Origin of the sequence: Pseudoalteromonas sp. A601 (assembly GCF_002165575.1) — a bacterium.
GTDB lineage: Bacteria > Pseudomonadota > Gammaproteobacteria > Enterobacterales > Alteromonadaceae > Pseudoalteromonas.
Map to the genome: position 1 here is coordinate 1 of NZ_MXQF01000039.1, position 42,357 is coordinate 42,357.

The following is a 42,357-nucleotide window of genomic DNA, read 5'->3' on the forward strand; positions in this document are numbered from 1 at the left end:
CTTTAAACTGCGACGACGAGATTATTTAGAAGGGCTAGCCTATTTCGTACAGGTGGTAGTGAAACTCAATTGGAAAAATATGGATGTGAGCGATGTAATTGAAATTTAATAATTATTTTTGGGGATCCCTTAGGTGCGTTAGGCTATTTAAGCCCCGAGAAATTTGAACAAATAAATGTCGCTTAACGAAGTGTCCACTAATGATGGTTCAGATCACTATCACATTGTGCCGCTTATGAATATATTCGCTCATGCAAATACCCTACAAGATTACGCCGCAAGCGGTGAGGAATTAAACCCGAAGAAGATTAAACAAACTTGAACATTAGTAATTAGCGCTATAGCATTTAAAGCGAAACTACAAAAAGTTGTTTTTAAGTAGTTTCGTATAAAAAGATAGCAATTAAAAGAAGCAAGGGCCTGATGTATAAATAACAGGATTACTTGGCTTTCAAATTTTAAAATGAGTCTAGAGGCTTCATATGCTTTGTTAGGATAGGATCAAAAAACTGAAGTTGCATATCCCTCATAAAGCGTTCAATTTCTTCAGGGTCTACAATAAAGCCACAATTAGAATCCTGCGAACGACAACCCATACCAACAAGATTAGACCCTGTTGGTTTACCTGGTGCCGGCATATACCGAAGTGCACTTAATAAGTTATCTAGGTAATCATCAAGGCTGTCAGACTCAACTTCAATCCTTTCAATTTCACCTTTTTCACTGGTTTGAGGCAAGTTAATACCCATAGCAATCAATCGCTTGTTTGATGGCTCATAATAATATGCAGACACTTTATAATATTCAATAGCTATCTCAGAGTTAGGTTTACCAAACACATCTGATTCATAAAGTTTACCCAAAATATACTGCGCTTTTCTATAATCTTTAGTGGCTGCATATTTTAAGAATTGTTTCCCCAACTCAATATCCTTATCTACATACTTCCCTTCTATGTAATATAAACCTAAAAAATAATGCGCAGCTAAAATATTATTTCTAGCAGCCCACTCCATCCAATTAATTCCTTGGCTGATTTCTTTATCGCCGCCTTTGCCCTCTAACAACATAAGTGAAAGCTTAAACTGAGCACTTGGATTACCATATTTAGCACTTTTTAAATAGTACTTACGAGCTCTTTTAAAGCTCTGCTCAACCCCATATCCTTTATAATAAAACGTTGCTAGTGTCTCTGTAGCTTGTGGTATATCTTTCCTAGCATACTTTTTAATATCCTTAAAGTTTTCTACACATTCCTCTGAACTGCATTTATTTATATTATAAGCATTAGTTGCAAGTGGTAGTAACAAAAGAAACACGACTGATATAAAAATTTTCATCACTATAAACCTCCTTTTTTATTATTTATAAAATAACTGTTAAATTTAAAATATAACATTTATAACAGTCATTCAATCACTTATTTTATTGCTTTAACATAACTAGCAATCAACTCTCCATTTTCATATACCTCTCTGACCTCTATATCTTTGTTTAGTAGCTTTAGTTGATTAATTAATGTTATTGATTTTTTAGAAGCATCAACTAATTCATCCAACCTTAAGACTAGTAATTGTAATTCATTTTCAAACTGCCTAGCCGCTTCCACAAAGTCAATGTTTTTATTTCTATTACTATATAAAAAATCTAAAAATAGAGGCAAGTTAGTGCCTATAATAGCATCTATATGCGTTCTTTTTCTATTTTCTATATAATCTTTAATCATTGAGTATTTTAAAGAGATAGATTTTTCATCATTAATTATCATTGCTGACGAAAGTTCATAAATATAGCTCTGCATATTTTTAAGAATTAATTTGGCCTCATTTAATATTTGCTCATTTGGTTTTACGATAATTGATTCAGGGTTGTGACAAACAAATATAAATAACCCATTTTTTTTCAACACCCTAAAAACCTCACTCAAACTGAAGTCTAAATCAGTATACTCCAGAGCAAATTGAGCTATTACAACATCAAACTGATCATCTTCAAAAGGCATACTCTCGGCACTAACTTTTGAATGAAAAACACCATTGATAGAGTCACTTATTTCATTGTTTATTTCAGCTCTATCAATTCCAACAAGGTCTAAAGTGTGATTGCTTTGTAATAAGTCAAGTAAAGCACCATTACCAGTCCCTATATCTAGAACATGACTTCCTGGACTTATTTTTTTTGAATGATCTAACCATAACCTTTTTAACTTTCCCTGATAGTTACCTTTGATCCCCCCTCCAAAAGATGTTAAGAAACCTTGCTTCCAATAATTCGTCCAATGTTCACTCATATACAACCCAAAAAAAAGGCTGAAATAAATTCAGCCTTTCACATTTATAAAAATTTTTTAGAATTTAATTGTATAATTCACACGGTAATCTCTACCATAGTTATTATACAAATCAGCATTATCATATGCACCATCTGAAGTAAGTACAGGATCTTCGTCTGTTAAGTTGTTAACCGATAAACGGATTGAGCCATAATCACCAGCATCATACGAATAAGTAATATTATGGATTAACCAACTATCAAGCTTACCGTCTTGCTCAATGATACCTGTATCAGCATTAGGCGCTTCATTTTCAGAAGTAGATGCTGTGTAGCTAAGATTCCAAGCAAAACTGTGTTCATCTAGTGACCAAGTTAGAGTTGTATTAGATTTGTAATCAGGTTGACCACTCCAGCCAGCAGTATCATAAACTCTTCCACCTACCTCAGTATCATACGAAAGTGTGAACGTGTTGATTGAATTATAGCGGAAAGTACCAACACTTGTATCCAAGCTTCCGTATAAAGTTAAATCCATACCCTCAATTTCGAAACCATTACCGTTAAAGAAACCAGTACCTGCCTCTAATAAACGACCAGTTTCTGCACGAACTAGATAAAACGTCTCATTCGAAGTATCTTCACCAGGTGCTAATGCTGTAATTAAACCGGCTGACTCGTCAGATAATAAACGTTGAACTGTTTTAGTTTGAATTACATCCTCAATTTCTAGGTTGAAGTAATCAAGTTTAAAACCAATGTTGTCTGTAGCGTCCCAAGCAACACCTAAGTTCGTGTACTCTGAAGTCTCAGGACCTAGTTCGGTATTTGATTTATAGTATGTATCAAATTGTTTTGAGTTAGTATCACCTTGAGCATAATCAATTGCACTTTCAGCACTGAAAGTTGTTGCTGCATTCAACTCATCTAAACCAGGAGCACGGAATGCCTCTGAATAAGAAGCTCGAAATACAACAGAGTCAGTTGCCTGCCAGCGAACAGACGCTTTTGGTGCTACATTATCACCAAAATCTGAATAGTCATCGTAACGAACAGCTAAGTTCACTTCTACAGAATCGATTACCGGCAATGCTGCCTCGTAGAAGAATGCTGTAATATCACGGCTGCCTCGAGCTGAGTTACCAGCAGAACCACCGATACGGCCAGCTTCTGATTGCCCGTCATAGATATCTGCATATTCCTGTTCTAAAAACTCTGCGCCAAAGTAGTGAGCTACTTCGCCACCTGGTAATTCAAACATATCAAAACCAATGCCAGCATTAACTTGATTAAATGTAGATGAAGAGTTTTGTAGTGTTGTAGCTTTCATGTTGGCTACACCCTCTTCGCTGTCAAGAGGAATATCGTTTTGCTGATTATATGCTAAACCACCGTAGCTTAAATAGTATGTACCAACCGATTTGTTATCAGCAACATTTGTGTGGTAATAAACATCCCAAAATGCATTATTCCAATCTAAGTCACCACGTAAACCAAAAATATAATCTTGACTGTAATCATCAACATTACCATCACGTACACCAATATCAACCCAACGCCAGTAACCTGTAGTGGCTTCATCGTAAGGGTTCGCTGGGTTATCAGCTGCTAAATTACTCCATGGAGCTGCTGGAGGAGCATAGCGTCCAAATGAGCTATTTTGCACAACCATAGCTCGGCCATACCATTCAACTGCATCGCTAAGTTCATAACTTGCATCTAGATAGACTGTATTACGATCTATTGATGCTTTATTATATGACACATTTGCGTGTGCATACATACAGTATGTAGAGCCTTCGCTACCCCAATCATTATCAGCCGCGAATTCACGGAAAGTGTCTTCACCATAGGTTGCGGTTAAATCATCGCAAATAGGAGAGGCTTTTGCTTCTGAGAAATCTGGTGATGCAACAGTAGCGCCATAAATAGACCAACCAATTGTTTCTTCATAGGCTTGGATAATACCGTCACCATCACGGTCAACAACTCTAGATTTTGTATAGTCCCTGTCACCATCTGCGATACCTTCACGCTTTTGGTGATCAAAAGAAAAAGTCACATTACCTTTGTCTGTAGAGTAACCTGCTACAACTGAAAACCCTGAGTTAGTTGTGCCTTCATCAGCCTCGCGCTGACCAACTTCACCTTGAAACTGTAGACCTTCAAAATTCTTTTTCATGATGATGTTAACAACACCAGCCATTGCATCAGAACCATATGTAGATGAAGCACCATCCGTTAGGATCTCAATTCTTTCAACTGCTGCCATTGGAATTGAATTCAAGTTCGCAGATTGGCCGCCTAGCGTTGGTGAGCCAGGCATACGTTTACCATCCAAAAGAACCAGAGTACGGTTTGAACCCGCACCGCGAAGGTTGATTGTTGCTTGAGACTGTGCAGAACTACCTGAACGCTCAGAGAATGAACCAAAAGAGTTGAAGCTACTACCACGAAGAGCATCAGCAACTGTAAAATTACCTTCAACCTGCATATCTTCAGCTGTAATAATATTAACAGGTGAAGCGCCTTCTAAGTCAGTACGTTTAATGCGTGAGCCTGTAACTTCGATACGCTCTACTTTTTCAACACCCTCTTCAGCAGCATTTGAACTTGCTGAAAATGCAGCTGTTGATGCTGCACCAAAAGCAATCGCTAAGCGAACCGCTTTTGAAACTTTATTATTTAACATTTGATTCTCCCTGGACCACTATTTTGTGGTTATTTTTATTTAACTTCATTTAACGAGTAACAAATATCTTGTTATCGATACAGGATATTAAACAAAAAAAACCAATGTTGCCAACCTTTGTTTACTTAAATTTAAATAAAAAAACAAAAAAAGCGTAAAATTGACGGTACAAGCCCTGAAATTTGATGGTTTGATACATAACTGATACATAATCAATCAGAAATAGTTAACATAAAGAGAGATTTTAATTTCTTTATTCTAAAAAAGAGGTTGCTGTTTTGAATTAAAATCACTCACTGCTTGATTAAGACTAGCTAATATCATCTGTGCGATAGGCTTTATTTGTTTTTCAACATAAACGGTATAATCTAGTTTATCGCCAGATTGGTGCAACCGCGCACCATTATGGGTATATACATACTCAATGGTTTGACCTTTATGAACTTCAAAATCGGGGTTTTGAGATTGGTATAGTTTTACAGCTTGCACATGTGGAGGAATATTTTTTTGATAATCAGCTAAATGTTGCCCTAGTCGTTTACGGTAAACCAATTTGTTATCAAACTCTCCCGAATGTAAACGTTCTATATAGCTTTCAATGATGGGTCTTAACATGTCTGTTTTAAAATTTTCGTTAAAAAGAGTTTCAAATAACTCTACTTGAAATTGTTGTGCAAGTTCAGTCCAATCACTGCGTACGGTTTCCATGCCTTTGAATACCAGCTTTGTATCGCCATCATTATAAACTTGACCCACATAGCGCTTTTTAGAACCTGTGGCTTTGCCGCGTATGGTTGGCATAAAAAAAGGACTGTAATGAGTTTCAAACTCAATTTCCAAGTAACTTTGTAAGTTAAAACGTTCTTTTATGTTTTGATTCCATTTGGCATTAATTGTTAATGCTAGTTGATGACCTATTGCTTTACATGCTTGTGCTGACATTTTTCCATCAAGACTCACAAATGTAGAGTCAGTGTCACCATACATAACAGTATAACCGAGCTTTTCAATCCATTTGCGTGTCGTTTGCATTATTTCGTGGCCACGTAACGTAATAGAGCTTGATAAACGAGGGTCGTAAAAACGGCACCCTTTAGAGCCTAAAACACCATAAAGACTGTTCATAATAATTTTTATGGCTTGAGATAGCATTGGCTGATTAGTCTCTTTAGCTACTTGCCTTGATGAAGATAACTCTTTAATTAGTTGTGGTAGGTGGTGTTGACTGCGAGAAAATAATGCCTCATGAAAGCCTGGTATTGCATCGTTTGTATTATCTAACCCTTTGATTAAACCCAATGGGTCAATACAAAAAGTTCGCATTATAGATGGATAGAGACTCTTAAAATCCAGTACGATTACATTTTTATAAAGCCCTGGAGTGGACTCCATAACATACCCGCCGGGGCTTTCAAAGGTTAAGCCATGCTCTCCTAAATTAGGTGCCACATAACCACTTCGATGCAATAAAGGTAAGTACAAATTGGTAAATGCTGCAACTGAGCCCCCCATTCGCTCCAACTCAAGCCCAGTTAACTCCGTTCGTACAACTGCGAACTCTAATAAATTTAACTTTTCAAAAATACGATTAACCAGCACACAATCCTGCCGGTTGTAGGCCGCTAACGCTAGTTTGTCTTCATTATATAGGCGGATAATTTCAGCTAAACGATTATCGCTTTGAATTAATTTTTCTTCGCCTAGTACTTTATGACTGACGTTGGCCAAGGAGAAGCTATCAAAATGGTAGGTGGCATTTTTTAAAGTGTCTATCCCATCGACTACACAACGCCCAGGTATGGTTAATCGAGTAAAGTTACCTTGTTTAACATATAGCGGACTATTCCCACGGCCGATATGAAGTTTAATATTTAATTCTTCAGCCCTTCTAAACAGCACAGTAAAATCAAATTCAATAACATTCCAGCCTATGATGATATCAGGGTCAACATGTTTGATTAGTGTTTGAAATTGTTTTAATAAATCGAGCTCATCATGACACCAGCGAATATTTTGCTCACAATCTGTAGGCTCTCCGATCATGAGTACACAATCAATCTCATCACCTACTAGGCCAATTGAGAACAATACCCCTTCACCACTGCATTCAATATCTAAAGAGAGCGTTTTAAATGAAGGAGTATAATTATTTGCAGCTTTAAGTTGCGCATTATCAATTTGTAAGTAGCCATCTTGCTGAGTCACGTCCCCTGTTACATAGACACTGCCTCGAATAAAACGCTCCATTAAAAAGCGATCAGTATGGCGTATATCAGCTTCATAGATATCTACCAATTGCTCTAGCACTGAACGAGCTTGATATAATGCTTGTGTCGATAGAAAATAACAGCCAGTGCATTGAGCTGAGTCGAAGTGACGCAATGCCACCTTGTTAAAATACGCTAAAATTTGTTGTTCTTGTAATAATGTTTGCGCTTTTTGTACATCAGCAGAGCGAATAAAAAACACGGCTTGCTGATCAGGGATCATTACTTTAATAGGCCCAACATCACTACTAAGCCAATAACACAGGGTGATCCCTTGTTCAGCATTATATTTATTAGGCCCATATTGTTGCCTAGAAAGTATAAAGCCTTGATAGATAGCTTGTGTCAATGTTCGATCCCAATTAATATACAGCACTGTAATTATATACATACTTTAGGTTATTCACCCATGCTTTCTGATCCTTTAAAAGCCACAATTCGAAAAATTCATAAGCATGTGGCTGATAACCTCAATGATTATCGCCCTCGCAGCAGCCAAAACTACTTGGTCGCTGAAATTGCGAAAACCCTTGCAGGTGAATACCATAAAAAACAACGTATTTGTGTGATTGAAGCAGGTACTGGTACAGGTAAGTCCCTCGCCTATTGCTTAGGCGCATTGCCTTTAGCGCTTGCCCAAAAAAAGAAACTTGTTATTTCAACAGCAACCGTTGCATTGCAAGAACAACTGATCAGTAAAGAGCTGCCTTTTTTTAAAACGCATTCAGGCCTCGATTTTAAGTTTGATTTAGTAAAAGGGCGCCAACGCTATATATGTGCGCATAAGCTTCATAATGCTGTAAACGGCGATAGTCAAACACAAATGGAGTTTATGCCCACTCTTACATCGCCATTGAGTACCATGGAAGCAAAGTGTTTGAAACAACTCTATGATGCCTATACAAATAAAAAGTGGCTAGGAGACAGAGATAGTTGGGCTGATACAATTCCCGACCGAGTCTGGGGGTTAATTGCTTGCGATAAACACGCTTGTCAGCGACAAATGAAAGCACACCAAACCTGCCCTTTTCAACTTGCTCGCCAACGTTTAATGCAAATGGATGTATTAGTTATTAATCACTCATTACTGCTAGCAGATTTAGATTTAGGCGGTGGTAAAATCTTACCCGAGCCTGACAATACAATATATGTCATAGATGAAGCACATCACCTTGCCCATATAACCCGTGATTTTTCATCGGCTGCAGCCACAATAAAGGGCACGATTGACTGGCTTGATAAATTAGTAAAATTTAGCGGTAAAATGGCTAAAGTCATAGTAGGCCAAAAAGCGATTGGGCAAAATTTTAAACTGTGTGACAGTGTTAATGACGCCAATAAAGACTTAAAGGTCGTGCGAGATATCTTAGACAACGCCGATTTCAGCTACTCTAAAGATGATACCTACCGTTTTGAACATGGTGAAATACCGGAATCACTACACAATAAAGCAAAAGATATCAGCGAAGCCACTTTAGATGCTCTGCGCTGCTTAAATAAAATGCACGACACAATAGTACAAGATGTCAGTGATGGGGATATCAAACCCTATATTGCAGATCCAATTTTGGCTGAAAGTGGGCACTATATAAATCGCTTAGAGCAATTAAATAAGTTGTGGTTTAGTTATGCAACTAAAGGGGAAGGCATTCCTCATGCTCGTTGGATAAAACGGTTAGAGTACAAAAATCATCATGACCACTTACTAAGTGACTGCCCAATTGAAGTAGGTTATTACTTAAAAGACAAACTTTGGCGACAATGTGCTGGCGCCGTTTTATGCTCTGCTACATTGACTGCACTAGGTTCATTTGATCACTTTGCCTATGAAAGTGGTCTTGCTAAAGAAGAAGGGGTTAAGTATTTAAAAGTCCCTTCTCCTTTTGACTACCCAAATCAAGCAACATTGCATATTCCACAATCAGCAATTGAACCAACCCATAAAGATTTTAGCGATCATTTAGCTAAAATCCTTCCTGAGCAGTTGAATAAAGAGAAAGCTAACTTAGTGCTATTCGCCTCTTATTGGCAAATGGATCATGTTGTAAAAGCATTACGCACTAAAAGCATCGATATTTTAGTACAGGGTGAAATGTCACGTGAAGCACTGTTAAAACAGCACACAAAAAACATAGATGCGGGTAAAGGTAGTATTTTATTTGGCACTCAAAGTTTATCTGAAGGGCTTGATTTACCCGGAAAATACCTTGAAAATTTAGTGATCACGAAAATCCCTTTTGCTGTACCTACCTCTCCAATTGAAGAAGCTCAAGCTGAGTTTGTGCAAAGTAAAGGCGGTAATCCTTTTTTATCTATTACCGTCCCTGATGCGGCGAAGAAATTAGTACAAAGCTGTGGTAGACTGCTGCGCAAAGAGAATGATCAAGGCCGTATTACAGTGCTTGATCGTCGTTTAGTAACCAAGCGATACGGTAAAGCTATGCTTGATACACTGCCACCCTTTAAAAGACAAATAGATTATTAATGTTTGAACTTGCACTTGATCCAACAACATGGGCGCTCTTATGTGCTGTGGCACTTGCTGCGGGCTTTATTGACGCGATAGCCGGAGGCGGCGGAATGCTGACTGTACCGGCGCTGTTAACTGCAGGCTTACCGCCTCATTTAACATTGGGTACCAATAAACTTGCTGCTAGTTTTGGCTCACTCACCGCCAGTGTTACTTATTTTCGTAAGCAATTATTTAATCCACGATTTTGGGCAGCCTCTATAATTGCAACAGCATTAGGCGCACTTATAGGCACCTTAATAGTTGATTATTTAAGCATAGCGTTTTTAAATAAACTTTTACCCATAGTGATTATTCTCGTCGCTTGCTATAGCCTTTTTGGCAATCTGAGTACTGTAGAAGATGATGCGTTGCCACCAATGAACCGTGCTACAAAAATTAAGCAATGGCTACAGGGTTTTAGTTTAGGTTTTTTTGATGGTTTAGCAGGTCCAGGGACGGGGACATTTTGGACAGCATCAAATAGCTTACTTTATAAAATGAGTTTGCTGCTTAATTGCGGTTTAGCCCGTTCAATGAACTTTGTTTCTAACTTTGTTTCTCTTATCACGTTTGTAGCCCTTGGCCATGTCAATTTTTTACTTGGTATTACTATGGGGTTATTTTTAATGCTTGGTGCTTGGCTGGGCGCTCATTCAGCCATTCGCTTTGGCAGTAAATTTATTCGGCCTGTGTTTAATACTGTCGTTATAATTTTAGCACTTAAGCTAATTTATGAGGCGTATTTGTAATATGCAATCAGCAGCGTTTGATAAACTTTGCCAGCAAGTGGCGGCCTTAAAACAACAAGCAATACAGTTCGATAACGCCAAGTTACTCACCAAGAACCGTTATATGCAAGCACAACCAAGCTTGTTTGAAAGACGGGTATTTTCTACTAAAAGTATGAGTTTAGCAGACTATGTCACTGAGATTGAAGAAGAGGTAAGCAACCTTCCTCCTGCAGATCACCGTCATGCTTATAATTACGCACTAGAGCGCATTGGCAACCAAGTACAAGCTGTGTTTAATGTTATAAAGTCCACACCGATTTGGGCGAAAGAAAATAAAAACACCTTTAAACCTCGCAACAAACCAAAAGTTTACCAACAAGCCGTTAAAAAAATTATGCAGCCTGTGCATGAGCTCTATGACGAGTTAAAACAAAATCATGAGTTTGAACGCCGTTTAGTGCTTATGATTGAAGAACGTAAATTACAGATGCAAAATGCAGGTCCCGCAAAAGCAAAAGAACTCAATTTAGAAATATTATCTATACACGGGCGATTAGGTCGATGCCGTAAAGCAATTTCAGCCACAGAAGAGAAAATTCAAACCGTCGAAAAACAACAATTGCGCTAGCAAGCTACTCAATCTCGATTTATTTTCATTCCTAGTATAAACTGAAACCATGCGAACATTTCAACAGCAGGTAAGTTTGTGCAATTACATGATGATATACATAACTATTATGAAAAAATAGTTATTGAAGAAATAATAAAACGCCAACTAGACAAACAATATAACGATGACGTAATGGCCGATTTTTGCTGTATTGTACTAAACCAACTGCCACCTCGTTATATACGCTTTGATGTTGATATGGCGTTTTATTTACCTCAACAAGAACGCGAGCATATGGAAGAAAAAGTAAATACTGCAATTGATGTTGCCATAAGTCAAATAGCCAAAAAACAGGTCATTAATGAATAACGATTTAAACCAAGCTCCAACCTATGTAAAGCTCGCAGTTGATTTGATCATGGTATTAGAACAAAGCGATGTAAGTCCAGAAGAAGTACTGCAAGCATTAGAAATTGTGAAAAGTGATTATACTAATAAGCTTGCAGTAGAACGAAAATAGCCAGGCTATTTTTTAATTACTCACCTTTAAATATACCCACATAAGTTGCTTGGTTATTCGACTTACTTGCCCTATACATACCTGATGTATTAAACGGCAGGCTTATATTTCCTGACTTATCAACAATAATAACGCCGCCTGTGCCACCAATTGGTTTGAGTACACCATTAATAACTTCGTCACCAGCTTGCACTATCGTTTTATTTTGATATTTAACACGTGCGCAAATATCTGCGGCAACATTGTATCGAATAAAATACTCACCGTGACCTGTTGCAGACACTGCACACGATTCATTCTCAGCAAATGTACCAGCGCCGATAACAGGTGCATCACCAATGCGACCAAAGCGTTTTGCCGTCATTCCTCCCGTTGAAGTACCTGCTGCTAAATTGCCGTTTTTATCAAGTGCTACAGCACCAACCGTTCCCATTTTGTAATTATTGGGTAAAGCATTATGTGCTGCTTGATAATCTTTACCGGCTGTATTTGCTTTATCTAATTTTTCTTTGGCTTTTAACAACGATTTATAACGGTTATCAGTATCAAACAAGTTATTTTCAACCAGCGGCACACCTTGTTGTTTTGCAAACTCTTCAGCACCTTGGCCACTAAGCATCACATGCACTGATTCTTCCATTACTAAACGAGCTAGATTAATTGGGTTTTCTATATGCTTAACGCCTGCAACCGCCCCTGCTTGACGATCTCGCCCATCCATTATTGACGCATCAAGCTCATGGGAGCCATCATAGGTATAAACAGCACCACGGCCCGCATTAAAATATGGTGAGTTTTCTAAAACATTAATAGCCGCGGTGACGGCATCAAGACTTTCGCCTCCGCCCTCAAGAACCTTATAACCGGTTTCAACAGCTTCTTTTAATTTAGCCCGATAAGCTTTCTCTTGCTCTGGTGTAAACCGGCTTTTCTCTATTGTCCCTGCACCACCATGAATAGCGATAGCAAAAGGTGTTTCAGCACTAAGTGCATAGGGGCTCATAATTACAGTCGATATACTAAACAATGCCGTTAAAAGTAACTTTTTCATAATGCTGGTTTGCCTTGAGTTTTGATTATTCTAATGTGAATAAACTTATCTTTAATTTCAAGCTTTAGCAGATAAAACGCACAAAAAAAGCGCCAAAAGGCGCTTTTTAAATTTTAACTTGCTTAATTACGCTTGTTGCGCTTTTAAACGAGCTAAACGTGCTACTTGGTGAGTAGACGTTAGGAATGAGTAAATTGGCGCTAAATAACCACGTTTACGAAGATCTAAAAACTCTTCATCGCTTAGCTCATTAAGCTTCTTCTCATCAATAAGGTAGATACCATTAATATCTTTTTTCTCACCTTTGATATCTACTGTAAGCGTTTGTGCTACTAGTAGTTCTTTATCTGCTAAGAACTTAGTGAACGCTTCTGTTACTTGAGAAAACTCGATAAATGATACTAAAGCTTCTTTACGGCGCTTTAAATAATCTGTTTCTTCACCGTTTTCAAATAACGCATTACCTTCAGACTCACCAACAAGTGGGCTTGCTTCATCAATCACGATACCGTATTGATCTTCTTGAGGGTGCTTAACAAGGCCAAGTGGGTAGCGAGTTGTTGCCATAGGTGCAAATGCCGCTGTCCATTTACCATCTTGTACAAAAAGGTTTTCGCCTGGCTCTAAGCCAAACATTGCTACTGCTTGAAATTGACCCGTTTCGTTGTTTTTAACGAAAGACATTGGAAATTCATTTGCTACACGGGCAAACTCATGTGCAACAACTGGCACTAGATGCTGAGTTTTTAAAAATTCTACGTTAATGCCATTTTGAATTTTAGTGTTGGCATGTTTTTCGTTGTGTAAAGGCTGTACTTGTTGCTCCGCCATGTTACTGCTCCATTTATATATTTAATTTTATGTTTTTGCTGTTAGTGCCCTAAGGCTAAAGGTTTTGGCAGCAAAAAGGAAGTGAAAATTTTGTTGCAGTTTGTAGTAACAAAGCAGTTAGATCTTTTTTTATAAAACTGTTCTATTTTTCGCTCAAATAACACGCAATACAGCACATTTAAAATCAAGTTTGATACAATCAATTAAGTCTATAACTTCAAGAAAAATTACCTAATGAAACAGCTAGAGCTAAACCCAAATTATAAAGTTACTAGTATTAAAATTAATGATATTAATGAAGATATCTTGATTGTCGATGACTTTATAAAAGATTTAGAACCAATAATGCACTTTGCAAAACAATACGCTTATTTGCAGCCTGTTGGTAGTGACGGTACTTTATATCCAGGAAAACGAGACGATATGCCTGAGCCTTACTTTAAAGTATTTATAAAGCTAATTAATAACTTACTTGAAAAAAAACATTTAAATACTGACGATAAAAATGTTTATCTTCATAAAGCAAAATTATCGTTAGTCACATTAGAGCCCAAAGACTTAAATACACTACAAAAAATGCCACATGTAGATTCTACTGATGATAAAACATTTGCTGCGGTTCATTATTTAGTCGGCGGTGAATTTGGTGGTACAGCTATTTATCGTTACATTCCTTTTAATTTGATAAAAATAACCAAAGATAAAGAACACCTAGCCCATCAAATGATTACACAAGTTAAAAATAACCCGATACAACATCAGAGCTACTTATCTGATAACACCAGTCTCTTTGAGAAAGTTGTCAATGTGAGCGCAAAATTAAACAGAGTCGTTTTATATAAAAGTAACTTACTTCACAGCGCGAATTTAAAAGATAAAATAAATTATATAGATGATATTAATTTAGGTCGATTGTCTATTTCTTCATTTTTCAGAATCGACTAGGCGCTGGCTGTGATGATTGAAACTCATTCAATTCAAGGTAACTGAAGGTAGCGCATGTTTAACATTTATGCTGAGTTACTTCCTCTTTTGCAGAATTACGAACCTACATAAGTACCTACTTATCTACAAAACAAGTACACTACAGCTAATTTAAGCTCAAAAGATAAACATGCACTAATAAAAGTCTTTATTGAATATACAAGCGATTAAGCTTTATTGCTTTTGTAAACCAAACTCCTTAATTTTATTAATTAACTCTCGGTGATCTGGCAGTTCAGATAAAAGCTGCTTCACTCTATATTGCTGGCGTTTTTTTTGTTCAGATACTTTTTTCATTAACACTGGTGTTTGCTTTAATTTGTTATCACCAAGCTTCATACCATTTAAAACATAGAGGTAATTATCAAAGTCAAAAAGATCAAATTTACTATCAAAATCCTCTCTGATTGGGCTAAAGCGCTGCCATCGTGCTAGGTTATTTTGTAACTTTTCAGATTGTGAATCAGGAGCTTTATTTTCAAGCCAAAAAGCTGAATCTTTGCGATCAGAAATACAATAATGCATTTTTATAAAATCAAAGGTTTGATCCCAAACATAGCTAACTTTTTTATTATAAGCATCGTTTAACAAAGAGATATCTGCATGTGTTCTAGGGAATCTCTTAGCAAGTAAACTGGCTGAAAAATCGGCAAGTAAGATAGCTGTTGCCTCTAAAGGCTCAACAAAACCTTGCGATAAGCCTATTGCCACACAATTTTTATGCCAAAATAGTTTTCTACGACCTACTTTCATAGGAATTTTTCTAGGCACTAAATCTGTAAATTGATTCCCTAAGTAATGGTGTAATTTTTTATGGGCTTGTTCATCACTCATATGTTTTGACGAATAAACTAGGCCAATACCTCGCCTTTGTGTTAAGGCTATATCCCAAATCCAACCTGCTTGATGGGCAGTTGCAATTGTATAAGGGGGGATAGCATCACTAGAACAAGTTGGAACTTGCAACGTTAAAGCAGTATCAGTAAGTAAAAGGTCAGAACGATCTAAAAACTCTACTCCTAATTTATCGCCAATGATTGCTGCACTAAAGCCTGAGCAATCAATCACAAAGTCAAAAGCTATACTTTCATTATCTGCTGTTTCAAGATGTGTAATATAACCATCACAATCAACTTTAATATCGCTTATATCAGCCAAAAGATGTTGAATAGCGAAGTGCTTTATTGCATGTTTTGATAAAAAGAGTGCAAATTTTTTTGCATCAAAATGATACGCATAGCCATTTATTCCGATATATTCAGGGGTGGTGATCGTTTTTGGTGCAAGCATTTTGTCACAGCAAAAAGTTTGCTTAGAAACATAATCAGCATAGCTTTCATTTTGCTCACTACCAAGCCAACCAGCGGTTAATTCATCCCCAAACAAAACAGGCGAATCAAATAAATGGTGATAATAGTTTTCACCATGCTTTTTTTTATCCAGCCAATTAACGAATTTAATCGATTGCTTGAAAGTAACATCGCACTCCCTGATGAAGTCACTTTCTCTGATACCAAATTTTTTCAAAGATTGCCGCATTGACGGCACAGTACCTTCGCCAACACCTATGGTCGGTATGTTTGGAGACTCAATTAACGTTATTGAAACTCCTTGTTCTAGGAGTACTTGCCCTAAATGATTCGCGGTTAGCCAGCCTGCAGTCCCCCCGCCAACAATTGCAATATTTTTTATCATTATTCATCCTAGTTAATTATTCATTAAGCATAAAAAAGCCCAGCTTAGCTGGGCTTTTATCTATTCGTAGCTAATAATTAGAAACGAAGTGTTACGCCAAGCTTGTAACGAGCTTCACCTTCAAAGCTCCATGCTGGGTAGCCATTCTTAAGCTCTGGAACGACTTGTGCATCTGTCGGCGCAATACCGATTTGCACGCTATCTTCTTCAGTTAAGTTAACTGCTTCAAAGGTCAAATCAATATTATCAGTTACGCTATAATTAGCACTAAAATCAAGAGTACCATATGATTGGTGCTCACGATTTCCATAAAAGCCTGGTAACTCACGGATCATATACTCTGAACGCCAGTTATAAGCTAAGCGAGCCGAGTAAGTGTCTGTTTCATAGTAACCAACTAGGTTAACTGTATGCTCAGATGAATCAGAAAATACCGGAATTAAATCAGGGTAGTTTTCAGCATTTGAAGGCGCATCAACAAAAGTGTAGTTTGCTGAATAGCCAAAACCACTGTCAAAGCCATCTTGAATTTGAAGCTCAATACCTTCAATCTCACCGCCACCAGTATTTAACTTCGTAGAAAGCGTCCAGTTGTCACCTTGAGTATCAGGGTCAAACACACCAATTTGTTGGTCTAGTATTTGGCTAGAAGTTACAAACGAAGTTATGTCTTTAAAGAAGTACGTCGCGCTAACCATACCGTCACCATCAAAATACCACTCAATACCTAAATCCGCTTGAGTCGCTTTGAATGGGTTTAGACCTACATTACCTTTAGTTAATACTTCATTTCCTGCTGTACCATCTGCATAACCTGCAAATGATGAGGCTGAGAACATATCCGTGTAATTAGGACGAGCGATTACTTGTGATGCAGAAGTACGTAAAATAACATCTTCCGCTAAGTCAAAAGCAATGTTAACACTTGGTAATATGTCATTATAACTTGCTTTATCAGTGCTCAACGTACTTTCATAAGTACCATTTGCAAAGCCGTAATAATCAGATTCTGCATCTGTTGAAATATAACGTAAACCAAAATTACCACGAATCGCATCAGCAGAGAATTCGGCCATTGCATAAAGTGCGACATTCTCTTCTTGTATTGTACCGTAACCAGAACGGTAAACTTCAGAGTTGCTATCAAAGCTCGTAATTGATGCTTTAGCATCTGCTATCATGGCATCAAAATCTGGCTCAGGTAAAGTGAAGCCAGCACCAGAAGACATTGTGCCTGAGAAGTATTTTTCACCATCGCCAGAAGGTAAAGTATCAATTAATGAGGTTGAGAAAGTTTCTTGCTTAACTTCATGATCAGTCCAGCGGAAACCTGTTTTAATTGCAGTGATAGCACCAAAATCTACAGGAAAAGAAAAGTCTAATTGTGCATAAGTTTCTTCATCTGAGTTAGGTTGCTTTTTCAGTGACCAACCAGCTGGTGCTAAAGCGCCTGCAAAATCAGAAGGTTCAAAATGTTTATTGGCAATATCAATTTTGATAACTTCGCCTGTAGCGTCATATGTGCCTGCGTAGTCAGCTGGAACACCAATGAAGTTACCGTAGTTAGCCGTTAAATCAGTACCACCTTCTGACTCGGTTGTTCCAACACGGCCTGAAACTGTAAAGTTTTCACCGTCGTATTTGAAGTCCAAGTCTGCAGTATCTGACGTCATACTTGCTATACGAGCCCAAGTTTGAGTCCAACCGCCATTTGCACCTGTTCCAGGGCGACGATAGAAAGTACATGTACCAGAGGCATTCGTTTGCTCACACGCAGCATCTTTATCATCTGGGAACATTAAGAAATTTGAAGTATTTGCATTGTTAGCATCTAATTCAAGACTAATTAAATTAAGGCCAAATTCCAAATTATCTGTAGGACGATACTGAAAAGTTGCATTTAATGCAGTACGCTCACGCTCTTGTTGGAAAGTAGATGGAACAATATCGCCCCAACCAATTAATGACTCAATACCATTTCGTTGATAGTTAGTTTCGGCGTATGAAACCGAACCTAAGAAACCAAATGTTTCTTCATCATTCTTCCAGCTAAATAAGCCTGAAATTTGCGGATCTGTTTCTTCTGAGATAGTACCGTAATCAGCTTTAGCACTTAGAAAAGTAGTACCAGCATCAATATCTAATGGCTTACGAGTGTTAACAATAACAGTACCACCAACACCGCCTTCAACAATATCAGCTTGTGAAGATTTATAAACTTCTATTTCACCTACTAACTCGGGTGGAAGCAAAGTGTAGTTAAAGCTACGGTCGATTGACTGCTGATCATACCAACCTGTTGAAGCGACCGTATGGCCATTTAATAGTGTACGAGTTAACTGGCTTGATGCACCACGAATTGAAACTTGTTGGCCTTGACCAAACTGGCGATTTACAGCAACACCTGATATACGACCTAGCGCTTCACCTACATCGCCATCTGGGAATTTCCCAATATCTTCCGCACTTACTGCATCAACTACAGAATTTGCAAAACGTTTAGTATTCATTGAAGCTTCAAGTGAACGACGAATACCACGTACTTCAATTACTTCAACGTCTTCTTGAACTTGATTTTCATCTGCTGCGAATACAGCACCAGTGAACCCGGCACTCATTACAAGACCGATATTTACTGCTAATAAGCTTTTTTTAAAATTTTTAGCTAACACAGGATTCCCCTTGAATCATTTTGTTGGTTTTATATATCACTTCTGCCCAGTGATGATGACAACGCTGTCATCTAGTAACAAACCATACACTCTAAATTACATTTGTGCTACATCTTTTTAGCTGTTTTATACAATAAAACAGCCAAAAAGAACGCAAAGCATTGATTTAGAAGATGATTAAAAAAGTTCAATTATGATTTGTTACATTTTAACGAGGCGAATATATCATGATATGCTAAAAAATGAGAAAGGAATTGAGCCTATTTAAGGTAAAATTGAATTTTTAGATTCTGTTAAGTGTAAAAATTTCGTTCCACTTAGAGTATAGAAAGAGGCTCGTATGAGCCTTTCTCTATTGTAAAAAGATTTCTCAAAACGAGATTTACTAAATTTAATAATCGCTATTTTAGGGCAAATAAATAGCGAATAGGGAATCCTGTAATAGCAATCATTATTAATGACAGCGTTGTCATTTTGGTATTATAGAGAGCTATACAACCTATGTCTATAGTTATTTTATAGAGTAATTTATTCTCTATAAAATAACTGCTAGCCACTAGCTGTTGAAGCAACCTTCCATCTAAATAGTTTTATTTATTAATTGTTTAGCAACACACCTATTAAATTAATCACAAGCATATATGCTTTAGATATTTGATACAAAAAGTAAATTTTAACAAAGTCGTATCATTGAAATGAGGATCACTGGTGTGAGTTGCTTCTACTATTGTTTTTTGATCTGCTGGAGTTAGGATGTGACTGGTTTTTTAGCTGTAGTCTTTACTATAGTAATACAAGAAAGTACAGGCATAAAGCCTGCACCTTTTTATAAAATTGTTGTCCAATAAAATGTTATAGAAAAACGTTTACGGTGCCCAGTAAACTTCTATATTGATAGTTGGATGATTTAATACAGCCCTAAGAGGCATATCGCTGACATCTCCACCCGCTTTAGCCGTTTTATAAACAGCCAACTTCTCTTCGCCGCTTATCAACAACTTGACCACTTTAGATTGGGCGATAGCAGATAAAGTTAACGTCATTCGTTCAGTAATACTGCCCGTCACGTCACTTTCAATAGCATTAATCGCGCACACTAATTGTGATGTAGTTAAACCTAGTTTTAGGCCTTCTGAATGTGGGAACAACGAAGCGGTGTGGCCATCAGGGCCCATACCTAAAATTGTGACGTCAAAACTTTGCTTGAGTTGTTGGTATGCTTTTTCGCACTCCTCACTACCCTGCTTTGCTGTTTTAGCGGCATTTTTCATGGTAATAAAATTTGCAGCAGCACCATGGTTTTGCAATAAAGTGCTTTTTATAAATGCTTCATTGCTCTTGTCATGAGTTGAATCGACCCAACGCTCATCAACCATTGCCACATCAATATTTTTCCAATCTAATTCTAAATTAGAAAGGTACTTATAGGCAGGTGCTGGTGACGAACCACCTGAGACCATTAAAACAGCTCGGCCATCATTATTAATTCCTGATACCAGTCTTTGCTCAAGGCTGGTTGATAGCTCAGCGGTTAATTCGTCTTTAGAATCAAAAAACTTTTCAATAATTGTTGCCATGGTTACGCCTTATCGCCAGTGTTAAACCAAACATGGTTGTTTTCAGCAAGTAACTCATCGGCATCGTCGGGGCCCCAACTACCAGCACGATACAATGCCGGTTTTCCTTTTTCTTGCCAACGCTCTACAATTGGATCAATCCATTTCCAAGCTTGACGCACTTCATCACGGTGGATAAATAATGAAGGGTTATTTGCAGCAGCGTCGAGCATTAAACGCTTATAAGCATCAGAGTGGAAACCATTACTGTAAGCCTGAGACAGCTCAATGTTCATTGTAACTGGCTCTAACTGCATTTCAAGGTTATCAAGGCGTTTTGACATCAAGGTAAGTTGAATGGTTTCTTCTGGTTGTAAGCGGATCACAAGGCGATTTGGTTCAATCTTACCCACATTATCGCCATACACATTGTGTGATACTTTTTTATATTCAACCACAATTTCAGCACAACGTTTAGCCATACGCTTACCTGTACGCAGATAAAATGGAACACCTGCCCAACGCCAGTTATCAATATGCGCGCGAATAGCAACAAAGGTCTCTGTTTTACTTGCGCCTTCATTTAATTCTTCAAGGTAACCTGGGACAATTTTCCCGTCTAAATCACCCGGTACATATTGACCACGAATAATATTGTCATCTACATCTGCATCGACTAGAGGACGAAGGGACTCTAATACTTTTAGCTTTTCTGTGCGGATACTATTTGCATTTAGCTTATTCGGTGACTCCATCGCTACTAAGCAAAGAAGTTGTAATAAGTGGTTTTGCACCATATCGCGCAAAGCACCCGCTTTATCGTAAAAACCAGCACGACTTTCAAGACCTACCGTTTCAGATAAACTAATTTGGATATTATCAATTGATTTAGCATCCCACATATTTTCAAATAGTGAATTCGAAAAGCGCAATGCCATTAAGTTTTGAACGGTTTCTTTGCCTAAGTAATGGTCAATTCGGAAAATTTGCTCTTCATTAAAGTATTCAGCAATTTTAGCATTGATCTCTTCAGCTGATTGGCCGCAGTAGCCAATTGGTTTTTCTACAACCACTCGTGAAGTTGATGTGATCAAGCCTTTGGTAGATAAAATCTCACAACAGCTGCCATATACAGCTGGCGGTAATGATAAGTAAAATACACGTGACTTGTCTTGTGCATCTTCTTCTAAAATATTTTTTAGTTTATCCCAATCATCATCAGCTTGTGTTACATTCGTTACAACTGGTACTAAGTGGGTAGCAAACGCTTTCCAATCTTTTGTATTAAACTCGCCTTTGCCTAAAAACTGCTTAAGCGCTTCATGCGCGGTTTCAATATATTCTGCACGTTTACTTTCTTCTCGAACGGTCGGTAAAATGCGCGAACCTTGTGGTAGGTTGCCTTCTTGATATGCGCGATACATTGCAGGAAGTAACTTGCGTAGTGCAAGGTCACCGCCGCCCCCAAAAATTACAATATCAAAAGGATTTAGCATAATTTACTCTCTACATTTACTATGCCCTGTTGTCAACTACGTAAACCGCAGTACAGGCATATATTCTTGTTGTTTAGGTGATATCAGCTTTTAGCATCAATTGAAAAAGCCTGTTGAATTCGCTTGTTCTTGGCTGGTTAAATGAGTCTTAGGGGCTCTGCATATCCTCTCACAAATATACAGACCCTAAGAACTCCAGCGCTACCCGTTCAAAGGTATTTGGTTTGTAATACACATAAATAACGCATATTACTAAAATTGTTTAAGCGCGACGCGCTTTGTAGTAACTCATCAAACCCTGAGTTGAACTATCGTGAGGGTGATTAACATCATCATCAAGTAGTTCAGCTTCAATTTTAGACGCTAAGCCTTTGCCTAACTCTACGCCCCATTGGTCAAATGAGCATATTTCTAAAATTATGCCTTGGCAAAATATTTTGTGTTCATAAAGCGCGATTAATCGGCCCACTGCTTTAGCATCTACCACATCTAATAAGATTGATGTAGTTGGACGGTTACCTTTATGAATTTTATGATTTACTAGCTGCTCAATCTCAGAATCAGACTTTCCTTTTGCGGCTAAATCAGTACGAACTTGCTCTGCATCAACGCCCATCATCATCGCTTCTGTTTGTGCAAAGAAGTTAGACAATAAAATATCATGATGTTTGCCGACATTTATTTGAGGCTTAACTGATGCAATAAAATCTGCTGGTACAACAACATTACCTTGGTGTAGGCACTGATAAAACGCATGTTGACCATTAATACCTGTCATGCCCCAAATAATCGGAACCGTGGTGTAATTTACAGTTTCACCCGCAAAATTCACATGTTTACCATTACTTTCCATCTCACCTTGTTGTAAATATGCAGGCAACATATGCAAAGCTTGGTCATAAGGTAAAATAGCTTGCGCATCATGCCCTAAAAAGCTGGTATTCCACACACTGAGCAAGGCCATTAATAATGGTACATTTTTCTCATTTGGGGCTGTTTTGAAATGTTCATCAACTTCAAACGCACCTTCAAGGATAGCTTCAAAAGCTTCAAAGCCTAAATAAAGAGCGATTGGTAATCCTATCGCACTCCATAATGAAAAGCGACCACCAACCCAATCCCACATAGTGAATACGTTTTCATCAGCAATACCAAAGGCCGCTGTTTTCTCTAAGTTGGTACTGACAGCAACAAAATGTTTAGCAATCGCTTGGCTGTCTTGAGCTGACTCTAAAAACCACTCAACCGCTGTTTTAGCGTTAGTCATGGTCTCTGATGTGGTAAATGTTTTTGATGAAATAACGAATAAAGTCGTTTCTGGATCGATTTCTTTCAATACTGACGCAATTTGAACGCCATCAGCATTGGAAACATAGTGAACTCTTAGTGTATCGTCAGCGTAGCTTTTGAGCGCTTCAGTTGCCATCTGCGGGCCTAAATTTGAGCCACCTACACCGATACTCACAACCGATTTAACCGCTTTGCCTGTGTAACCAAGCCATTGCCCTGAGCACACTTTCTCAACAAACACTTTAATTTTATCAAGCTCGGCGTTAACCACACAACTCACGTTTTCGCTATCAACAACCAGTGAAGAACTTTTGCGATTTCGCAATGCAGTATGAAGTACAGCTCGGTCTTCGGTGATATTAATTTTTTCACCGCTAAACATTTTATCTCGCCATCCAGCTATATCACATGCTTGTGCTAAGGCTAGTAACTCTTCCATCACTGAGCTATCAATTAATTGCTTTGAATAATCAAATAAGACACCGGGGATCTGGGTAGAAAATTGCTCGAACCGCGTGCTATCGTTGGCGAATAAATCTTTAAGATGAGCTTTTTTCATCTTCTGTGCACTTAGTTGTAATGCCTGCCAACTAGCTAACTGTGAACGACAACTCATTTTTAATATCCCCTTTTGACTTGCAACAAACTGATTTATAACTATCTTTTATAAATACAGAAGAAAAAATAGCGTAACAACCTACAATCGAGGTTAACGATAAGTTAAAATGACAACGCTGTCAATCTTCTACTTTTATATTTTATAGATGAGATAATAACGCATATTTACTCATTTGACACCGGTATCATAAAAATTATCTCAATTATTTTACTGCTATTTTAGCGCAACATTAGATACACTAACTGGTCTTGATGAAGAATTAATGACTCGCCTACTCATTTAGGCTAAAACACTGAGCTTCATGAATTCATGGCAACACAAAAACAACAACCTAAAAAGTAACTGTATGAAAGTAACTATAAATGATGTAGCGAAACTCGCTGGGGTTTCGATGAAAACGGTTTCGCGAGTAATCAATAAAGAACCTTCTGTACGCAAAAAAACATATGATGTGGTAATGGAGGCAGTTAACGAGCTTAACTACCAGCCTAACCTAGCTGCACGTAATTTAGCAGGTACATCATCATTTACCGTTGGTCTTGTTTATGACAACCCAAATGCATACTACGTCATTGATATGCAAAATGGCGTATTATCGCGCTGCAAAGATGAAGGCTATGAACTGGTTATACACCCTTGTAATTACGCCGATGACAACATGGAGCAAGATATCAAAACCATGATCAAACGCTCCCGCTTAGCCGGATTAGTGCTCACACCTCCACTTTCAGAGCAAAGTAGCATTACTAATATGTTGGATGAATTAAATATACACTATGTCCGTGTGCTATCAGGTCGACCGACTGATGAAGATCAAGATACTTGTATTTATGTAAATGATTACAAAGCGGCCTACGAAATAACCTCTCACTTACTTACACTCGGCCATAAAAACATTGGCTTTATTTGTGGTGATAAAGAGCATAAATCAACCAGTGAGCGTTTAGAAGGATATAAAGCTGCACTTGAAGATCATAATAGCCAAGCAAACAGTGACTTCATATATGACGGGAAATATTCGTTTGAATCAGGTGTTGAAGGTGCTAAAGCGTTATTAGCCGATAATAATAAATTGGCAATCACGGCTATTTTAGGCGGCAACGATGAAATGGCTGCAGGCGCTCTGTTTGCTTCGCGTTTAATGGGAATACAAATACCCGAGCAATTATCAATTACCGGCTTTGAGAACTCGCCGTTCTCCCGTCAAACTTGGCCAAAACTAACAACAGCTCACCAAGAAAATGATGTTATCTCTCAACATGCTGCCCGTTTGCTATTTACTAAAACACGAGGTGCTCGTAACCAAGATAAAGAGATTATTACCACATTTACGCCCTCTATTGTAGTCAGAGACAGCTCCGGCCCTAAATTATAAATACCCTGCAGACCTGGCGCTCAATAGATAGAGCGCCACAGTACCTAACTGTGTCGATTTTAAACCAACGCCATACCACCATTTAAGTTATAAACCTGCTCAAAACCTAGCTGAGCAAGGTTCACTGCGGCTTGTTTCGAACGATTACCACTACGACATAATAAAATATAGCACTGTGATTTGCTCAATTGGCCATCACTTAAAGCATTTGCCATTCTGCTCAGTGGTATATTAATAACCCGTAGTTTGCTTATATCAAACAACGAAGGTAAGTCATTCGCTCCATGTTCATAAGGCTCGCGGGTATCAATCAAATATGCGTTTGTATTACTAAGTAAGTTTTTTGCGTGCGCAACATCTACTTGCAAAGGCGATGCAGTGTCTACTTGTGTCGCATAGCCACATAGATTTTCGAATTTCCCTTTGTCTTCAATATCACTGGTTTGCTTTTTGCGTGTGAACTCATTCATTGTTATGTGGTTTTTAACGAGATCAGCTAACAGCGGCGTTTGCTGTATTTGCGCCTGCCAAGTGATTGCAAAGCACTGCTGATAATCATGGCCTGAACAAATTATGCTATCAGGTGATAATCTTTGCTGCAGTTTATTGAGCGAGTCTGCCATTTGCATAGCATCTCCACCTTGTAAACAGGTATTACCCAGCCCAGCAGGTAAAAGTAAATCACCACAAAAACAATAGAGCACTTTCTTTGTTTTATTGCAGCGTAACAAATAACTTAAACTATCAACACTGTGACCTGGTGTTGCCAGCCGCTCTAACGTGGTCTGCATCAACTCGATAACCGACCCATCCGCTGGCCAACCTAATTGATCTGATCCACAAAAGTTTAAATGTGCTGAAAGAGAGGCTTTAAATAGCTCAACTGATGACATACGATCTTGATGTGCATGAGTGTCTAAAATGGCAACAACTTGAAGCTTTTGTGTAGTAACTATTTTTTCTAATCGCGGTAATAACTCTGCAATTGGATCTATTATTACTGCTTGGTGTTGGCTCGTAACATACAACCAGCAACATGCCCCTTGGTGACGGTACTGTGTTAAACCAAGTGCACAAGCTTCTTGCTGCGGTGATTCAGAATCTGACACGATTAAACAGTTTGCTTGCAAAATAGATTTAAGGGAGCGAATGCGCTCGCAAGCAAAATTAATATCCGTTTGCGTGGTGGCTGGTCCAAATGATAATCGTAAGGCATTTTCACTTTGCCAGTTAGACTTCCCCATTGCATCTAAAACAAAGCTTCTACTGGCTCCTGAACTACACGCTGAGCCACCGCTAATGCGTATGCCTGCTGCATCAAATAAGTCCATCACTTCTTTACTACTCAACTCATTAACAGAGAAGTTAAGCGTAGTGGGAACACTGTTTTCAAATTTATGATTGAATGTCAATTGACCAAATGTGTACTGTAGTGCATTGTGTAATTTTTCTCGATAATCATGCAATACGCTGAGTGGCTTAAACGTGTCATCTGTCTCATCTAGTAACAAATTAAACAGCTTATTAAGACCTGCGATCCCCGGTAAATTTTCAGTGCCAGAGCGCATACCGCTTTCTTGACCTCCCCCGGCAATAAATGGCGTATATGCACTGCCCTGACGAATATAGAGCACACCGATTCCTTTCGGAGCATATAATTTGTGCCCAGAAAACGGCGCATAGTCTATCGTTGTTGTACTGAGCTCTAATGCTGTTTTACCTAACGCTTGAACGCAATCAACCATCCATGCAACGTCCGTGTTTTTTGCACGAATGACTGCCTCTATTGCGGTTAAGTCTTGATAGACACCCGTTTCATTATTCACCGCCATGGTACAAATCATCAATGCTTTGTCGGCATGTTGTGCAATAAAATCTAAATCTAAAATACCCTCACTTGAAACGGGTATGGCAAGAACTTGCGCATTGATCCCTAAGACTTCATTCCAATGAATTAATGTATTTGGCACTGCTTTATGCTCAGTTGCCCCATAAAGTAAAACCGGTTTATCAATCGAGTGATTTTTTGCGGCTATTAGTGTAGAAACAACAGCCGTTTGAATACCTTCTGTCGCACCAGAGGTAAATAAAATATCACCATCATGCGCACCAATCACTGCTCGCGCTCGATTACGAGTTTGTTCTAATAAATGTTTGGCTTGAATACCAGTAATGTGCGAAGACGATGGATTACCAAAGCAAATTTGCATCGTATGAGAAACAACCTCTGCAATGCAAGGCAACACGGGCGTTGTTGCGTTTGCATCAAGGTAAATTTGTGATGTTGAATCAGTTGAAAGTAAAAGATCAGACATTAAAAAACGCACCATATTACTAAAAGATATATCTTATAACACATTCTACATAAATTTTATGTGCTGCGTAATAATCAATTCATCTCTATGGTGCGCTATCTATACCATTTAAGACTAAAGCTGTTGATTATGCTCAATCAGTTGCTCTTCTTGCTTGCTCGACCATGCATTAATTAGTGCCTTTACGAGTGAAGCGAGAGGGATCGCAAAAAACACGCCCCAGAACCCCCAAAGCCCACCAAAAAATAGCACCGCAACAATAATAAATACCGGGTTTAAGTCTACCGCTTCAGAAAACAACAACGGTACCAATACATTGCCATCAAGCGCTTGAATAATGCCGTATACAATTAAAATGGTCCAAAACTGTGTTTCTACGCCAAACTGGAACAACGCCACTGCTGCAACGGGGATTGTAACTAAAGCAGCACCTACAAAAGGGATCAGTACAGAAAAACCAACGAGCACACCAAGCAGTGCTGCATAACGAAGATCTAGGACTGTAAAAGCAATAAACGATGCCGAACCCACAATTAAAATTTCAAACACTTTGCCACGAATATAATTCATAATTTGCTGATTCATTTCGTGCCAAACCTGTAAAATCAAGCGACGCTGTTTAGGTATCAATTTTTCTGCGCTCGTTATTAATTCGAGTTTGTCCTTTAGCATAAAAAATACTAACAAAGGCACTAAAATCAAATAAATAAGCCAAGCAGCTACATCTTTAAGTGAGGTCAATGATGCAGAGAGCACGACTTGACCAAATTCAATTACTTTATTTTCAACATTAGCAACTACAGACTGCACTTGCTCTGCAGTAATGAGGCTTGGATAATCATCCGGTAATTGCAATAAAAATGCTTTACCTTGCTCTATCATGTGTGGAGATTCTTGTACTAGATTACTAGTCTGTTGCCACAAAACTGGACCCATCCCTATAATTAATGTCAGCATTACACTTGTAAACACCAGCATAACAAGAATTGTTGCGGTAAAGCGGCGTAACCCTAAACGCTCAAGATGAACAACAGGCCAATCTAATAAATAAGCAATCACTAACGCAACTAATACTGGCACGATCAATGAGCCAAAGAAGTAAAACAACGCCATAAGCGCAATTAATAAAAAAAGTAAGGTAACTGAGTGAGGATCTGAAAACTTTCGTTCGTACCAGATTTTTACATATTCAAACACGTAATGGCTCCACAAATAACAGCCCTAGCTGCGGCTCTAATTTGTATTGATAATGATGTTTTTGCAAAAAACGTTCTATATCTGACGTAGATTGCTCTATTGAAAAAATAAATTTAATCGGCCGCATGTTACAGTTTGCCTGTTTTAAGCCTAACTTAAATTGAATAAATTGCTGCGGACAATTATATGTTCGTAAATCGAATTCTAACATAACTCGCATTCTCCCAAGATAAAATGCACAAAAAGTCTCATTACGCTGGTCTGTTGCTGAGTGTATTTGAAATTTTTCTTAAAACCCGCAGCGCAATAGTTTATCCTTAGTAAATAAACTGTAGTAAGGATATATTCATGCCCGGGACGCATAATAAAGCGCTACTACCAAGTAATCCAACTTTAAAAGAGATTAACTGGTATAAAAAGCAAATAAATTGGGGTGAATTACCACCATTTTATCATATGGTTGCGTCTTCAGTTAGTGAATCTGAGGGCATCTTAGAGCATGGCTTTGATAACGCCGTTAAGCGCTTAATAGATAAACGCAATTGGAACTTAGACATACTCGAAGGCTTTGAAAATTCACTCGGTGAAATCCATTGTGATAAAAAACCGCGCATAGCTTTGCATCAAATTTTTACTGACCGAGGTTTTGAACTATGGGCGCTTCCCTACGCTAAGGAAGTTACAATAGATCAATATGTAAAAGATAACCGCTTTATGGAGTTTAAAGTATGGGATCCTGTCACCATGAAAAGCCTGATCCGAATAAATCAATTACATAAGTTTATCGGGTTTTATTTTGAACGTGGTGATAAGGCCGATAAAGCTTTGATCCTCCACGCTCACAAAACAGTACATAAAATTATTACTTTTTTACAAAGAGAATTGAACGTAGTAAAGCTCGATGGTGTCACAATAAAAGATTTCTACCAATTGTGTGAAAAAGACAGCCGTGCATGCAGTGATGAAATTGATATAGCAAAACTGATGCTTGGCGACACAATCAACAAGGAATAAAATGCGATTAAAATCAGCCTTTATCACCGCAATTAGTGCGTTGTTTACGATAAGCGTACTTAGCAGTGAGCCTTTAAAGGCACAAACTAACTTCAAACTACCAGATTTAGGTACTTCTGCATTACAAGCTTTACCACTTGAAAAAGAACAAGCGATTGGTGAAGTAATGATGATGCAAATTCGAGGTTCATCCCCCGTTATTAACGATCCTGTACTTGATGAATATTTAACAACCCTTGGTCGAAAGTTAGTGGCTAACGCTAATGATGTACGCTTCTCTTTTTCTTTTTTCTGGATCAATAACCCTGAGATCAATGCCTTTGCTTTTTACGGTGGTCATGTAGGTGTACATACAGGGTTAATGGCACAATCAGATAATGAAAGTCAATTTGCGTCCGTACTAGGCCATGAAATTGCTCACGTCACACAGCGCCACCTAGCTCGTAGAATTCAACAGCAGCAAGATAATAGCGCACTCACAATTGCGGGGATGATAGCCGGTATTTTAGCCAGCGTTGTATCGCCTGACGCAGGTATTGCTATTATTTCGGCAAACCAAACTCAAGCCGCCTTTAGCCAACTAACGCATAGTCGCTCAGCTGAACAAGAAGCGGATCGGATTGGTATGCAAACACTTAACAATGCTGGTTTTGACCCCTATGCATCGAGCGAATTTTTAACCAAACTTGCTGCTCAACTTCGCTACAAATATAAACCTCCAGCGTTCTTACTTACTCACCCACTCCCTGAATCTAGGGTATCCGATGTACGTTTGCGCGCACAACAATATGATAAACGTCAGTACCCGACTAGTTTAGAGTTTAATTTGGCAAAAAGCCGTGTGATTGCCCGCTATCATCATAAACCTAAAGATGCTGAAAATTTATTTAGAAAACTCATTAAAGACAATAATTTTTACAATACCACTGCACTTAAATATGGATTGGGAATTAGTTTACTTGATCAAAAAAAATTAGATGATGCAGCAGAGATATTAGAAGAATTACTTGCGTCGGATCCGAAAAACCTCTTTTACATTGATACTCATACCGATTTACTTATTGCCCAAAAAAAGGCTGACGAAGCAGTTAATTTTTTAGCGAAGCTGCACGACAATCGACCTAATAACCAAGTAATTACCTTAAACTACGCTAATGCGGCTTTAGAAGCAGAACAGTACCCTGTAGCAGAGCAGCTGCTAAAATCTTTTTTACTTGAAAAGCCAGATCATAACTTGGCGAAACAATTACTCGCTGATACCTACAAAAAACAAAATAACTTGGCTGCGTATCACGAAGCAAATGCTGATGTACTAGCCCAGTATGGTGCGTATTTAAAAGCGGCTGACGAAGTGCAAAAAGCGTTAAATTTTGTCGAGCCGCAAGAGCTGGTTAAACAACAGAGATTAAAAGCGTTACTAACACAATATAGGCAAATGCAAAAAGAACTCGCGAGACTTTAAGTCTCGCGTCAGTTGCCCTAAAATAGCCCCACTTTAGTTAAAGGATATTTATTATGTCAGTCTCTATTTATCATAATCCACGTTGTTCTAAATCTCGTGAAACACTTGCATTACTTGAAGAAAAGTCAATAACTCCAGACGTTATCGAGTACTTAAAAACGCCATTAAATGAAGCTCAACTAAAAACACTTATAGACCAATTAGGGTTTAATTCTGCTCGTCAGATGATGCGTACCAAAGAAGACATATACAAAGAGCTCAATTTAAAAGAGCAAACAAACGAAGATGCGCTTATCAAAGCAATGGTGCAAAATCCTAAATTAATTGAACGTCCTATTGTGGTTAACAACAATAAAGCAGCCATTGGTCGTCCTCCTGAAAATGTATTAAGCGTACTTTAATGCAACCAACTATTATTGTTCTTTACCACTCGAGCCACGGCTCTGTTGCAGCTATGGCACATGAAATTGCCGATGCCATTGAATTACAAGGCGGTACCGCCTTACTACGTACTTTTGTCGTTAAAAACCCTGAAGATATTGTTATCAGTAAAGAAGAACTAATAAGCTGTCATGGACTGGCCTTTGGTACTCCAACCCGGTTTGGCATGATGGCTTCGCAAGCGAAAACATTTTGGGAGACCACCAGTGATTTATGGCTAAAGGGTCAGCTGATTGATAAACCCGCTTGCGTGTTTTCATCGTCAAGTAGTATGCATGGTGGAAATGAAGCTACGTTATTGAATTTATCATTGCCACTTTTACACCATGGAATGATGTTGATGGGTGTCCCTTATGAAGTTCCTGAGTTGCTCGCAACACAATCCGGCGGTACCCCCTACGGTGCCAGCCATGTAGCTGGCTCAAGTAACAACGCCCAACTGAGTAAAGACGAAATCAAAATTTGCCAAAGTGTTGGCCAAAGACTGGTTAAAATCACGAGAAAATTACAATGACAACTGAAAAAACTACCAGCGTAGCTAAGAAGCCACTGACGATTCGATTTCAGCGTATAGCATTGTTTGGCTACTTTGGGCTTTTAATATTGATGCCAATATGGCTTTATTTAATAGCACCACGTGAAGGCCACAGTAATGGCTTTATTTTTGCTGTTTATATTCTACCTTTACTCCTACCTTTAAAAGGCATTTTACAAGACAAGCCTTATACGTATGCATGGGCAAACTTTATTGTCATGTTTTATTTCATCCATGGCTTTACATTATTATGGGTTGCTCAAGGTCAGCTTATCTGGGTATTACTGGAATTACTATTCGCAAGTGCCATGTTTATAGGGTGTACTTACTATGCTCGTCATCGAGGCCAAGAGTTAGGGCTTAAGATACGTAAGCTAAAAGAAGAGCTTGCAGAAGAGAAAGCCGCACATGAACACAACAAAGATTAATCCTAATTCCAAACAAAAAACGCGCTAAATAGCGCGTTTTTTTTGCACCTCTGCGAAGTTAAACTAATTCGCTTAAAGTTGCTAATGCAACAATACTGGCAAGCCCCAACTGAGCTATCAAGCTTAAAAAAGAGAAACAGCGCAACACAAATAGACCCCAAGGGTGTTTGATATGGGGATACAGCGCGCAGCGTTTTAAGCTCATTGCAAAAAAGAAGCAAATAATCGATAACATGGTAAGGCTTAATGTTAATTCACTTTTTATAGCAAGCGTTTCATCGAAAAAGAAAAACAACTGTAATGGTAATAATAAAGTGACAATGGCGTGTAATCCATGCACTTTTTTAATTCGTGCAAACTGCCCATCAGGTGAAAGCTCTTTTATACCAAAGTCTCGCTCTAAACATTTGACTAATTGCGTTGCTTTTATACTCACAGCTAAGCGGTAACAACTCAGCCCTTCGTTATTGCGTACTCGAAAGTCATACCCTGATTTAAGTAATAGCACCATGAGCGGTTCATTTTTAGCAACAACGGCATAATGCAATGCAGTATTTCCTAACTTATCCGCGAGTGTTTTATCTTGCTTATCGAGCAAGGTTTGAACTAAGTTTACATAACCTTTTTCTACCGCCCACATAAATGCGGTTTTGTCATTCTCGTCACTTAAGGTGCCTGTCGCACCTTGCTCAATAAAGCGCATAGCCATTGTTTGCTTTGCTGTATCAAAGCTTAAATGCGCCAATAAGGCTTGTTCTAATAAAAGCGCAGAATCTACATTAGGAGATACTTGGGTTAGCAAGGTGAAATAATCTTTGCCGCTTGCTACTTTTTCAGCGGCTAGCTCGCTTAAGCGCTCAATATCATTTACTGACTGAGGAATGAATTGACTAAAACGCTCTCTAAAATCAACTTCTTCCCATATTGCTAATGCATCCTCAGCACTAATTTTACTCCCTGTATTGAGTGCATGCTCAATAACCGTAAAATAGCGTTTAGTAAACAAATGGCCAATCAGTGAAAGCGGTGTATCAATAGCTGCCTGCGCTGCTATGCTGGCGTACTTTTCTAACCGCTGACACATTAATAGTACTAGGCTTTCAGGAGTATAGTCATTGTCGTAATAGTAATTTTTTGCTGCACTTATATAATGCTGTGCATCTTCATCGTATTCACTAATATGTTGAAAGAAACATTCTTCAAACGGTTCGAGTGGAGTTAACCATGTGAGGTAATAAATTGGGGGTAATACGGTGGTACAAACACCATCATCTTCTTCAGTGGAGCGACAAGCAGGCCACGCTTCTAAAGCGTCTAGAATAAATGCCCCATTCTGCTCAATAAGTCCTTTGACTAATAGCGGGTATTCTTTAGGCCAAATTAGTACATTTTCCATTAAATCAACACAACTCCAGTGTCTAAAATGCTCGGGGGATAAGTGAGTGCTAAGTTATAACAAGCTAAAACTGACACTGCGCTTAATACTCTTTAATACTTGTGCACAATAGAGTAATCGACTCAAATACACGAGGCTTATTCTAACATACCTTGATCCACGCGCTAGACTAAAGAGTGTGATTTTAAAAGAATAATAGAAAACGACAAACTAGTAACGTAGCTTGTCGTTTTAGGTTGGAGACTTACTTAAAAAGTTATTTTTTACCCAATTCTGTTGTCACTTGCGCCAACCCAACTGCTGAAATTCGCTGGATGACTTCTTTTTGTTTTGCACTTAGTAATGAGATCCCTTCAGCGACAATATCGTACACTTTCCAGCTACCATCTTTACTTTGACGTAACTTAAAATGTAAATCAATTGTTGGCGCGCTGGTGTCTATGATCTGTGTTTTGACCGTAGCGAAATCACCAGAAATCACATTTGTATCATCTTCAAATTTAATTTTTTGTCCAGTGTATTTCATTAACGCACCGGCATAAGTTGCACTCAAGTAATGTTCAACTGAAGAAATAAACGCACTCGCCTGCGCACGATCAATTCCTTTAATATGTTTACCTAGTAATTTATATGAGACAAACTTCACATCCATATGAGGCATCAAATATTTATCTACAACAGCAGTCATTTCACTTTTACTTGCCGTTCCTTGATTATTTACTTTACTGATCTCACTAAACAACTGATCTCCCACTTGAGTTAAGAGCTGTACCGGTGATTGCTTAGCAACTGCAAAAAGGGAACTACTAAAAAATAATGTAATAATAAATAGATAGTGCTTCATTGAAATCATTGTGTGTCTCCTCTATGTGTGAGTGGGTAATTTACCTGTTTTGTATGCTTACAAAAAGAATCTAAATGGCACATTATTAATGGCAAATTCGCACCAATCAAAATATCTCTTCATAATCAGGTTGTTACTTCTTCAAATATCTAATTGCAGAGGGAAAGTGTTTTTTAGTCGCTTGAATTCATACTAATCATACCCCTATTTTGTAAATATCAATTACATCTATGGACGCTTCTAATGACTTACAAACAAGTATTTAGATATATTTTTATGGTATTAACTTTTATAGCTAGTACTAACAGCTTTGCACTATCAAATCATGGTTATGCCCTCGATTACGTCCAAGGCGAAGGAGACGTTAAAGGGCTAAAACTAGCCTACCAATACCATGCTCCACAACTTCAATCTATTTTGAAAAATAGCCATGTTTATTTAGAATCTAGTATCAACATTTGGGAATACGGTGCTGAAAATAAACATCAAACTAACTTGGTGTTAGCGATATCGCCAGTACTCCAATATCCTATAGGGCACATCAAAAACATACCTATATCTATAGAAGCAGGAATTGGATTTTCTCTTATTGACGATACTTACTTTGCAAGCAAAAATGTAAGTACACACTACCAGTTCGAAGACAGAATTGGCTTTGTTGCCGAGTTTGGCGATGTGACGACAGCTTTACGCTACCTGCATTACTCAAACGCAGGTTTTAAACGCCCTAATCCTGGACTCGATTTTATTTCCTTATCATTGTCTAAACGTTTTTAAGAATAATAATATTTGCTATACTCGGCGCTACAGTCGCTCATTGAGAACAAAATGCAAGTTTGGCATATACTCATTATTATTTTGGTGCTTGCCATCATAATAGGAAATGTTTTACTGATAAAACATTCGGCAAAAATGGAATTAAAAAAACCGAACGATAAAGAAAGCGCAAGCTCAAAGAAGGAAAAAAGCCCTAACTAAATTTGTTAAGGCTTTATATCGTAGGCAATGCCTTTTACGAATGAATATTGGTTATTGCAATTCTTTCCGTAACTCTTTAGTCGCTTTAACCATATTATCAATGGCTTGGCGCGTTTCTTCCCAACCACGGGTTTTTAAACCGCAGTCTGGATTCACCCATAAACGTTCAACTGGTATTTTACGTGCAGCTTTATGAATTAGCGCTTTTATCCATGCGATATCAGGTACATTTGGAGTATGAATATCATAGACTCCAGGTCCAATGTCATTTGGGTAATCAAAATTTTCAAATGCGGCCAACAATTCCATATTAGAACGAGATGTTTCAATAGTGATCACATCCGCATCCATATCTGCAATCGCGGCTATAATGTCATTAAACTCCGCATAACACATATGAGTATGAATTTGAGTTTCATCTTTTACGCCACTGGCTGAGACTCTGAATGCATAAGCTGCCCATTCCAAATACGCTTGCCACTGACTTTCTTTTAATGGCATACCTTCACGAAATGCAGGTTCATCTATTTGAATAATATCAATACCTGCATTTTGCAAATCAACAACTTCATCACGCAATGCCAGTGCAATTTGATTGGCAATCGTTGCTTTATCTAAATCATCACGTATAAATGACCAAAACAAAATAGTGATCGGCCCTGTTAGCATACCTTTCATTTTTTTACTGGTCAGTGACTGCGCATAGTATGACCACGCAACCGTCATGGCTTTTTCCCGTGACACATCCCCCCAAATCACTGGAGGCTTAACACAACGAGAACCATAACTTTGTACCCAACCAAACTGGGTAAAAGCAAACCCTTCGAGTAATTCACCAAAATATTCAACCATATCATTACGCTCAGCTTCACCGTGTACTAATACATCTAAATCCAAAGCCTCTTGTTCTTCTACTGCATAACGAATTTCTGCTGCCATTTGATTTTGATAGTCATCGGCCGATAACCTACCCCTTTTAAAGTCACGACGAGCTTTGCGGATTGCTTGTGTTTGCGGGAATGAGCCTATCGTAGTAATGGTAAATTCAGTGCTGCGCGTTGCTTTTTCATACGTTGAGAAAATACACTCTGACGTTTGCCATCATGTACTGTTAACGCACTTACTCGTTGCTGTACCACAGCATTATTGACACGAGTAGATGTTAAACGTGCTTTTACAGGAGCTGAATATGCAATGAGTTCGCTATTGTCATTATTTTCTAAAGCAACGTTTAATAATGACAACTCTCGGCCTTTTTGTTTTGCAAATGCAAGCCATGAGCGTAATTCATCATCAAGCTTTTCTTCCTGATCTAAATCGACAGGCGTATGTAATAGCGAACAAGATGGTGCCAACCATAAATTATTACCGCGCCTTGCTGCTATATCTTTCACATTATTAAAAACAGTAACTAGATCTGCACGCCAAACATTACGTCCATTTATAACACCCAATGACAAAACTTGATTTAAATTCAACAAGTTATCTAACTCAGCGATATCAACCGTGGTGGCAACACAATCAAAATGCACACCATCGACAGGGTAAGCTGCAATGTCATCATAATAAACAGTGACTGTGTCAAAGTAGCTAGCAAGTAACAATTTCACCCCTTGCCCCGCAAGAGCATTAAAACTGATCCTTAATGCATTGCGATAATTATCCGCCAGCTCAAGACCAAGAATAGGCTCATCGATTTGTACCCACTTAACACCTTGCTGTGCTAGCTTTGCTAATACTTGTTGATAAACAGGCAATAACCTTTGCAGTAGAGTTAATTTATCAAATTCTTGGCCAGCACATTTAGCTAAATAAAGGTAAGTTACAGGACCGATTAATACAGCTTTTGCATTATGACCTAAAGCGTGTGCTTGAGAAACATGCTCAAATAACTCAGTCCATGTTAATTTAAACTGCTGATCAAAACTCAGCTCCGGCACGATATAATGATAGTTAGTGTTAAACCACTTCGTCATTTCGCTCGCTGCGCAGGAACATCCTGTTGGTGCTCGACCACGACCAATACGAAAGACTGTATCAAGATCAACGTTGCCATTAGCGGTTTGATGACGTTTAGGGATCGCACCTAGTAATAAAGAGGTGGATAACACATGATCATACCAAGCAAAATCACCAACAGGTACTAAATCAACGCCAGCATCCGCTTGAATAGCCCAGTTTTCTGCTCGGATAATTTTACCTTGTTCAAGTAACTCTGTTTGGTTAATTTCACCTGCCCAATACGATTCTATTGCAAATTTTAGTTCTCGTTTCTTACCTATACGAGGAAAACCTAAGTTATGTAATTGTGCCATGCTATAAACACTCATTTAGATGTTTAGATGGCCAAAAAATACATTTATTCTTCATATCATACAATTGATGCTTCCTCAGTTTAAACTTGAGGTAAATTCATGAAAATATTTATCAAAATAACAAAAAACACAATGATAACGCTGTCAAAAAATATAGTATAGTAACATTGTAAATATCACGTAAAAAAAGCTACTAGGCATAGCCATCCAGACGTTGAAACATCTCAATTAAAAGCGTAGTATGTCTAAAATCTGAGTGAACCTCACTTTTCCCATGAGAATTATTAAAGATGATTGATGTAAAACACTTGAAGACCATTGCCACATTAAAAGAAACCGGTTCTTTGGTGAATACCGCCCGTGAGCTTTTTTTAACTCAGTCCGCTTTATCTCACCAGATCAAAGATTTAGAGAATAAGCTAGATTGTCAGTTATTCGAACGCAAAACCCAACCTGTGCGTTTTACGCCGCAAGGTATGTTGCTGTTAGAATTAGCAAATGAAGTACTGCCAAGAGTTGAGGCAACCAAGTGCCGTTTAAAAGAAAGCTTAAATCAGCCAATTTCACAGCTGCGCTTAAGTGTAGAATGCCACGCTTGCTTTCATTGGTTACTGCCAACCATTAAAGAATTTAATAATTTTTGGCCTGATATTAAAGTCGATTACGAACGTGGTTTTAGCTATGACGCCATTCCAGATTTACTAAATGAAGAACTAGATTTAGTCTTAACTTCGGATATACGTGAACCTGATAAGCTTGAATACGCACATCTTTTTGATTTCAAGTTAAAGTTAATTGTCGCACCAGATCACGAACTGGCTAAAAAAGCTTATGTCACAGCATTAGACTTAAAAAACGAAACTATTATTTCTTATCCAATTCCTCGTGAGCGTCAGGATATATTTAAGCATTTCATCCAAAATGCACGATTTGATGGCACACTCAAAAATGTTGACCAAGGGCTGTTAATTTTCCAATTAGTAAGCGCAGGGATGGGTGTTGCAGCATTACCCGATTGGCTGGTAACCCCCTATGAAAGCCAAGGGTTAATAAAATCAATTCCCCTAGGCGCACTAGGGCTTACTCGTCCAATGTATTTGGCGATGAAGAAGAATATGAAAGACAACCCCGTTTATCGTCATTTTTTAAATACCTGTAAACTAAATAACGGTCGATAATCTCAAGTATTCACAGTAGCATAGACACAAATTTTGTTAATAATGCTACTGTGATGTTTGAATTTAAAAAAATTATCGGCGCAATGCTGATGCCCCTCCCTTTATTAGGTATTGCTTGTGTTGTTTGCCTATGCATGACTTTTCGCAGCAATAAAGTACTTTCACTTATTGGCTTACTAGCGATAAGCTGCCTACTTTTGATCAGCACACCTTTTTTTGCCCAAAAAATTATTTCACCCGATACACAATTACATTATGCTTTTGACGTTAATAAACACACAACCCTTGATAAAATTGTGGTACTTGGATGTGACATTAACCCAAACCCACACTTAACAGCCAACAGTCAGCTCGGTAATTGCGCCAAAAGCCGCTTAGTTGAAGGACTACGTTTAGCATACAAGTACCCAAATTCACAGCTTATTGTATCTGGTGGAGGTATAGGTAAAGTCACAAATAGTAGTTTAATGCGTCAAACTGCTATCAGCTTAGGTGTCAATGCAACTCGCATTAAGCAAAATCCATCTGCAATGGATACTGCAGATGAAGCCAAATTATTAGCACCTGCACTCGTAGATTTCAAGGTTGCGTTAGTAACCTCAGCGAACCACATGACCCGAGCCAAAAGTTTATTTAACGCCCAAGGTATAGAAATTATTCCTGCAGCAACTGATTACTATGACTTTTCAGCATGGCCGATACATAAACAGTTTATTCCCAGTGCTGGCGTATTAAAAGCGGTTACCAGTCAGTGGCATGAAGTAATTGGTAAAGCATGGATTTCATTACGGCGCTGGCTTGACCCTGAAGCACTGTAGCTAAAGTTATACTCTTATGTAGAAATATTTGTGCTGTTCCCTCAAAAGCTGCTATGAAGTATAATTTGCTTTATATAGTGGTATAAATTTTGAGAACATAATGACTGAGCAGTTAGCAACTTTAGGCCAGCTCCTTGATGGAGCTGGTACACAATGGCGTGCGTTTGATATTGGCAGGCACATTACAAAGTTTGAGAAAAAACAGTTTAACGCCATTGAACAAGCACAAATCCCCTACCCATACCCACTTGCTGGCCATGCTTGGATTGCTATCCAATTTTGGGACAGTGCAGCCAGTAAAGAACCATATGTATGGTTTTTAAAGTTCCCTGTAGATGAACAAAGTAAGCTTGTGTGTGCAAGCCGTGATCATTTTGCCAATATGGTTATTGAAGCGTTAGGCAATGATCTCACTGGTGAGCAAGCTGATGGCAAACTTGATAACAACCCTTATGTTTTTACCCCTAACGCTAATAAACTAGCGGCATTCAACGCACAACTAAAAGTACTCCTTAGGCAACCTGCCTCTGAGTATTATGAATACTCACAGCTTTATTTCAGTGGAAAACTCGGTTTTGATAATTGGCAAAGTGTGGCTGTGCAAGGTATTGCTGACTTTGCGTTACGTTTGGATGACGATGCAAATCTATCAAACTTGCAAAAAGCATGGCCGTATTTACCCCCTGAAGTATTACAGCCCCTAAGTGCTATGCTTGAGCATGTTCAAATCCCAGCAAGTCTATCTGAGCAGCTTTTAGAGCACGCTGAAACAGCTATTGAGCATAAAGATACTCTTTCATTGATTTGCGCGCTGAGGGCCATGTCAAAGTCCCAAGCAAAAGGTTTAACCGCCAAGCTTGTAGACGAAGTTTTAGTATCAGAAATCGCAACTGATTCAGACGTCTTACTTACAATTGCCGGGCGCTGCTTTACGCTACTAGAAGACCCTGAACGCTTACATCTTTTTATGGATAATTGCGCTCACCATCAAGTAATTGATGAGCTTTTCCCAAGTATTTTTGCTGACTTAGTTGCAATCCCGAGTATTCGCCCGCATCTATTAGGTTTATTACGAAAAGAAAACCGCAGCGAAAAGCTCGCTCGCGCAATTGGAAGGTTATTCTCTTAACATGGCAAGCTTATGGACATTCATTATTATTGGCAGTGTAATTTATCTGTTTTGGCTTAATCGAAAAATAGCTGAAGCAGCAAACGCACACGCTAAGCGTCAAACCGACCAACTACAGGTTCAATTAATGAGTGTCGCCTGCACTAAACGTCGTTTTGGACTTTTGAAAAATGGCAAGCCGGGTGTAAAAAGTGAGTTCATGTTTGAATTTTCCAGTGATGGCCAAAGCGCATACCAAGGGGCTTTGTTTATGGAAAACGAAATGCTGAAAAGCGTTGTCGTGCCACCGCATAAGATCTAGTTAGAAAGTTAGAAAGTTAGAAAGTTATTTTAGATAAATCTTAATTAAAAGCAACGCCAGAAACTAAGGCGTAACTTATAGTTACGCCCCAATCTGACTTCATCCATAATCAGGCATCCATACCTACGCCGAAGCGACCTTTTTTATCTTTCCCCTGAACGGGTATACATCCCAAATACACCCTCACATCGCATCTATGCGATATCCTACACGTCCTAGTGTTATCCTCTAGCCATCTTTGACTGTCCTGCGCCTCCAGGCACTCCTATTACTTCCTGTAATATAATCCCTTGGTTATTCCTTTTCATTAGCTCCGCTAATGCTCTGCATCCTGGCAGTTTCCTATACCTTCCTTGTCATCCATGAAATCTTATCCATTTGGCATCTTGCCTAGCTTCTTGCTAATTTGCCATATTCCACTTCCTTGGCAGCAGCTCAATCATTGAGTCTGTATCGTCTTGATGAAATAAAGTTTACGTTAATACTGACTTAGAGATAGTGATAAATAGTAATTATTTTCATGTAATATTTTTGCAAAAAAAGAAAAGAATCATAAAACCAACAACTTACAGATTTAATATCAATATATAATTGAATTATAAGTGATAATGCGTACAGCAATGTACGATATATCGCACACTGTAATTTCCAATATACCGTTTAAGCTATAACTCCAATGTATTCAATGAAAACATAGCGGCTTTTGTAAATTCAGCAGAGGTACCATCTTTCTTAAGATATAAAAAGTTTGCTATGTAGAATGTCTGATCAGAGACGAAGATAGCCCTTTGCATAAAGGCGCAGGTCATACCAAACACATTTAATTGATGATCT

35 protein-coding genes and 1 pseudogene are annotated in these 42,357 nt (G+C 38.3%); 19 read left to right on the top strand and 17 right to left on the bottom strand.

The window, feature by feature from the left end:
• Positions 1 to 175 precede the first annotated feature (175 nt).
• Positions 176 to 322 carry a hypothetical protein gene (locus tag B5G52_RS22110; RefSeq protein ID WP_176372591.1) on the top strand — a complete coding sequence of 49 codons (147 nt, stop codon included), beginning with the start codon at positions 176 to 178 and terminating at the stop codon, positions 320 to 322.
• Between the two features lie 136 nt (positions 323 to 458).
• Here the strand turns inward: B5G52_RS22110 and B5G52_RS19345 are convergent, their stop codons facing one another.
• From B5G52_RS19345 to B5G52_RS19360, 4 genes are all read right to left on the bottom strand, one after another.
• Positions 459 to 1,340: a tetratricopeptide repeat protein gene (locus B5G52_RS19345; protein WP_087534271.1), complete on the bottom strand. Its 882-nt coding sequence runs from the start codon at positions 1,338 to 1,340 to the stop codon at positions 459 to 461.
• A gap of 80 nt (positions 1,341 to 1,420) precedes the next feature.
• Positions 1,421 to 2,290, bottom strand: a complete 870-nt coding sequence (locus tag B5G52_RS19350) for a class I SAM-dependent methyltransferase (RefSeq protein WP_087534272.1) — start codon at positions 2,288 to 2,290, stop codon at positions 1,421 to 1,423.
• Between the two features lie 57 nt (positions 2,291 to 2,347).
• On the bottom strand, positions 2,348 to 4,963 hold the full coding sequence (locus B5G52_RS19355; RefSeq protein WP_087534273.1) for a TonB-dependent receptor: 2,616 nt from the start codon (positions 4,961 to 4,963) through the stop codon (positions 2,348 to 2,350).
• Positions 4,964 to 5,221: 258 nt separating this feature from the next.
• Entirely contained in the window at positions 5,222 to 7,579 is a 2,358-nt protein-coding gene (locus tag B5G52_RS19360; protein ID WP_087534301.1) for a DNA polymerase II, read from the bottom strand.
• Between the two features lie 60 nt (positions 7,580 to 7,639).
• On the opposite strand from B5G52_RS19360, the gene dinG reads away from it, so the two are divergent.
• The 5 genes from dinG to B5G52_RS19385 all read left to right on the top strand — a co-directional run bounded on the left by dinG (position 7,640) and on the right by B5G52_RS19385 (position 11,603).
• On the top strand, positions 7,640 to 9,715 hold the full coding sequence (gene dinG / locus B5G52_RS19365) for an ATP-dependent DNA helicase DinG (RefSeq protein WP_087534274.1): 2,076 nt from the start codon (positions 7,640 to 7,642) through the stop codon (positions 9,713 to 9,715).
• Positions 9,715 to 10,491 carry a TSUP family transporter gene (locus B5G52_RS19370; protein ID WP_087534275.1) on the top strand — a complete coding sequence of 259 codons (777 nt, stop codon included), beginning with the start codon at positions 9,715 to 9,717 and terminating at the stop codon, positions 10,489 to 10,491. The genes dinG and B5G52_RS19370 overlap by 1 nt, the downstream gene beginning before the upstream one ends.
• A 1-nt stretch (position 10,492) precedes the next feature.
• Complete coding sequence (locus B5G52_RS19375) at positions 10,493 to 11,101, top strand: primosomal replication protein (RefSeq protein ID WP_087534276.1); 609 nt, start codon at positions 10,493 to 10,495, stop codon at positions 11,099 to 11,101.
• 78 nt (positions 11,102 to 11,179) lie between these two features.
• Entirely contained in the window at positions 11,180 to 11,452 is a 273-nt protein-coding gene (locus B5G52_RS19380; protein ID WP_087534277.1) for a late competence development ComFB family protein, read from the top strand.
• Positions 11,445 to 11,603 carry a DUF2496 domain-containing protein gene (locus B5G52_RS19385; protein ID WP_087534278.1) on the top strand — a complete coding sequence of 53 codons (159 nt, stop codon included), beginning with the start codon at positions 11,445 to 11,447 and terminating at the stop codon, positions 11,601 to 11,603. Before B5G52_RS19380 ends, B5G52_RS19385 begins: the two co-directional genes overlap by 8 nt.
• Positions 11,604 to 11,619: 16 nt before the next feature.
• Here B5G52_RS19385 and B5G52_RS19390 read toward each other — a convergent pair whose 3' ends face one another.
• Both B5G52_RS19390 and B5G52_RS19395 read right to left on the bottom strand, forming a co-directional pair.
• Complete coding sequence (locus B5G52_RS19390; RefSeq protein WP_087534279.1) at positions 11,620 to 12,654, bottom strand: isoaspartyl peptidase/L-asparaginase family protein; 1,035 nt, start codon at positions 12,652 to 12,654, stop codon at positions 11,620 to 11,622.
• A gap of 126 nt (positions 12,655 to 12,780) precedes the next feature.
• Positions 12,781 to 13,485, bottom strand: coding sequence for a SapC family protein (locus B5G52_RS19395; RefSeq protein WP_087534280.1), 705 nt, complete (start codon positions 13,483 to 13,485; stop codon positions 12,781 to 12,783).
• Between the two features lie 234 nt (positions 13,486 to 13,719).
• On the opposite strand from B5G52_RS19395, the gene B5G52_RS19400 reads away from it, so the two are divergent.
• Complete coding sequence (locus tag B5G52_RS19400) at positions 13,720 to 14,430, top strand: DUF6445 family protein (RefSeq protein WP_087534281.1); 711 nt, start codon at positions 13,720 to 13,722, stop codon at positions 14,428 to 14,430.
• Positions 14,431 to 14,643: 213 nt separating this feature from the next.
• Here B5G52_RS19400 and B5G52_RS19405 read toward each other — a convergent pair whose 3' ends face one another.
• The 5 genes from B5G52_RS19405 to pgi all read right to left on the bottom strand — a co-directional run bounded on the left by B5G52_RS19405 (position 14,644) and on the right by pgi (position 23,794).
• Positions 14,644 to 16,164, bottom strand: coding sequence for a tryptophan halogenase family protein (locus tag B5G52_RS19405; RefSeq protein ID WP_369679939.1), 1,521 nt, complete (start codon positions 16,162 to 16,164; stop codon positions 14,644 to 14,646).
• Between the two features lie 77 nt (positions 16,165 to 16,241).
• Positions 16,242 to 18,836 (bottom strand): TonB-dependent receptor, encoded by a 2,595-nt coding sequence (locus B5G52_RS19410; RefSeq protein WP_087534283.1) that lies wholly within the window; start codon positions 18,834 to 18,836, stop codon positions 16,242 to 16,244.
• Between the two features lie 866 nt (positions 18,837 to 19,702).
• Positions 19,703 to 20,413: a 6-phosphogluconolactonase gene (pgl, locus tag B5G52_RS19415; RefSeq protein ID WP_087534284.1), complete on the bottom strand. Its 711-nt coding sequence runs from the start codon at positions 20,411 to 20,413 to the stop codon at positions 19,703 to 19,705.
• 2 nt (positions 20,414 to 20,415) lie between these two features.
• Positions 20,416 to 21,888 (bottom strand): glucose-6-phosphate dehydrogenase, encoded by a 1,473-nt coding sequence (gene zwf / locus B5G52_RS19420; protein WP_087534285.1) that lies wholly within the window; start codon positions 21,886 to 21,888, stop codon positions 20,416 to 20,418.
• A gap of 262 nt (positions 21,889 to 22,150) precedes the next feature.
• On the bottom strand, positions 22,151 to 23,794 hold the full coding sequence (gene pgi, locus B5G52_RS19425) for a glucose-6-phosphate isomerase (RefSeq protein ID WP_087534286.1): 1,644 nt from the start codon (positions 23,792 to 23,794) through the stop codon (positions 22,151 to 22,153).
• Positions 23,795 to 24,143: 349 nt separating this feature from the next.
• Here pgi and B5G52_RS19430 point away from each other — a divergent pair, with 349 nt between their 5' ends.
• Positions 24,144 to 25,172 carry a LacI family DNA-binding transcriptional regulator gene (locus B5G52_RS19430; RefSeq protein ID WP_087534287.1) on the top strand — a complete coding sequence of 343 codons (1,029 nt, stop codon included), beginning with the start codon at positions 24,144 to 24,146 and terminating at the stop codon, positions 25,170 to 25,172.
• Positions 25,173 to 25,231: 59 nt separating this feature from the next.
• Here B5G52_RS19430 and B5G52_RS19435 read toward each other — a convergent pair whose 3' ends face one another.
• The 3 genes from B5G52_RS19435 to B5G52_RS19445 form a co-directional block, all read right to left on the bottom strand.
• Positions 25,232 to 27,487, bottom strand: a complete 2,256-nt coding sequence (locus tag B5G52_RS19435) for an aminotransferase class V-fold PLP-dependent enzyme (protein WP_087534288.1) — start codon at positions 27,485 to 27,487, stop codon at positions 25,232 to 25,234.
• A gap of 114 nt (positions 27,488 to 27,601) precedes the next feature.
• Positions 27,602 to 28,684 (bottom strand): AI-2E family transporter, encoded by a 1,083-nt coding sequence (locus B5G52_RS19440; protein WP_087534289.1) that lies wholly within the window; start codon positions 28,682 to 28,684, stop codon positions 27,602 to 27,604.
• Positions 28,677 to 28,895 (bottom strand): hypothetical protein, encoded by a 219-nt coding sequence (locus B5G52_RS19445; RefSeq protein WP_087534290.1) that lies wholly within the window; start codon positions 28,893 to 28,895, stop codon positions 28,677 to 28,679. The genes B5G52_RS19440 and B5G52_RS19445 overlap by 8 nt, the downstream gene beginning before the upstream one ends.
• A 137-nt stretch (positions 28,896 to 29,032) precedes the next feature.
• Between B5G52_RS19445 and B5G52_RS19450 the strand changes: the two genes are divergently transcribed.
• From B5G52_RS19450 to B5G52_RS19470, 5 genes are read left to right on the top strand one after another with little or no spacing between them, the layout of a single operon-like run.
• Positions 29,033 to 29,698 (top strand): hypothetical protein, encoded by a 666-nt coding sequence (locus tag B5G52_RS19450; RefSeq protein WP_087534291.1) that lies wholly within the window; start codon positions 29,033 to 29,035, stop codon positions 29,696 to 29,698.
• A gap of 1 nt (position 29,699) precedes the next feature.
• The gene (locus B5G52_RS19455; protein WP_087534292.1) at positions 29,700 to 31,160 is read left to right on the top strand and encodes a M48 family metalloprotease; all 1,461 of its coding nucleotides are present in this window, start codon (positions 29,700 to 29,702) and stop codon (positions 31,158 to 31,160) included.
• Between the two features lie 53 nt (positions 31,161 to 31,213).
• Positions 31,214 to 31,561 carry an arsenate reductase (glutaredoxin) gene (arsC, locus tag B5G52_RS19460; RefSeq protein ID WP_087534293.1) on the top strand — a complete coding sequence of 116 codons (348 nt, stop codon included), beginning with the start codon at positions 31,214 to 31,216 and terminating at the stop codon, positions 31,559 to 31,561.
• Positions 31,561 to 32,115, top strand: coding sequence for an NAD(P)H:quinone oxidoreductase (gene wrbA, locus B5G52_RS19465; protein WP_087534294.1), 555 nt, complete (start codon positions 31,561 to 31,563; stop codon positions 32,113 to 32,115). Before arsC ends, wrbA begins: the two co-directional genes overlap by 1 nt.
• Complete coding sequence (locus B5G52_RS19470; protein WP_087534295.1) at positions 32,112 to 32,564, top strand: DUF2069 domain-containing protein; 453 nt, start codon at positions 32,112 to 32,114, stop codon at positions 32,562 to 32,564. Before wrbA ends, B5G52_RS19470 begins: the two co-directional genes overlap by 4 nt.
• Before the next feature lie 58 nt (positions 32,565 to 32,622).
• Here the strand turns inward: B5G52_RS19470 and B5G52_RS19475 are convergent, their stop codons facing one another.
• Both B5G52_RS19475 and B5G52_RS19480 read right to left on the bottom strand, forming a co-directional pair.
• A complete protein-coding gene (locus B5G52_RS19475; RefSeq protein ID WP_087534296.1) occupies positions 32,623 to 33,960 on the bottom strand; it encodes an ankyrin repeat domain-containing protein in 1,338 nt (445 codons plus the stop codon).
• Positions 33,961 to 34,216: 256 nt separating this feature from the next.
• The gene (locus B5G52_RS19480) at positions 34,217 to 34,804 is read right to left on the bottom strand and encodes a phospholipid-binding protein MlaC (protein WP_087534302.1); all 588 of its coding nucleotides are present in this window, start codon (positions 34,802 to 34,804) and stop codon (positions 34,217 to 34,219) included.
• Positions 34,805 to 35,047: 243 nt separating this feature from the next.
• Between B5G52_RS19480 and B5G52_RS19485 the strand changes: the two genes are divergently transcribed.
• Both B5G52_RS19485 and B5G52_RS19490 read left to right on the top strand, forming a co-directional pair.
• Entirely contained in the window at positions 35,048 to 35,581 is a 534-nt protein-coding gene (locus B5G52_RS19485; RefSeq protein ID WP_087534297.1) for an acyloxyacyl hydrolase, read from the top strand.
• Between the two features lie 51 nt (positions 35,582 to 35,632).
• Positions 35,633 to 35,782, top strand: coding sequence for a DUF2897 family protein (locus B5G52_RS19490; RefSeq protein WP_087534303.1), 150 nt, complete (start codon positions 35,633 to 35,635; stop codon positions 35,780 to 35,782).
• A gap of 51 nt (positions 35,783 to 35,833) precedes the next feature.
• Here B5G52_RS19490 and metE read toward each other — a convergent pair.
• Positions 35,834 to 38,097, bottom strand: a pseudogene (gene metE / locus B5G52_RS19495) (5-methyltetrahydropteroyltriglutamate--homocysteine S-methyltransferase).
• 290 nt (positions 38,098 to 38,387) lie between these two features.
• Here metE and B5G52_RS19500 point away from each other — a divergent pair.
• The 4 genes from B5G52_RS19500 to B5G52_RS19515 all read left to right on the top strand — a co-directional run bounded on the left by B5G52_RS19500 (position 38,388) and on the right by B5G52_RS19515 (position 41,523).
• Positions 38,388 to 39,275: a LysR substrate-binding domain-containing protein gene (locus B5G52_RS19500; RefSeq protein ID WP_058558405.1), complete on the top strand. Its 888-nt coding sequence runs from the start codon at positions 38,388 to 38,390 to the stop codon at positions 39,273 to 39,275.
• Positions 39,276 to 39,328: 53 nt separating this feature from the next.
• A complete protein-coding gene (locus B5G52_RS19505) occupies positions 39,329 to 40,093 on the top strand; it encodes an ElyC/SanA/YdcF family protein (RefSeq protein ID WP_087534298.1) in 765 nt (254 codons plus the stop codon).
• Positions 40,094 to 40,193: 100 nt separating this feature from the next.
• Positions 40,194 to 41,222: a DUF3549 family protein gene (locus tag B5G52_RS19510; RefSeq protein ID WP_087534299.1), complete on the top strand. Its 1,029-nt coding sequence runs from the start codon at positions 40,194 to 40,196 to the stop codon at positions 41,220 to 41,222.
• A gap of 1 nt (position 41,223) precedes the next feature.
• Positions 41,224 to 41,523, top strand: coding sequence for a DUF3301 domain-containing protein (locus tag B5G52_RS19515; protein WP_087534300.1), 300 nt, complete (start codon positions 41,224 to 41,226; stop codon positions 41,521 to 41,523).
• Positions 41,524 to 42,357: the final 834 nt, after the last annotated feature.

Bases quoted from the DNA above. Each gene is read 5' to 3' on its own strand.
- B5G52_RS22110 (WP_176372591.1), top strand. From the start codon at position 176: ATGTCGCTTAACGAAGTGTCCACTAATGATGGTTCAGATCACTATCAC.
- B5G52_RS19480 (WP_087534302.1), bottom strand. From the start codon at position 34,804: ATGAAGCACTATCTATTTATTATTACATTATTTTTTAGTAGTTCCCTT.
- zwf (WP_087534285.1), bottom strand. From the start codon at position 21,888: ATGCTAAATCCTTTTGATATTGTAATTTTTGGGGGCGGCGGTGACCTT.
- B5G52_RS19350 (WP_087534272.1), bottom strand. From the start codon at position 2,290: ATGAGTGAACATTGGACGAATTATTGGAAGCAAGGTTTCTTAACATCT.
- B5G52_RS19430 (WP_087534287.1), top strand. From the start codon at position 24,144: ATGAAAGTAACTATAAATGATGTAGCGAAACTCGCTGGGGTTTCGATG.
- B5G52_RS19470 (WP_087534295.1), top strand. From the start codon at position 32,112: ATGACAACTGAAAAAACTACCAGCGTAGCTAAGAAGCCACTGACGATT.
- wrbA (WP_087534294.1), top strand. From the start codon at position 31,561: ATGCAACCAACTATTATTGTTCTTTACCACTCGAGCCACGGCTCTGTT.
- B5G52_RS19435 (WP_087534288.1), bottom strand. From the start codon at position 27,487: ATGTCTGATCTTTTACTTTCAACTGATTCAACATCACAAATTTACCTT.
- B5G52_RS19450 (WP_087534291.1), top strand. From the start codon at position 29,033: ATGCCCGGGACGCATAATAAAGCGCTACTACCAAGTAATCCAACTTTA.
- B5G52_RS19515 (WP_087534300.1), top strand. From the start codon at position 41,224: ATGGCAAGCTTATGGACATTCATTATTATTGGCAGTGTAATTTATCTG.
- arsC (WP_087534293.1), top strand. From the start codon at position 31,214: ATGTCAGTCTCTATTTATCATAATCCACGTTGTTCTAAATCTCGTGAA.
- B5G52_RS19385 (WP_087534278.1), top strand. From the start codon at position 11,445: ATGAATAACGATTTAAACCAAGCTCCAACCTATGTAAAGCTCGCAGTT.
- dinG (WP_087534274.1), top strand. From the start codon at position 7,640: ATGCTTTCTGATCCTTTAAAAGCCACAATTCGAAAAATTCATAAGCAT.
- B5G52_RS19505 (WP_087534298.1), top strand. From the start codon at position 39,329: ATGTTTGAATTTAAAAAAATTATCGGCGCAATGCTGATGCCCCTCCCT.
- B5G52_RS19510 (WP_087534299.1), top strand. From the start codon at position 40,194: ATGACTGAGCAGTTAGCAACTTTAGGCCAGCTCCTTGATGGAGCTGGT.
- B5G52_RS19345 (WP_087534271.1), bottom strand. From the start codon at position 1,340: ATGAAAATTTTTATATCAGTCGTGTTTCTTTTGTTACTACCACTTGCA.
- B5G52_RS19500 (WP_058558405.1), top strand. From the start codon at position 38,388: ATGATTGATGTAAAACACTTGAAGACCATTGCCACATTAAAAGAAACC.
- B5G52_RS19400 (WP_087534281.1), top strand. From the start codon at position 13,720: ATGAAACAGCTAGAGCTAAACCCAAATTATAAAGTTACTAGTATTAAA.
- B5G52_RS19405 (WP_369679939.1), bottom strand. From the start codon at position 16,164: ATGATAAAAAATATTGCAATTGTTGGCGGGGGGACTGCAGGCTGGCTA.
- B5G52_RS19390 (WP_087534279.1), bottom strand. From the start codon at position 12,654: ATGAAAAAGTTACTTTTAACGGCATTGTTTAGTATATCGACTGTAATT.
- B5G52_RS19455 (WP_087534292.1), top strand. From the start codon at position 29,700: ATGCGATTAAAATCAGCCTTTATCACCGCAATTAGTGCGTTGTTTACG.
- B5G52_RS19475 (WP_087534296.1), bottom strand. From the start codon at position 33,960: ATGGAAAATGTACTAATTTGGCCTAAAGAATACCCGCTATTAGTCAAA.
- B5G52_RS19370 (WP_087534275.1), top strand. From the start codon at position 9,715: ATGTTTGAACTTGCACTTGATCCAACAACATGGGCGCTCTTATGTGCT.
- pgi (WP_087534286.1), bottom strand. From the start codon at position 23,794: ATGAGTTGTCGTTCACAGTTAGCTAGTTGGCAGGCATTACAACTAAGT.
- B5G52_RS19395 (WP_087534280.1), bottom strand. From the start codon at position 13,485: ATGGCGGAGCAACAAGTACAGCCTTTACACAACGAAAAACATGCCAAC.
- B5G52_RS19490 (WP_087534303.1), top strand. From the start codon at position 35,633: ATGCAAGTTTGGCATATACTCATTATTATTTTGGTGCTTGCCATCATA.
- B5G52_RS19375 (WP_087534276.1), top strand. From the start codon at position 10,493: ATGCAATCAGCAGCGTTTGATAAACTTTGCCAGCAAGTGGCGGCCTTA.
- B5G52_RS19485 (WP_087534297.1), top strand. From the start codon at position 35,048: ATGACTTACAAACAAGTATTTAGATATATTTTTATGGTATTAACTTTT.
- pgl (WP_087534284.1), bottom strand. From the start codon at position 20,413: ATGGCAACAATTATTGAAAAGTTTTTTGATTCTAAAGACGAATTAACC.
- B5G52_RS19355 (WP_087534273.1), bottom strand. From the start codon at position 4,963: ATGTTAAATAATAAAGTTTCAAAAGCGGTTCGCTTAGCGATTGCTTTT.
- B5G52_RS19445 (WP_087534290.1), bottom strand. From the start codon at position 28,895: ATGTTAGAATTCGATTTACGAACATATAATTGTCCGCAGCAATTTATT.